56 protein-coding genes (1 of these 56 cut by a window edge) are annotated in these 56,062 nt (G+C 70.4%); 27 read left to right on the plus strand and 29 right to left on the minus strand.

The features are described 5' to 3' along the window. The 4 genes from HOW07_RS17855 to HOW07_RS17870 all read right to left on the minus strand — a co-directional run. Window positions 1-184, minus strand: the start of a protein-coding gene (locus HOW07_RS17855; RefSeq protein ID WP_175118069.1) for a hypothetical protein. 1,643 nt of this gene lie to the left of the window's left edge; 184 of the gene's 1,827 nt are visible here — the first part of the coding sequence; its start codon is at window positions 182-184; the stop codon falls past the left edge of the window. Window positions 185-253: 69 nt separating this feature from the next. Continuing rightward, a complete protein-coding gene (locus HOW07_RS17860) occupies window positions 254-1,378 on the minus strand; it encodes a bifunctional 2-methylcitrate synthase/citrate synthase (RefSeq protein ID WP_175118071.1) in 1,125 nt (374 codons plus the stop codon). Window positions 1,379-1,502: 124 nt separating this feature from the next. Next, on the minus strand, window positions 1,503-2,402 hold the full coding sequence (gene prpB / locus HOW07_RS17865; protein WP_064294892.1) for a methylisocitrate lyase: 900 nt from the start codon (window positions 2,400-2,402) through the stop codon (window positions 1,503-1,505). Between the two features lie 31 nt (window positions 2,403-2,433). Continuing rightward, window positions 2,434-3,957, minus strand: coding sequence for an MmgE/PrpD family protein (locus tag HOW07_RS17870; protein ID WP_354295995.1), 1,524 nt, complete (start codon window positions 3,955-3,957; stop codon window positions 2,434-2,436). 270 nt (window positions 3,958-4,227) lie between these two features. On the opposite strand from HOW07_RS17870, the gene HOW07_RS17875 reads away from it, so the two are divergent. After that, entirely contained in the window at window positions 4,228-4,689 is a 462-nt protein-coding gene (locus HOW07_RS17875; protein WP_175118074.1) for a hypothetical protein, read from the plus strand. Window positions 4,690-4,774: 85 nt separating this feature from the next. On the opposite strand, the gene HOW07_RS17880 is transcribed toward HOW07_RS17875, so the two are convergent. The 5 genes from HOW07_RS17880 to HOW07_RS17900 form a co-directional block, all read right to left on the minus strand. Further along, window positions 4,775-5,107 (minus strand): helix-turn-helix domain-containing protein, encoded by a 333-nt coding sequence (locus tag HOW07_RS17880; protein ID WP_079706375.1) that lies wholly within the window; start codon window positions 5,105-5,107, stop codon window positions 4,775-4,777. Window positions 5,108-5,287: 180 nt separating this feature from the next. Next, the gene (locus HOW07_RS17885; RefSeq protein WP_175118078.1) at window positions 5,288-6,112 is read right to left on the minus strand and encodes an NAD(P)-dependent oxidoreductase; all 825 of its coding nucleotides are present in this window, start codon (window positions 6,110-6,112) and stop codon (window positions 5,288-5,290) included. After that, window positions 6,109-6,933, minus strand: a complete 825-nt coding sequence (locus tag HOW07_RS17890; RefSeq protein WP_175118080.1) for an enoyl-CoA hydratase/isomerase family protein — start codon at window positions 6,931-6,933, stop codon at window positions 6,109-6,111. Before HOW07_RS17890 ends, HOW07_RS17885 begins: the two co-directional genes overlap by 4 nt. A gap of 49 nt (window positions 6,934-6,982) precedes the next feature. Next, complete coding sequence (locus HOW07_RS17895) at window positions 6,983-7,762, minus strand: 3-hydroxyacyl-CoA dehydrogenase (RefSeq protein WP_071260445.1); 780 nt, start codon at window positions 7,760-7,762, stop codon at window positions 6,983-6,985. A 33-nt stretch (window positions 7,763-7,795) separates the two neighbouring features. Then, window positions 7,796-8,977, minus strand: a complete 1,182-nt coding sequence (locus HOW07_RS17900) for a thiolase family protein (protein WP_175118082.1) — start codon at window positions 8,975-8,977, stop codon at window positions 7,796-7,798. A 150-nt stretch (window positions 8,978-9,127) separates the two neighbouring features. On the opposite strand from HOW07_RS17900, the gene HOW07_RS17905 reads away from it, so the two are divergent. The 6 genes from HOW07_RS17905 (at window position 9,128) to HOW07_RS17930 (ending at window position 14,774) form a co-directional block, all read left to right on the plus strand. Continuing rightward, window positions 9,128-10,111 carry a rhodanese-related sulfurtransferase gene (locus HOW07_RS17905; RefSeq protein WP_175118085.1) on the plus strand — a complete coding sequence of 328 codons (984 nt, stop codon included), beginning with the start codon at window positions 9,128-9,130 and terminating at the stop codon, window positions 10,109-10,111. Between the two features lie 12 nt (window positions 10,112-10,123). After that, a complete protein-coding gene (locus tag HOW07_RS17910) occupies window positions 10,124-10,597 on the plus strand; it encodes an SRPBCC family protein (protein WP_175118087.1) in 474 nt (157 codons plus the stop codon). A 165-nt stretch (window positions 10,598-10,762) separates the two neighbouring features. After that, on the plus strand, window positions 10,763-11,716 hold the full coding sequence (locus tag HOW07_RS17915; RefSeq protein WP_064294901.1) for an L-lactate dehydrogenase: 954 nt from the start codon (window positions 10,763-10,765) through the stop codon (window positions 11,714-11,716). A 214-nt stretch (window positions 11,717-11,930) separates the two neighbouring features. Continuing rightward, a complete protein-coding gene (locus tag HOW07_RS17920) occupies window positions 11,931-12,836 on the plus strand; it encodes an ATP-binding cassette domain-containing protein (RefSeq protein ID WP_175118089.1) in 906 nt (301 codons plus the stop codon). Continuing rightward, the gene (locus HOW07_RS17925) at window positions 12,833-13,657 is read left to right on the plus strand and encodes an ABC transporter permease subunit (protein ID WP_121292119.1); all 825 of its coding nucleotides are present in this window, start codon (window positions 12,833-12,835) and stop codon (window positions 13,655-13,657) included. Before HOW07_RS17920 ends, HOW07_RS17925 begins: the two co-directional genes overlap by 4 nt. A 100-nt stretch (window positions 13,658-13,757) precedes the next feature. Then, window positions 13,758-14,774 (plus strand): MDR family oxidoreductase, encoded by a 1,017-nt coding sequence (locus HOW07_RS17930; RefSeq protein WP_175118091.1) that lies wholly within the window; start codon window positions 13,758-13,760, stop codon window positions 14,772-14,774. Between the two features lie 269 nt (window positions 14,775-15,043). Here the strand turns inward: HOW07_RS17930 and HOW07_RS17935 are convergent, their stop codons facing one another. The 9 genes from HOW07_RS17935 to hemQ form a co-directional block, all read right to left on the minus strand. Next, entirely contained in the window at window positions 15,044-15,334 is a 291-nt protein-coding gene (locus tag HOW07_RS17935) for a hypothetical protein (RefSeq protein WP_064294905.1), read from the minus strand. Between the two features lie 111 nt (window positions 15,335-15,445). Next, on the minus strand, window positions 15,446-15,856 hold the full coding sequence (locus tag HOW07_RS17940; protein WP_121292115.1) for a DUF4190 domain-containing protein: 411 nt from the start codon (window positions 15,854-15,856) through the stop codon (window positions 15,446-15,448). Window positions 15,857-16,072: 216 nt separating this feature from the next. Further along, entirely contained in the window at window positions 16,073-16,420 is a 348-nt protein-coding gene (locus HOW07_RS17945) for a hypothetical protein (RefSeq protein ID WP_064294907.1), read from the minus strand. A gap of 108 nt (window positions 16,421-16,528) precedes the next feature. After that, entirely contained in the window at window positions 16,529-17,944 is a 1,416-nt protein-coding gene (locus tag HOW07_RS17950; RefSeq protein WP_175118093.1) for a glutamate-1-semialdehyde 2,1-aminomutase, read from the minus strand. Next, window positions 17,941-18,948, minus strand: coding sequence for a porphobilinogen synthase (gene hemB, locus HOW07_RS17955; protein ID WP_086475190.1), 1,008 nt, complete (start codon window positions 18,946-18,948; stop codon window positions 17,941-17,943). The genes HOW07_RS17950 and hemB overlap by 4 nt, the downstream gene beginning before the upstream one ends. A gap of 61 nt (window positions 18,949-19,009) precedes the next feature. Further along, window positions 19,010-19,834 (minus strand): uroporphyrinogen-III synthase, encoded by an 825-nt coding sequence (locus HOW07_RS17960; RefSeq protein WP_071260454.1) that lies wholly within the window; start codon window positions 19,832-19,834, stop codon window positions 19,010-19,012. Further along, a complete protein-coding gene (hemC, locus tag HOW07_RS17965) occupies window positions 19,831-20,778 on the minus strand; it encodes a hydroxymethylbilane synthase (RefSeq protein WP_121292111.1) in 948 nt (315 codons plus the stop codon). The genes HOW07_RS17960 and hemC overlap by 4 nt, the downstream gene beginning before the upstream one ends. Further along, window positions 20,775-22,025, minus strand: coding sequence for a ferrochelatase (locus HOW07_RS17970; protein WP_064294912.1), 1,251 nt, complete (start codon window positions 22,023-22,025; stop codon window positions 20,775-20,777). Before HOW07_RS17970 ends, hemC begins: the two co-directional genes overlap by 4 nt. Then, entirely contained in the window at window positions 22,025-22,747 is a 723-nt protein-coding gene (gene hemQ, locus HOW07_RS17975; protein ID WP_064294913.1) for a hydrogen peroxide-dependent heme synthase, read from the minus strand. Before hemQ ends, HOW07_RS17970 begins: the two co-directional genes overlap by 1 nt. Before the next feature lie 91 nt (window positions 22,748-22,838). Between hemQ and HOW07_RS17980 the strand changes: the two genes are divergently transcribed. Further along, window positions 22,839-23,300 (plus strand): GNAT family N-acetyltransferase, encoded by a 462-nt coding sequence (locus HOW07_RS17980; RefSeq protein ID WP_121292107.1) that lies wholly within the window; start codon window positions 22,839-22,841, stop codon window positions 23,298-23,300. Between the two features lie 16 nt (window positions 23,301-23,316). Here the strand turns inward: HOW07_RS17980 and HOW07_RS17985 are convergent, their stop codons facing one another. The 5 genes from HOW07_RS17985 to hemE all read right to left on the minus strand — a co-directional run bounded on the left by HOW07_RS17985 (window position 23,317) and on the right by hemE (window position 27,185). Continuing rightward, the gene (locus tag HOW07_RS17985; protein ID WP_064294915.1) at window positions 23,317-23,568 is read right to left on the minus strand and encodes a DUF3618 domain-containing protein; all 252 of its coding nucleotides are present in this window, start codon (window positions 23,566-23,568) and stop codon (window positions 23,317-23,319) included. Then, on the minus strand, window positions 23,558-23,980 hold the full coding sequence (locus HOW07_RS17990) for a phage holin family protein (RefSeq protein WP_064294953.1): 423 nt from the start codon (window positions 23,978-23,980) through the stop codon (window positions 23,558-23,560). The genes HOW07_RS17985 and HOW07_RS17990 overlap by 11 nt, the downstream gene beginning before the upstream one ends. Window positions 23,981-23,997: 17 nt before the next feature. After that, the gene (locus HOW07_RS17995) at window positions 23,998-24,459 is read right to left on the minus strand and encodes a hypothetical protein (protein WP_228501918.1); all 462 of its coding nucleotides are present in this window, start codon (window positions 24,457-24,459) and stop codon (window positions 23,998-24,000) included. A 93-nt stretch (window positions 24,460-24,552) separates the two neighbouring features. Further along, complete coding sequence (locus HOW07_RS18000) at window positions 24,553-26,097, minus strand: NAD(P)/FAD-dependent oxidoreductase (RefSeq protein ID WP_175118095.1); 1,545 nt, start codon at window positions 26,095-26,097, stop codon at window positions 24,553-24,555. Beyond that, window positions 26,094-27,185, minus strand: coding sequence for a uroporphyrinogen decarboxylase (hemE, locus tag HOW07_RS18005; RefSeq protein WP_285038147.1), 1,092 nt, complete (start codon window positions 27,183-27,185; stop codon window positions 26,094-26,096). Before hemE ends, HOW07_RS18000 begins: the two co-directional genes overlap by 4 nt. 120 nt (window positions 27,186-27,305) lie before the next feature. On the opposite strand from hemE, the gene HOW07_RS18010 reads away from it, so the two are divergent. Then, complete coding sequence (locus tag HOW07_RS18010) at window positions 27,306-28,748, plus strand: glutamyl-tRNA reductase (RefSeq protein WP_217485412.1); 1,443 nt, start codon at window positions 27,306-27,308, stop codon at window positions 28,746-28,748. Between the two features lie 123 nt (window positions 28,749-28,871). Here the strand turns inward: HOW07_RS18010 and HOW07_RS18015 are convergent, their stop codons facing one another. Beyond that, window positions 28,872-29,465 carry a DUF4190 domain-containing protein gene (locus tag HOW07_RS18015; RefSeq protein ID WP_064294920.1) on the minus strand — a complete coding sequence of 198 codons (594 nt, stop codon included), beginning with the start codon at window positions 29,463-29,465 and terminating at the stop codon, window positions 28,872-28,874. A 154-nt stretch (window positions 29,466-29,619) separates the two neighbouring features. Between HOW07_RS18015 and HOW07_RS18020 the strand changes: the two genes are divergently transcribed. Beyond that, window positions 29,620-30,420 carry a triacylglycerol lipase gene (locus HOW07_RS18020; RefSeq protein ID WP_175118100.1) on the plus strand — a complete coding sequence of 267 codons (801 nt, stop codon included), beginning with the start codon at window positions 29,620-29,622 and terminating at the stop codon, window positions 30,418-30,420. After that, window positions 30,417-30,848, plus strand: coding sequence for an NUDIX domain-containing protein (locus HOW07_RS18025; RefSeq protein WP_354296025.1), 432 nt, complete (start codon window positions 30,417-30,419; stop codon window positions 30,846-30,848). Before HOW07_RS18020 ends, HOW07_RS18025 begins: the two co-directional genes overlap by 4 nt. 171 nt (window positions 30,849-31,019) lie before the next feature. On the opposite strand, the gene HOW07_RS18030 is transcribed toward HOW07_RS18025, so the two are convergent. Continuing rightward, entirely contained in the window at window positions 31,020-31,925 is a 906-nt protein-coding gene (locus HOW07_RS18030) for a serine hydrolase (protein ID WP_064294922.1), read from the minus strand. Between the two features lie 269 nt (window positions 31,926-32,194). Next, on the minus strand, window positions 32,195-32,965 hold the full coding sequence (locus tag HOW07_RS18035; RefSeq protein ID WP_175118102.1) for an SDR family NAD(P)-dependent oxidoreductase: 771 nt from the start codon (window positions 32,963-32,965) through the stop codon (window positions 32,195-32,197). A gap of 116 nt (window positions 32,966-33,081) precedes the next feature. Here HOW07_RS18035 and HOW07_RS18040 point away from each other — a divergent pair, with 116 nt between their 5' ends. The 12 genes from HOW07_RS18040 to HOW07_RS18095 all read left to right on the plus strand — a co-directional run bounded on the left by HOW07_RS18040 (window position 33,082) and on the right by HOW07_RS18095 (window position 46,904). After that, the gene (locus HOW07_RS18040) at window positions 33,082-33,810 is read left to right on the plus strand and encodes an SDR family oxidoreductase (protein ID WP_064294924.1); all 729 of its coding nucleotides are present in this window, start codon (window positions 33,082-33,084) and stop codon (window positions 33,808-33,810) included. Then, a complete protein-coding gene (locus tag HOW07_RS18045) occupies window positions 33,807-34,484 on the plus strand; it encodes an FCD domain-containing protein (protein ID WP_175118104.1) in 678 nt (225 codons plus the stop codon). Before HOW07_RS18040 ends, HOW07_RS18045 begins: the two co-directional genes overlap by 4 nt. Before the next feature lie 240 nt (window positions 34,485-34,724). Then, window positions 34,725-36,011, plus strand: a complete 1,287-nt coding sequence (locus HOW07_RS18050; protein ID WP_064294926.1) for a sugar ABC transporter substrate-binding protein — start codon at window positions 34,725-34,727, stop codon at window positions 36,009-36,011. Between the two features lie 96 nt (window positions 36,012-36,107). Then, window positions 36,108-36,989: a carbohydrate ABC transporter permease gene (locus tag HOW07_RS18055; protein ID WP_079004060.1), complete on the plus strand. Its 882-nt coding sequence runs from the start codon at window positions 36,108-36,110 to the stop codon at window positions 36,987-36,989. A gap of 83 nt (window positions 36,990-37,072) precedes the next feature. Continuing rightward, window positions 37,073-37,915: a carbohydrate ABC transporter permease gene (locus tag HOW07_RS18060; RefSeq protein ID WP_064294955.1), complete on the plus strand. Its 843-nt coding sequence runs from the start codon at window positions 37,073-37,075 to the stop codon at window positions 37,913-37,915. After that, window positions 37,912-39,576 carry a glycoside hydrolase family 3 protein gene (locus HOW07_RS19200; protein WP_217485400.1) on the plus strand — a complete coding sequence of 555 codons (1,665 nt, stop codon included), beginning with the start codon at window positions 37,912-37,914 and terminating at the stop codon, window positions 39,574-39,576. Before HOW07_RS18060 ends, HOW07_RS19200 begins: the two co-directional genes overlap by 4 nt. Further along, a complete protein-coding gene (locus tag HOW07_RS18070) occupies window positions 39,573-40,514 on the plus strand; it encodes an N-acetylglucosamine kinase (protein WP_121292085.1) in 942 nt (313 codons plus the stop codon). The genes HOW07_RS19200 and HOW07_RS18070 overlap by 4 nt, the downstream gene beginning before the upstream one ends. After that, on the plus strand, window positions 40,498-41,511 hold the full coding sequence (gene murQ, locus HOW07_RS18075) for an N-acetylmuramic acid 6-phosphate etherase (protein ID WP_079003613.1): 1,014 nt from the start codon (window positions 40,498-40,500) through the stop codon (window positions 41,509-41,511). The genes HOW07_RS18070 and murQ overlap by 17 nt, the downstream gene beginning before the upstream one ends. Beyond that, a complete protein-coding gene (locus HOW07_RS18080) occupies window positions 41,501-42,370 on the plus strand; it encodes a MurR/RpiR family transcriptional regulator (RefSeq protein WP_064294930.1) in 870 nt (289 codons plus the stop codon). Before murQ ends, HOW07_RS18080 begins: the two co-directional genes overlap by 11 nt. Window positions 42,371-42,474: 104 nt before the next feature. After that, window positions 42,475-43,455 (plus strand): hypothetical protein, encoded by a 981-nt coding sequence (locus HOW07_RS18085; protein WP_175118106.1) that lies wholly within the window; start codon window positions 42,475-42,477, stop codon window positions 43,453-43,455. Window positions 43,456-43,615: 160 nt separating this feature from the next. Continuing rightward, window positions 43,616-45,616 carry an AarF/ABC1/UbiB kinase family protein gene (locus tag HOW07_RS18090; RefSeq protein ID WP_175118108.1) on the plus strand — a complete coding sequence of 667 codons (2,001 nt, stop codon included), beginning with the start codon at window positions 43,616-43,618 and terminating at the stop codon, window positions 45,614-45,616. Between the two features lie 40 nt (window positions 45,617-45,656). Beyond that, complete coding sequence (locus tag HOW07_RS18095; RefSeq protein WP_175118109.1) at window positions 45,657-46,904, plus strand: APC family permease; 1,248 nt, start codon at window positions 45,657-45,659, stop codon at window positions 46,902-46,904. 126 nt (window positions 46,905-47,030) lie between these two features. Here HOW07_RS18095 and HOW07_RS18100 read toward each other — a convergent pair whose 3' ends face one another. Beyond that, the gene (locus HOW07_RS18100) at window positions 47,031-47,681 is read right to left on the minus strand and encodes a GntR family transcriptional regulator (RefSeq protein ID WP_064294938.1); all 651 of its coding nucleotides are present in this window, start codon (window positions 47,679-47,681) and stop codon (window positions 47,031-47,033) included. 242 nt (window positions 47,682-47,923) lie between these two features. Between HOW07_RS18100 and HOW07_RS18105 the strand changes: the two genes are divergently transcribed. The 3 genes from HOW07_RS18105 to HOW07_RS18115 all read left to right on the plus strand — a co-directional run bounded on the left by HOW07_RS18105 (window position 47,924) and on the right by HOW07_RS18115 (window position 53,520). Continuing rightward, complete coding sequence (locus HOW07_RS18105; RefSeq protein WP_175118111.1) at window positions 47,924-50,311, plus strand: immunoglobulin-like domain-containing protein; 2,388 nt, start codon at window positions 47,924-47,926, stop codon at window positions 50,309-50,311. Between the two features lie 116 nt (window positions 50,312-50,427). Beyond that, the gene (locus tag HOW07_RS18110) at window positions 50,428-51,093 is read left to right on the plus strand and encodes a hypothetical protein (RefSeq protein ID WP_121292073.1); all 666 of its coding nucleotides are present in this window, start codon (window positions 50,428-50,430) and stop codon (window positions 51,091-51,093) included. Between the two features lie 180 nt (window positions 51,094-51,273). Beyond that, window positions 51,274-53,520 carry a leucine-rich repeat domain-containing protein gene (locus HOW07_RS18115; RefSeq protein WP_175118114.1) on the plus strand — a complete coding sequence of 749 codons (2,247 nt, stop codon included), beginning with the start codon at window positions 51,274-51,276 and terminating at the stop codon, window positions 53,518-53,520. A gap of 117 nt (window positions 53,521-53,637) precedes the next feature. Here the strand turns inward: HOW07_RS18115 and HOW07_RS18120 are convergent, their stop codons facing one another. Then, window positions 53,638-54,240, minus strand: coding sequence for a hypothetical protein (locus HOW07_RS18120; protein WP_175118115.1), 603 nt, complete (start codon window positions 54,238-54,240; stop codon window positions 53,638-53,640). A gap of 133 nt (window positions 54,241-54,373) precedes the next feature. Then, window positions 54,374-54,709 (minus strand): nuclear transport factor 2 family protein, encoded by a 336-nt coding sequence (locus HOW07_RS18125; protein WP_121292067.1) that lies wholly within the window; start codon window positions 54,707-54,709, stop codon window positions 54,374-54,376. A 494-nt stretch (window positions 54,710-55,203) separates the two neighbouring features. Here HOW07_RS18125 and HOW07_RS18130 point away from each other — a divergent pair. Continuing rightward, on the plus strand, window positions 55,204-56,062 hold an 859-nt coding region (locus HOW07_RS18130), incomplete at its 3' end, for a DUF222 domain-containing protein (RefSeq protein ID WP_175118117.1).

Genomic DNA, 56,062 nt, shown 5'->3' on the forward strand with positions numbered 1-56,062 from the left:
CGGTGCCGAACGCGTCACGGGGTCCGTCGTCGTGCTCCTGGGGGTCGGCGATGGAACCGACAGGCGGAGCGGCGGACGCCGGGACCGGGGCTCCCACCGCGGTGAGCAGGATGGTCGCAGCGGCTAGGGCCGAAAGCGTGGATCGCAGGAGCAAGGAGCGCGGAGGACGAATCAGAGCAGTCACGAGGACCGAGGCTACTCATCTGGAATATCGCCGTGGGGGCTGCCGCCGAATCTGTGGAGAACTCGTCCCTCAGTCGGTCGGCACGTGCCGCTCGTCGGGCCCGACGTACTCGGACAGCGGACGGATGAGCGCGTTCGACGCGAGCTGCTCGGCGATGTGCGCCGTCCACCCGACGATCCGAGCGGCGACGAACAGCGGCGTGAACGTGGCCGTGTCGAACCCGATCAGGTTGTACGCCGGGCCCGAGGGGTAGTCGAGGTTCGGTTTGATGTTCTTCCGCGCGACCATGTCCGCTTCGAGCGTCGTGTACAGCTCGAGGATCTCGGGCTTGCCGTAGTGCTCGGCGAGCCGCTCGAGCGCCTTGAGCATCGTCGGCACGCGCGAGTCGCCGTTCTTGTAGACCCGATGTCCGAAGCCCATGATCTTGCGCTTCTCGGCGAGCGCCGCGTCGAGCCAGGCGCTGGCCTGGTCAGCCGTCCCGATCTCGTCGAAGACGTGCATGACGGCCTCGTTCGCCCCACCGTGCAGGGCGCCCTTGAGCGCGCCGATCGCTCCGGTGACCGCCGAGTACAGGTCGCTGAGGGTCGAGGTGATGACCCTGGCGGTGAACGTCGAAGCGTTGAAGGAGTGCTCCGCGTAGAGGATCATCGAGACGTCGAACGCCTCGACGACGACCGGATCGGCCTCTTCGCCGAAGGTCATGAAGAGGAAGTTGGCGCTGTAGCCGAGGTCGTCGCGCGGCGGGACGAGCTCGAGGCCGTGGCGGCGGCGCTGGTCGTAGGCGACGATCGCGGGCAGCTTCGCGTACAGGCTCGCGGCCTTCACCGCGTTGGCCTCGGGGGTGTTCGTCTCGGCGGTCGGATCGTTCGCACCGATCACGCTGACCGCCGTCCGGAGGGCGTCCATCGGGTGGCTCGTCGTCGGGAGGAGGTCGATGGCCGCCTTGACGTTGTCGTCGAGAGCGCGCTGGCCCCGCTCCGACGACGTGAACTCCGCGAGTTCGGCCCCCGTGGGCAGTTCACCGTTCCAGAGCAGGTACGCGACCTGCTCGAAGCTGCAGTGCTCGGCGAGCTCCTGGACCGGATACCCGCGGTAGAGCAGCGAGTTCGTCTCCGGGTTCACCTTCGAGACGCTCGTCACGTCGACGACGACGCCGGCGAGACCCTTCTTGATGTCGCTGGTCGCTTCGGTCATGCGTTGCTCCTTTGCGTACTGCCTGCGCGCGTCCTGCGCGCGTCGGTCGAGCTTGGCACCCGGCTCGCCCCTCGACAAGCTCGGGGAGCGGAGACCCAGGTGGTGTTCACCGGTGAGGGGACGCCTACCGGTCGATGGTGAAGTTGAAGACCGAGGTGTCGAAGCGGTTGTAGCCCTCGTAGTCGATCAGTTCGTAGAGGTCGGCACGGTGCTGCATCTCGCCGAGCTTGCTCGTGAGCGAGCCCTCGTCGTTCAGCGTGTCGAGCGCGCGACCCGCGGCGCCCATCGCGATGCGGAGGAGCGACACCGGCCAGATGACGAGGTTCACGCCCACATCGGCGAGCTGCTGACTCGTGAACAGCTCGCTCTTGCCGAACTCCGTCATGTTGGCGAGGATCGGCACGTCGACCGCGTCGCGGACGGCGGCGAACTCCTCGAGCGACCGCATCGCCTCGGGGAAGATCGCGTCGGCTCCGGCGTCGACGAGCTGCTTGGCCCGGTCGATCGCGGCGTCGAGCCCGTCGACGGCGGCGATGTCGGTGCGCGCCATGATGAGCAGGTTCGCATCGCGCCGGGCGTCGACGGCGGCACGGATCCGGCCGAGTGCGGTGGAGGTGTCGACGACCTGCTTGCCGTCGAGGTGGCCGCAGCGCTTCGGGTTGACCTGGTCTTCGATGTGGAGCCCGGCGAGCCCGGCGTCCTCGATCTCCTGGACGGTGCGCGCGACGTTCATCGGCTCCCCGAAGCCGGTGTCGGCGTCGACGATCGCGGGCAGCTCGGTCATCCGGGCGATCTGCTTGGCGCGACCGGCGACCTCGGTGAGGGTCGTCAGTCCGATGTCGGGCAGCCCGAGGTCGGCGGAGAGCACCGCGCCGGAGATGTAGACGCCGTCGAAGCCCTTCTGCTCGATGAGCCTCGCCGAGAGCGGGTTGAACGCGCCCGGGAAGCGCAGCAGCTCACCGGTGGCGAGTCGCTCCCGGAACAGCCGGCGCTTCTCTGCCGGCGTGGTCTCGCTGTACAGCATCAGCACGGTCCCTTCTGGAGGTCGGCCGGCATCAGAACAGGCCGGCCGGGTGGGGTGCCGAGGCGAGGACCCCGGAGGCGGCCTGGATGCTCAGCTGCTTGACCTCGTCGGCGTCGAGCTCCGGGAGGCGTTCGGCGAGCGCGAGGAAACGCTCGATCTCCTCCGCATCGAGGACGTCGGCGGCGAGCGTGCGGAACTTGTGGACGTAGTCGGCGCGTGCGAACGGCCGGGCTCCGAGCGGGTGGGCGTCGGCGACGGCGATCTCGTCGACGATGGTCGACCCGTCCGTGAGCGTGATCTCGATGCGCCCGCCGAACGCCTGTTCGGCCGGGTCGAGCGAGTGGTAGCGGCGCGTCCACTCAGCGTCCTCCGCCGTCGAGATCCGGTGCCACAGCTCGACGGTGTCGGCGCGGGTGGCACGTTCGGGACGGTAGGAGTCGACGTGGTGCCACGCGCCGTCCTGCAGCGCCACCGCGACGATGTAGGGGATGGAGTGGTCGAGCGTCTCGCGCGACGCCGTCGGGTCGTACTTCTGCGGGTCGTTCGCGCCGGAGCCGATGACGTAGTGCGTGTGGTGCGAGGTGTGGAGGACGATGCGGTCCACGGCTCCGGGCACGAGGACCTCCGGGTGCTCGTGGTGCAGCTTGCGGGCGAGGTCGATCCACGCCTGCGCCTGGTACTCCGCCGAGTGCTCCTTCGTGAAGGAGTCGAGGATCGCGAGCTTCGGCTCACCGGCGCCGGGCAACGGGACGTCGTAGGAGGCGTCGGGGCCGTCGAGCAGCCAGGCGACCACGCCGTCCTCGCCCTCGTAGATCGGTGACGGGCTGGTCTCGCCGCGCATCGCCCGGTCGACGGCCTCGACCGCCATCTTGCCGGCGAACGCGGGAGCGTGCGCCTTCCAGGTGGAGATCTCGCCCTTGCGCGACTGGCGGGTGGCCGTCGTGGTGTGGAGTGCCTGGCCGATCGCCTGGTGGATGGTGGCCTGGTCGAGGCCGAGCATCGTGCCGATGCCGGCGGCGGCGCTCGGGCCGAGGTGTGCGACGTGGTCGATCTTGTGCCGGTGCAGGCTGATCGCCTTCGCGAGGTCGATCTGGATCTCGTAGCCGGTCGCGATCCCGCGGACGAGGTCGGCGCCCGAGCAGCCGACGTGCTGGGCCACCGCGACGATGGGCGGGATGTTGTCGCCCGGGTGCGAGTACTCGGCGGCGAGGAAGGTGTCGTGGAAGTCGAGCTCGCGCACGGCGACGCCGTTGGCCCAGGCCGCCCATTCCGGGGAGACGCGGCGGGCGAGGTCGGGCCCGAACACCGTGGCACCGTCGCCGCCCGTGCTGACGGGGTGGCTGAGCGCCTGGGCGCGAGCCGAGGAGACGGGTCGGCGCGTGAGCGAGGCGGCTGCGACGGCGGCGTTGTCGATCACCCGGTTGATGATCATGTCGACGACCTCGGGCGTCACCTCCACCGGATCGGTCGCGACGCGGGCGAGCTGCCAGGCGAGCTGTCCTTCACGGGCGAGGTTCTCGTCGCTGCGATGGACGCGCAGGTGGTGCTGGATCACGGGTGTTCCTTTCGGGTGCGGCCCGTCCGAGTGTGCTGCGGGGCGTCGCATCCTCCAGCCTACGCCCGCGGGTCCGTCGCGCCGCAGCAGGAGAACCGCCCGGGAACAGGACATTTCGCGTGGAACGGTCCTGCTGTCGCACCGATCTCCTGGCACCGTGGAATACCAGCGTCGTTCTCCGCATCCACCCAGCCCGCGTACACCGCGCATACGGCGGCCGCGGCCAGAGTGACACGCATACCGCCCCCTGACGAACCGAAGGAGACGACCGTGCCGATGCACACCCTTGGGGCACCGCAGACCCCGCACCTGTTCGGCGACGTAGTCCGAGCCGAGGCGCTCCACTACACCGAACTGTTCGCGGAGAAGCCGTTCGTGCCGGCCCTGCTGCTGTACTGCTCGAACGGCGCGTACCGCATCCTGTCGCCGGGCGAGGACCACCCCGGCAGTTACGTCGCCGAGGGGCCGCTGTGCGCTGAGCGGGTGCGCGTGAACTTAATCTCGTGGCCGTCCGAGGACTGGAACCGGAACGTCGCCTTCCACGTGCTCGACTTCGACCGGACGACCGGAGGGTTCACCCAGCGGCTGCGGCTCCCGGGCGATCCCGAGCCGAAGCACCAGGCCGGCCGCCACACCGAGGTCACCGACCTCGGTGCCTGGGATGCGGACACGACGTGGGAGACGGCCGAGCCGCTCCTCAACGAGACCTTCGAGGCACTCGCCCGCGGCTGACGGAGGGAGCGGTGGGCCGAGCGAGCGACGGGCAGTCACCGGACGGGATGAAGCACCGTGTCCGGACGATCGCCGACGGTCGGCGTCAGGCGGCGAGCAGCTGCGGGTCGGCCGCGGGGCGCAGCGGGGTGATCGTCGCGTCGGCGAGCGCGTCCTCGGCGAGGGGCAGCTCGACGACGATCGGAGCCGCCGCGGTCTCGAAGCGGTCGGCGATGTCGAACATGAGCGCGTCGAGGCGGGTGCGGAGCGCGTCGGCGATGGTCACCACCACCTCGGAGGAGGCGTCCTTCCGGCCGCGTTCGATCTCCGACAGGTAGGGCGTCGAGACGGCTGCGGCGGTCGCGACGTCCTGCAGGGTGCGCCCCTGTTCGAGTCGACGCGTGCGCAGGGCCGCACCGAGGGCTTCGCGGTACAACATGGCGACTCCTTCCGGCTGCGGGCGCGGGCTCCGTGACCGCGTGCTCTCACTGTAGGCGCGGGTCGGCCAGGCTCGGGGAGCACGCGTTCTGCCGTCAGCGGACAGCATTGCCATTCGACAAGCTCAGGGACCGACACGCCCGCCCTTCGACAAACTCAGGGACCGATGCCGAGGGCACCGCTACAGGAAGATGTCGGGGTAGAGCTCCGACTCGTGGACGCCCGGTGAGTACTTCGCGAGGTCGGTGACCCCGGCCTCCGCGAGGACGTCCTCCACGATGAGCGACCGACCCGTGAGCTCACGCGCCGACGCCGTCAGGACCTCGTAGGCCGCGTCGGCGTAGATCTCCGGGGTGCGACTCTTCGCCAGGAGGGCCTCGCCGCCGAGGATGTTGCCGACCGCCGCCGTCTTGATCGTCGTCTTCGGCCAGAGCGTGTTCGCGGCGATGCCGTCGCGTCCGAACTCGGCCGCGAGACCGAGCGTCACCATCGACATGCCGTACTTCGCGAGTGTGTAGCCGGTGTGCGCGCCGAGCCACTTCGGGTCGAGGTTGAGCGGCGGTGACAGCGACAGGATGTGCGGGTTCTCCGCGTCCTTCAGCATGGGGATGGCCGCCCGCGACAGCATGAAGGTGCCACGCACGTTCACGTCCTGCATGAGGTCGTACCGCTTCGCGTCGAGATCGAGGGTCCGAGCGAGGCTGATGACGCTCGCGTTGTTGACGACGATGTCGATGCCGCCGAACTCACCGGCGGTTTCGAACACGGCCCGCGTGATGTCGTCGTCGTTCCGGACGTCGCCGAGGATTGGGAGCGCCTGCCCACCGGCCTCGCGGATCGCGTCCGCTGCGGTGTGGATCGTCCCCTCGAGGCGGGGATCGGGGGTGTCGGTCTTGGCGAGGATCGCGACGTTCGCACCGTCGCGGGCGGCACGCAGGGCGATCGCGAGGCCGATGCCGCGGCTGCCGCCCGACATGAGGATGGTCTTGCCGGCGAGGGTGGTCATGCGGTGGGCTCCTTCGGGGTGGTGGTGGCGGCGCGCTTCGCCGACGCGGCGGCGAACGCCGCGACGCGCGCGACCGACTCGGGTGTCTCGATCGCCGCACCGATCGTGCGGGCTTCGTCGTCGAGGGCGTCCTGGTAGCCGCGGCCGACGCTCTCGCGCAGCAGTCGCCTCGCCTGACCGAACGCGGCCGTGGCCCCGGTCAACCAGAACGCGGCCACCTCGCGGGCACGGGCGTCGAGTTGCTCGGCGGGGACCACCTCGGTCACGAGCCCCCAGTCGAGTGCTTCGTCCGCGCTCAGCATCCGCGGCCCGAGGGTGAGCTCGAGCGCCCGACGCATGCCGACCGCCTCGGGCAACAGGGTACTCACGCCGCAGTCGGGCGTGAGGCCGATGTCGGCGTACTTACTGACGAACTTCGCCCGGTCGGACGCGACGATCACGTCGGCGACGAGCATGAACCCCAGTCCGCCGCCGGCGACGGCACCCTGGACGGCGGCGACGATCGGCTTCGCGACCGATTGCAGCGTCCGATGGCCCTCGTGGATGATGTCGGCGAGCTCGGTGACGAAGGCGCCCGTCGATCCTGCGCTGCCGTCACCCATCCGCGACATCGCGAGGACGTCGCCGCCCGCGCAGAACGCGGGTCCGTTGGCGTCGAACAGGACCGCCCGGACGTCGTCGCGCTCCGCGATCTCGAGGGCGAGGTCGCGCCACCGTCTGGCCGCACGGTCGTCGATCGCGTTGAGGCTCGCGGGCCGGTTGAGCGTGAGGTGCGCGAGGCCGTCGCTCACCTCGAAGAGGATGGTGTCGTCGCTGGTCACGGAGTGGCTCCCTGGTCGGTGGATGGGTTCGTCGGCATCGGAGAGCCGGTCATTTCGGCGCCATCCGGATCGCGCCGTCGAGGCGGATCGTCTCACCGTTGAGGTAGCCGTTCTCGACGATGTGCAGCGCGAGGGCGGCGTACTCGTCGGGACGGCCGAGGCGGGCCGGGTACGGCACCTGGTGCCCGAGCGACTCCTGCGCCGCCTCGGGCAGTCCGGCGAGCATGGGCGTCTCCATGATGCCGGGTGCGATCGTCACGACCCGGATCCCGAAGCGCGCCAGCTCGCGGGCGATCGGCAACGTCATCGAGTGCACCGCCCCCTTGGACGCGGCGTAGGCGGGCTGGCCGATCTGTCCGTCGAAGGCTGCGACGGACGCGGTGTTGATGATGACGCCGCGGTCTCCGGCGCCGTCGACGGGATCGCCGTCCGGGTCGTTGTGCTGCATCGCGTCGGCGGTGAGCCGGATGACGTTGAAGGTGCCGAGGACGTTGACGCGCAGGACGCGTTCGAAGGCCCCGAGGTCCGCCGGGCCGTCGCGGCCGAGCACCTTCGCCGGTGGCGCGATGCCGGCACAGTTCACGACGACCCGCAGCGGTCCACGCGACACCGCCGCTTCGACCGCCGCCTGCACCTGCTCACCGTCGGTGACGTCGGCGGGCACGAAGGTCGCGAACCCGCCGAGTTCCTCGGCCCGCTCTGCCCCGGGTGAGCCGGGGAGGTCGACGAGCACGACGCGCGCGCCGGCGCCGGCCAACCGCGTCGCGGTCGCGAATCCGAGTCCCGAGGCGCCGCCGGTGACGATCGCCGAGCTGCCGGTCACATCCATGTCGTGGTTCCCTTCACCTGGTGGGCGCGCCCGTCAGAGGCGCTCGATGATCGTCGCGTTGGCCATACCGCCGCCCTCGCACATCGTCTGCAGACCGTAGCGGCCGCCGGTCGCCTCGAGCTGGCCGAGGAGGGTGGCGAGGAGCTTCGTCCCGGAGGCGCCGAGCGGGTGCCCGAGGGCGATCGCCCCGCCACGCGGGTTGAGCCGGTCGTCGTCCACCCCGAACGCTCGTTGCCACGCGAGCGGGACGGAGGCGAACGCCTCGTTGACCTCGAACGCGTCGATGTCGTCGATGTCGAGCCCGCTGCGCTCCAGGATGCGGCGGGTCGCGGGGAGGATGCCGGTGAGCATCTCGATCGGGTCGCTCCCGACCGCGGCGAAGGAGACGAAGCGCGCACGCGGCGTCAGCCCCAGCTCGAGCGCCCGTACCTCGCTCATGATGAGCGCGGCGGAGGCGCCGTCGGTGAGCGGTGAGGCGTTCCCCGGCGTGACCCGCCAGGCGATCTCGGGGAAGCGCGCCGCGAGCCGCTCGTCGCGGAAGACGGCGGGGAGTCCGGCGAGCGCCTCGGGGGTCGTCCCGGCACGGACCGTCTCGTCGGTCGTGACGACGGAACCGTCGGGGAGGGTGACGGCGACGACCTCGCCGTCGAACCCGCCGGACGCCCAGGTCGCGGCGGCGCGCTCATGGGAGCGGGCGGCGAAGGCGTCGAGCTCGTCGCGGCTGAGGTTCCAGCGGGCGGCGATGAGTTCGGCGGAGACGCCCTGGCCGACGAGGCCATCGGGGAAGCGGGCTCGGAGGGCGGAGCCGAAGGGGTCTGCACCTTGCACGTTGGAGCCCATCGGCGCTCGACTCATCGATTCGACCCCGCAGGCGATGACGACGTCGTTGCCCGCCGACATGACGCTCTGTGCGGCGAAGGTGGTGGCCTGCTGGCTGGAGCCGCACTGCCGGTCGATGGTGGTGCCGGGCGTCTCCTGCGGGAGGCCTGCGGCGAGCGCCGCGTTCCGCGCGATGTTCTGCCCCTGCTCGCCGGACTGGGTGACGCAGCCGGCGTAGACGTCCTCGACGACCGCGGGATCGATGCCGGTCCGCTCCACGAGCGCGCGGATCGTGCCGGCGAGGAGGTCCGTCGGGTGCACGGCGTTCAACGCACCGCCCGGTTTGCCCCGGCCGGACGGCGTCCGGATCGCGTCGACGATCACTGCAGTGCGCATGGCCATCTCCTTCGAGGTCTGCGTCCACCCTAGGCCTGGCGCCTGCGCGGAAGGCAGCGGTTGTGGCCCTTCGACAAGCGAGGGGCCGGAACGTCCGTGTCCGCTGGACCGGCCCGACGATCCGCGGTCGGCGCCACGTACGATTGAGCGGTGGCCGACCCGAAGATCCTCCTCTACTACGCGTTCGCTCCCCTGGCGGACCCGGAGGCGATCCGGCTGTGGCAGCGCGACCTCTGCGAGTCACTCGGTCTCCGTGGTCGCATCCTCATCTCGAAGGACGGCATCAACGGCACCGTCGGCGGCGAACTCGACGCCTGCAAGCTCTACGTCCGGAAGACGAAGGAGCATCCAGCGTTCCGCGACCTCGATGTGAAGTGGAGCGACGGCTCCGGCTTCGACGAGGACGACCCCGTCCGCACGGCCAGGCACCGGCCCGCGCCCTGGCGTCGGAGTAGCGACTTCCCGAAGCTCAGCGTGAAGGTGCGCGAGGAGATCGTGTCCTTCGGCGCCCCCGGCGAGCTCGTGGTGGACGAGCACGGCGTCACCGGCGGCGGGGTGCACCTGCAGCCGACGGAACTGCATGAGCTCGTCGCGGAGCGCGGCGACGACGTCGTGTTCTTCGACGGCCGGAACGCGTTCGAGGCCGAGATCGGTCGGTTCGCCGGCGCGGTCGTCCCCGACGTCGCGACCACCCGGGACTTCGTCGCCGAGCTCGACAGCGGCAAGTACGACCACCTCAAGGACAAGCCGGTCGTCACCTACTGCACGGGCGGCATCCGCTGCGAGGTGCTCTCCGGACTCATGCGATCGCGAGGGTTCGGCGAGGTGTACCAGCTCGACGGCGGCATCGTCCGGTACGGCGAGCAGTTCGGCGACGACGGCCTGTGGGAGGGATCCCTGTACGTGTTCGACAAGCGTGGCTCGCTCGAGTTCAGCGATCACGCGGCCGTCATCGGGCACTGTGTCGTCTGCGACGCGTCGACCAAGCACCTGCAGAACTGCGCGGACCCCTCCTGCAAGACGCAGTTGGTCGTGTGCGAGGCGCACGCGGACGGGCCCGACGGCGGCCCGCGATGCGCCGTGCACGCAGGGTCCGACGCCTCCACCGATGCTCGCACCGACCAGCCCGCCTGATCCGCCACCGTCATGACCGCCCACTTCCGCCTCCGCACCGAGCTCGCCGGGACGATGCAGCAGGCCTTCGACCTCTCGCGGTCGATCGACGCCCACCTCGGCTCGATGGCGGACACCGGTGAACGGGCGGTCGGCGGCGTGACCTCCGGGCTGATCGGTCTCGGCGAGACCGTCACCTGGCGGGCGAGGCACTTCGGTGTGTCGTGGACGATGACGAGTCGGATCACCGCGTTCGAGGAACCCCACCGGTTCACCGACGAACAGGTGTCCGGTCCCTTCCGGACGTTCCGCCACGTCCACCTCTTCGAACCGCTCGAGCGACCGATGGGGACGGCGCGGACCATCATGCTCGACGACGTCACGTTCTCGGCGCCGTTCGGTCCGCTCGGCCTCGTGGCCGAACACGTCGCGCTCACCCGGCACCTGCGACGGCTCATCGAGTCGCGGAACCGGTGGTTGGCGGAGGCACTTCGACAGGCTCAGTGACCGAAAGGTGCGGCTCAGTGACCGCAGAGGGTGGCTCAGTGACCGGAGGGTGTGGCGGTCCGGTCCCTGAGCCTGTCGAAGGGCGGATACCTCGACATCGAGACAACCCGACACCCGTCGTGCCGCGCCCTGACCGCGCACATCCACCCCTGCCAAGATGGAGCCATGGGTGCTCGCACGAAGTCGAAACTGGCCATCATCGGGGCGGGGAGCGTCGGTTCGTCCCTCGCCTACGCCTCGCTCATCCGCGGCAGCGCCCGGCGGGTGGCGCTCTACGACATCGACGGCAAGCGCGCCTCGGCCGAGGTCCTCGACCTCGCCCACGGGACGCAGTTCACCGGGTCGAGCAGCATCACGGGCGGTGACGACATCTCGGTCGTGGCCGACGCGGACGTCGTCGTGATCACGGCCGGCGCGAAGCAGGAGCCCGGCCAGACCCGACTCGACCTCGCTGGAACGAACATCCGAATCCTCGAGCAGCTGCTCCCGAAACTCGTCGAGCAGGCGCCGGACGCCGTCTACATGCTCGTCACGAACCCGTGCGACGTCCTCACCGTCGCCGCCCAGCAGATAACGGGGCTGCCGCGCGAACGCGTCTTCTCCTCCGGCACCGTCCTCGACACCTCCCGGCTGCGCTGGTTGCTCGCTGAGCACGCGGGTGTCGCGACCTCGGCGGTCCACGCACTCATCGTCGGCGAGCACGGCGACAGCGAACTGCCGCTGTGGTCGCAGGCGACCATCGGCCCCGTCCCGATCCTCGACTGGGAGCTGCCCGACGGATCGCGCTTCACGGAGCAGCAGCTCGACGAGATCGCGGTCGACGTCCGGACGGCCGCCTATCGCGTCATCGAGGGCAAGGGCGCGACGAACTACGCGATCGGGCTCTCCGGTGCACGCATCGTCGAGGCCATCCTCGGCGACGAGCACGCCATCCTGCCGGTGAGCACCGTGCTCGACGGGTACCACGGTGTCAGCGGGGTCGCCCTGTCGGTGCCGAGCATCGTCGACCGCTCGGGCGTGCGGTCGGTGGTCGAGGTCGCGATGTCGCCGCGCGAGGAACAGCAGTTCGCCGACTCGGCCGCCGCCGTCCGCGCGTCGCTCGACTCGCTCGGGCTGTAGCAGCCGACCTCGTCCTCGGCTCCGCCGTCCCTGTCTCAGGAAAGGTGCGGCGCGTCGCCCCGATGCGAGCCCGCCACGCCGGGCATCTCCTGAGACGGGGCCACAAGCGCCTGCACCGGGATCTCCCCCGAGCGGCCGATGCGCAACCGGTCTCGGCCCCGATAGCGTTGCGGGACGAGGCGCGGATCCGGCCGCGCCCCTGGGGAGGTACCGGATGACCGCTGGCGTGACGATCGAGTTCGACGGACTCTCGAAATCCTTCGGGGCGGTGCAGGCGGTCGACGACCTGACGTTCCACGTGGAACCGGGCAAGGTCACCGGTTTCCTCGGCCCGAACGGCGCCGGGAAGACCACGACCTTGCGTATGCTGCTCGGCCTCGTGCAACCGACGTCCGGGAGCGCGACGTTCGGCGGCGTCCCCTACGCCAAGCTGCCGGTGCCTGCCGCGACCGTCGGCGCGGCTCTCGAGGCGGCGAGCTTCGTCCCCGGCCGCACCGCCCGCAACCACCTGCGCGTGCACGCCTCGGCAGCGCGTCTGCCGGCGAACCGAGTGGACGTCGTGCTCGCGCAGGTCGGGCTGCTCGACGTCGCGGACCGACGCGTCGCCGGGTACTCACTCGGCATGCGCCAACGGCTCGGCCTCGCGACCGCGCTCCTCGGCGACCCCGGTGTGCTCGTCCTCGACGAGCCGATCAACGGGCTCGACCCCGAGGGGATCAAGTGGATCCGCGGCTTCCTCACCGCGCTCGCGGCCGAGGGTCGGACCGTCCTCATCAGCTCGCACCTGCTCAGCGAGGTGCAGCAGTCCGTCGACGAGGTCGTGATCATCGCGAAGGGGCGGCTCGCGCACGTGGGCACCCTCGCGAGCCTCGACGCCGCCGACACCCTCCGCGTCGTCGTGAACTCGCCGGAGCACGAGCGGCTCGCCACGGCGCTGACCGCCGCGGGGTACACCTTCGACCAGGCTCGCGCAGGGCTCGTCGTGCACGACGTGGAGGCGATCGACATCGGCCGGGTCGCGCTCGCCGCCGGCATTCCACTCAGTGCGTTGTCGCGGCATCGATCAGGGCTCGAGGATTCGTTCCTCGCGCTCGTCAGCGGTGGGGAGGACCACGCATGACCTCACTTCTGGCAGCCATCCGCTCCGAGTTCCTCAAGGTGTTCACCACCCGCGTGTGGTGGGGCCTCGCGCTCATCCTGTTCGTGTACGTCGGTTTCGCCGCGGCCGGGGCCGCACTCCTCTTCGCCAACATCCCGGGCGCGGCCGAGTCCAGCGGGGCCGGAGCGCAGGCGACGAGCGAGATGCTCACCCAACCCGGTCTCATCTACGGCTTCGCGACGAGCATCGGCTACGTCTTCCCCGTCCTGCTCGGTGCGCTCGCCACGACCGGCGAGTTCCGGCATCAGAGCCTGACGCCGACGTTCCTCGCCAACCCGAACCGCGGTCACGTCCTCGTCGGCAAGGTCCTGGCGCTGACCGGGGTCGGCGCACTGTACGGCGTGATCGCGCTTGTTGCGTCCGTCGGTCTCGGCGGCGGCGCCCTGGCGATCAGCGGCATTGATCCGATGCTGGCCGACTCCGACACCTGGGCGCTCATCGGCCGTGCGGTGCTCGCGATGGCCCTGTGGGGTGCGATCGGTGTCGGTCTCGGGGCGGTGCTGCCGAGCCAGGTGGGCGCGATCATCGTCGTGCTGGCCTTCACGCAGTTCGTCGAGCCGCTGCTGCGCCTCGCCTCCTCGTTCTCGGAGGTCACCGCGTCCATCGGCCGGTTCCTGCCGGGTGCTGCGACGGACGCCCTCGTCGGGCCGAGCTTCTACACGATGATGTCGGCGCAGCAGGACGCGCTGACCTGGTGGCAGGGCGGACTCGTCCTCCTCGGTATCGGGGTCGTCGTCGCGCTCATCGGCTACGCCACGACCTGGCGCCGCGACGTCACCTAGGCACGGCGCGCGATGACTCGCACCAGGCGGCCCCTCGGCGGGGAGGCGTAGGCTCGACGGACAGCCACCGACCGGTCACCGCACCGGAGACAGGAGCACCATGGGCCGCGCATACCTCGTCGAGCAGGTCGAGCACGAGGGTGGCAAACCCACCCGGACGGTCGACCTCCGCGACCTCCCCGACGCTTCACTACCCGACGCCGCCGTCACCGTCGACGTCGAGTACTCGAGCATCAACTACAAGGACGCCCTCGTCCTCACCGGGAAGCCGGGCGTCGTGCGGTCGTTCCCGATGGTCGCGGGCATCGACCTCGTCGGTGTCGTCGCGGCGTCGAGTGATCCCGCTTGGAGCGTCGGCGACCGCGTGGCCCTGTTCGGCGACTGCCTGAGCGAGACCCGGTACGGCGGGCTCTCCGAGCGCGCGAAGGTGCGGTCCGATGCGCTCGTCCGCGTCCCCGACCACGTCTCGAGCGCACAGGCCGCCGCGATCGGCACAGCCGGGTACACCGCGGCCCTCGCCGTGCTCGCGCTCGAGCACGGCAGCGCGACCTCCGGGGCCGTCCGCGTCGGCGGGCTCCCCGTGCTCGTCACGGGCGCGGGTGGCGGCGTCGGAGGCATCGCGATCGCACTGCTGGCCGCCGCCGGCTTCGAGGTCACCGCCTCGACGGGGCGGGTCGACGAGCTGGGTGACGCCCTGCGACGGCTCGGTGCGACGTCGATCGTCGACCGCGCCGAGTTCGCCGAGGCCGGTCGCCCGCTCGGCAGCCAGCGCTGGGCGGGAGCCGTCGACTCCGTCGGCGGTCAGACGCTCGCGACGGTCCTGTCGCAGGTCGAGTACGGCGGGACGGTCGCCGCCTGTGGTCTCGCCGGTGGGTCCGATCTCCCGACGTCGGTCATGCCGTTCATCCTCCGCGGAGTCACGCTCGCGGGCGTGAACTCCGTCGAGGCACCGCTCCCCCTGCGGCAGGCCGCCTGGGAGCGCGCTACCACCGCGCTCGACCTCGATGTCCTCGACACCCTGACCGAGACGGTCCCCCTCGCCGACGCGACGGATGCGGCGGAGCGGGTCCTCGCAGGCTCGGTCCACGGCCGGATCGTCGTCGACGTCCGCGCCTGATCGGGCCCAAGGAACAGGCCCGGCCGTCCCCAACCCAGGAGAGTTGCGGCGCGGCGCACGCCCACCCGGGCGACAGACCGGCCGACTCCTGAGAAAGGGACACTACCGAACCGGCATTACCGAACTCAGGAGAGTTGCGGCGCGGCGCACGCCCACCCCGGCGACACACCGGCCGACTCCTGAGAAAGGGACACCGCGCAGCGCTCCAGGAACGCGACAGCGGCCGGTGCCCGAAGGCGACCGGCCGCTGCCGACGGGACTGCTGAGACTCAGTAGCCGGCGGTCGACATGACCGAGCCGAGCGCGACGGCGTAGAAGATACCGCCGATGATGCCGAGCACGACGAGGATGATGCCGATGATGACACCGATCTTGGCGAGCTGGTTCGGGTAGCCGGCGTCCTTCGACTGCTTCTGCGCGACGAGGCTGATGATCAGGCCGACGAGCGGCACGACGATCGCGAGGATGAGGCCGACGAGGCCGAGCGTCTTGCCCGGGTAGTCGGCGGGCAGGGCGCCGCCCGGCTGCTGCGGGGCGTTGTACTGGGGTGCGTTGGTCATGATGGTTCCTCTCGAGGATGGTAGATGCGCCACGGGCGCGAGCCAACAGTAGTGGGTTAGGTACCCGACAGGCGATGGGGACAACTCCCCAATCGCCCGGATGTCATCGGATTACGGGCAGGTGATGGTGGTCGTGCCGTCGGTGTGGACACCGCTCCCGAGGGACGCACACGCCTCGTTGAACGCCGCAGCTCCGATGGCGATGCCGGCGATGATAGCGATGACGCCGAGCACGATGAAGACGATGGAGAGGATGAGGCCGACCTTCGCGGGCGTGTTCTTGACGCCGGCGTTCTTGGACTGCACGAGCGCGACGATGCTCAGGACGAGACCGACCGGCGTCGCGACGAAGGCGAGCACGAGCCCGACGATGCCGAGCGTCTTGCCGGCGGTCGCGTCGCCGGAGGGAGCTGCGCCGCCGGAGTACGCGGGAGCGGAGCCGTACTGATCCTTCGGGGGCTGCGGCGCCTGGGGAGCCTGCGGCGGCTGGCCGGGATACTCACCGGGAGGAGGAGTCGACATGGCTGTGGTCCTTTCGAACAGGCGGATCTGCGGAGGTTCGAGCGCGCCCAGAATACCGGTCAGACGTCGTTTTGTGCCCTGTTCGAGGGAAATGGTTGCGAACGGCCCTGATCAGCGCCAGGATGCGCTGGCACCGCGCCCACGATCCGGATCCGGACACGGATCCGGATCCGGATCCGGATCCGGCCGAGACCGCCGTGGGTCCGGCAGCTCGTCCTAGTGCAGGTCGAGGGCCGCGATGAGCTCGGCGCTGCGACGGGTCGTGATGATGAGCCGCGAGTACTCCGCGTCTTCGAGATCGATGACGACCGACGGTTTGGTGCCCTTGATGACCAGGAAGTCCATGCCACCGTGGAACTTCCACTGGCCGATGGCGAGCGTCAACGGGATCGCGGTGCCGGGCGCTCGGATGCCCCGGACCCAGATCCACGGGTCGTCGGTGATGGTGGCGGAACGGATGCTCGACCGTGGCACGACGACATTGCTCCGACGCAGCGAGAGCGCTTTGTCGTACGCGGACAGCTCGATCTCCAGTCGGTCGGGGTGCAGACGCAAGGAGGCCATGCCTCTAGTCTGCCAACCCCCACCGACGTTCGCGTTGCCGGAAGTTCACAAAGCGGTAACGCATGCCCTGTGCGACGTCCGACGTCGGCGGCGGGGCGACCGTCCGACTCAGCGGATGGCCGCCGCAGCCGCGCGGGCCGCCGCGGGCAGGGCGTCGACGATGCGCCCGATCGCCTCGTCGTCGTGCGCCGCGGAGACGAACCAGGCCTCGTACACGCTCGGCGGGAGCGACACCCCGGCGTCGAGCATGCGGTGGAAGAAGGCCGGGTACCGGAAGGCGTCCTGCCGCAGGACCGCGGCGTAATCGGTCGGTGCCGTCTCGCTGAAGGCGAAGGAGAACAGGTTCCCGGCGCGTTGCACGGTGTGCGCGACCCCGGCCTCCGTGAGTGCGTTCGAGGTCGCCTCGGACACGATCGCCGCCGCCGCGTCGACCCGACGGTAGACGTCCTGGTCGGCGAGGCGCAACGTCTCGATGCCGGCGGCGAGGGCCACCGGGTTCCCCGAGAGCGTCCCGGCCTGGTAGACCGGCCCGGTCGGCGCCAGCAGATCCATGAGCTCGGCGCGTCCACCCAGCGCGGCGAGGGGCATGCCGCCGCCGATGACCTTGCCGAAGGTGAAGAGGTCGGGCTGGTACACACCGACGGGGATGCTGATGGCGCCGGTCGAGTTCGCGACGGCGTGGTTGCCGGCCTCCCAGGCCTCGGCGCCCGGGACGGGCTCCGTGCCCGGCGCGACGGCGGCGAGTCCGCGGTTGTCGAGTCCCCACCAACCGGCGGAGGAGACGCGGAACCCGGTGAGCACCTCGTCGATGATGACCAGCGCGCCGTACTCGTGCGCGAGCTTCACGACGCTCGCGTTGAACCCCGGAGCCGGCGGCACGACGCCCATGTTGGCGGAGGCCGCCTCCATGATGATCGCGGCGATGTCCTGACCGCGCTCGGCGAAGACCTCGCGGAGTGCCGACCGGTCGTTGTACGGTACGACGATCGTCTGGGCGGCCGTCTCGGCGGTGACCCCGGCGGACCCCGGCAGGGCGAGGGTCGCGACGCCCGATCCCGCTTCGGCGAGCAGGCCGTCGGAGTGGCCGTGGTAGTGACCGGCGAACTTCATGATGAGACTGCGACCCGTGGCACCGCGCGCGAGGCGGATGGCCGTCATGGTCGCCTCGGTGCCGGTGGAGACCATGCGCAGCTTCTCGATCGGCGCGACACCGGACGCCTGGACGCGCTCCTTGACGAGCTCCGCGAGTTCGGTCTCGGCCGGGGTGGACGCGCCGAAGGAGAGACCGCGGGCCGCAGCGGCCTGCACGGCCTCGACGACCTGCGGGTGCGCGTGTCCCAGGAGTGCGGGGCCCCACGCGCTCACGAGGTCGACGTACTGCACGCCCTCGGAGTCGGTGATGTAGGGGCCGGTCGCGGACACCATGAACCGCGGCGTACCGCCGACGGAGCGGAAGGCGCGGACGGGCGAGTTCACCCCGCCGGGGATCGATCGCTGGGCTCTGACGAATGCTGCGTCGTTCATCGGGTTCCTCCTGCACGCAGGCCGCGCGCCTCATCCAACCAACCGGCGAGTTCGACGGCCCAGTAGCTCAGGACGACCTCGGCTCCGGCGCGCTTGATGGACAGCACCGACTCCTCGATCGCGCGTCGACGGTCGATCCAGCCCTGCCGGGCGGCGGCCTCGATCATGGCGTACTCACCGGACACCTGGTACGCCCAGACCGGGATCGACACCGTGTCCGCCACGTCGGCCAGGACGTCGAGGAAGCTCCCCGCGGGCTTCACCATGACGATGTCGGCGCCCTCGGCCTCGTCGATGAGGGCCTCGCGCAGACCCTCACGACGGTTGGCGGGGTCGAGCTGGTACGTGCGGCGGTCGCCCTGCAGTTGCGAGTCGACGGCCTCGCGGAACGGCCCGTAGAGCGCGGATGCGAACTTCGCCGAGTAGGCGAGGATGATCGTGTCGTCGAACCCGGCGGCGTCGAGCGTCTCGCGGACGGCGGCGACCTGGCCGTCCATCATGCCCGAGAGCCCGAGGAGGGCCGAACCCGACTCGGCCTGGGCCAGCGCCATGTCGCGGTAACGGTCGAGCGTGCGGTCGTTGTCGACGCGCCCGCGATCGTCGAGGACGCCGCAGTGTCCGTGATCGGTGAACTCGTCGAGGCAGAGGTCGGTCTGCACGACCAGGGCGTCGCCCACCTCGGCGACGAGCGCACGGGTGGCCACGTTGAGGATGCCGTCGGGGTCCGTCGCGCCGGAACCCACGGCGTCGCGCTCGGCCGGGACACCGAAGAGCATGACCCCACCGATGCCGGCCGCGGCCGCCTCGGCCGCGGCGCGCTTCGCGCTGTCGACGGTGTGCTGCCGGACGCCCGGCATCGAGGAGATCTCGACCGGCTCGGAGACGCCCTCCCGAACGAACATGGGGAGCACCAGCTCCGCCGGGTCGAGTCGCGTCTCGCTGACGAGGCGACGGATGGCCGGCTGCTGCCGGAGACGACGGGGACGGGTCTCGGGAATGCTCACCCGTCCAGCCTACGCGCCGCTACCGACCCGCCCTCCCGGTTCGCGCAGGGCGTGAAGCCGGTCAGCGGTTCTCGTCGCCGGCGTCCTCGTCGCGCTTCTGGCTGAGCGCCACGGACACGATCGCCTCGATCAGCGAGTCGACCGTCTGCTGCTCCGCCACGACGTCGACCCGGAGCCCGTAGCCTCGGGCGTCACGAGCCGTGCGGGGTCCGATCGCGGCGATGACGGTGCTCTCGGGGATCTCGGGGAACTGCGAACGGACCTGCTCCGCCACGCTGCCCGAGGTGACGAGGATGGCACGCACCCGGCCGCTGGCGACGTCGGCGACGATCTTCTCGGCGACCGGGACACCGACCGTGCGGTAGGCGACGACGGACTGGACGTCGTGCCCGGCCGCGATCAGGCCCTCCGTGAGGAGCGGCTTGGCGATGGCCGAGCGGAGCGTGAGGATGCGCTTCGGGTGCGGTTCGAGCGCCGTGAGCTCCTGCACCATGCCCTTGGCGGAGTTGTCCTTCGCCGGCACGAGGTCGACGCTGTAGCCGACGGCGGTGAGTGCGGCAGCGGTGGTCTCGCCGACGGCGGCGACCCTCGTCGTCTCGGGGATCCGGATCCGCTGCGAGGACAGCACGTCGACCGTGGTCGCGCTCGTCACGGTGAGCCAGTCGAACTCGCCCGCCTCAAGCGCCGCGAGCGCGGTCCCGAGGGTCTCCGGGTCGTCCGTGCTGGCGAAGTTGATCATCGGGGCGACGACGGGCGACCCACCCTTGCCACGGACCGTCCCGGCCACCGAGTCGCCCCACGGACCGCCGCGCGGCACGAGGACGCGCCACCCGCCGAGCGGCTTGGTGGCGGTGGGAACGGTGTTCGACTTCGTCCAGTCCTTCACGCAGCGCCTCCCAGCGGGGCGAGGTCGGCTGCGCCGGCCTCGATGAGCTCGTCAGCGAGCGAGACTCCCAGCGCGTCGGCCGCTTGCAGCAGCTCCCGCCCGTGTCCGTCGCCGGAGAACCCCTCCGCGCGGCTCTCCCGGTGGATCATCTCGGTGCCGTCGAGCGAGTAGACGGCGGCCTGCAGCACAAGGTCCTCGTCGTCGAGCCACGCTGCGGCGCCGACGGGAGCCGAGCAACCGGCCTCGAGTCGACGGAGCACGGCCCGTTCCGCCGTGGCCTGCCATCGGCTCGGCGCGTGGTCGAGCAGCGCGATGGAACCGGCGATGGACGACTCGTCGTCGTCGAGGCACTCGATCGCGAGCGCCCCCTGCCCCGGCGCGGTCGGCCAGGTGTCGAGGTCGAAGAGCCCGGTGACGGCGTCGAGCCGTCCGAGGCGGGTGAGACCGGCGGCCGCGAGGACGACGGCGTCGAGGTCATCGTCGATGCGGCGCAGGCGGGTGTCGATGTTGCCGCGGATGTCGACGACCTCGAGGTCGGGCCGGATGCGCTTCAGCTGAGCGATCCGACGCGGTGAGCCGGTGCCGATCCTGGCCCCCTGCGGCAGCTCGTCGAGCGAGCGGTCGTCCGAGGCGCACAGGGCGTCGCGTGGATCCTCGCGCATCGGCATGGCGGCGATCGTGAAGCCCTCGGCCGGAGCCGTCGGGAGGTCCTTCAAGGAGTGCACGACGAGATCGCACGCGCCGTCGAGCAGGGCGTCGCGGAGCGCGTTGACGAACACGCCCGTCCCGCCGATGGTCGAGAGCGACTCACGACTCGTGTCGCCCTGCGTCGTGACGGTGACGATCTCGACATCCTCACCGGTGGCCGCCGTGAGGGCGTCGGCCACATGACCGGTCTGCGCCAGCGCCAGGGCGCTGCCGCGGGTTCCGATACGAAGGGTCATGGGGCGATCCCCGAGAACGCCGGTTTGAAGCCCAGCCGGGCGTTCTCGCAGCACCCGGGGCGGCAGACGTCGTACCAGGGGCCGAGGTCGGTCATGTGCGGTCGTTCCTCGACGGGCGTGCCGTCGCGGCGCTCGAGGACGAGGTCGACGAGTCCCTTGACGTAGGCGGCGGCGGTGCCCGGCGTCGGGACGCGGACGGCGGCCAGGCCGTGTTCGCCGGCCGTCTCGATGGCCTCGTTGTCGAGGTCCCACATGACCTCCATGTGGTCGCTCACGAAGCCGAGCGGCACGATGACGATCGCCTTGCGGCCGGCGGCGGGCAGCTCGGCGATCGCGTCGTTGATGTCGGGCTCGAGCCACGGCATGCTGGGCGGGCCCGACCGGGACTGGTAGACGAGCTGCCACGGCACCGAGACGCCGCTGCCGACCGCGCCACCGAGGACACCGGCCTCACGGAGCTGGTCGATGGCGTTCGCCATGACGACCTCGGCCACCGCGAGGTGCTGGGCCTCGTACGCCCCGTGGTCGCCGAAGCCGCGGAAGTCGGGGCCGGAGCGCGCGGCGTCGCCGGTGGGGATCGAGTGCGTCGCGAAGAGCACCTCGATCTCCGTCTCGGCGGAGAGCTCGGGCTGTTCGCGCAGGTACTCGGCGATCGCCTCACGGACACCGTCGATGAACGGGGTCACGAAGCCGGGGTGGTCGAAGAACTGACGCACCTTGTCGATCTGGATCTCGCCCTGGAGGTTCGTCTCGTCGACGGCGATCGCGAAGTCCTCGCGGTACTGCCGACAGCTCGAGTACGAGGAGTAGGCGCTCGTGGCGATCGCGATGAGCTTCGTGAAGCCGCGCTCGTGCGCCTCGGTCAGCGCGTCGCGCAGGTACGGATCCCAGTTGCGGTTGCCCCAGAGGACCGGGAGGTCGATGCCACGGGACGCGAGTTCGAGCTCCAGGGCCGCCTTGAGCGCACGGTTCTGGTCGTTGATGGGGCTGACGCCGCCGAAATGGCGGTAGTGGTGGGCGACCTCTTCGAGACGCTCCTCGGGGATCCCGCGCCCGCGCGTGACGTTGCGGAGGAACGGGATGACGTCGTCCTGGCCCTCGGGCCCGCCGAAGCCGGCGAGGAGGATGGCGTCGTAGTCCGTCGGCTCGGAGACGTGCTCAGGACCGGCCGCTGCGGCGTCGGTCGCGCCGCGGACGATGCGCTCGGGGGCCTCGGCTCCGGTGCTCCCCAGGTTCATGGCTGCCATCAGCGCACCACTTCCAATGCCTCGGCGGGCGTGATACGGCGGCCCGTGAAGAACGGCACCTCTTCGCGCACGTGGCGGCGAGCTTCGGTGTTGCGCAGGTCGCGCATGAGGTCGACGAGTTCGACGACGTCGTCGGCCTCGAGCGGCAGGAGCCACTCGTAGTCGCCGAGGGCGAAGGAGGCGACGGTGTTGGCGAGCACACCCGTGAACGCCGCACCCTGACGGCCGTGCTCGGCGAGCATCTTGCGACGCTCCTCCTCCGGCAGGAGGTACCACTCGTAGCTGCGCACGAAGGGGTACAGGCAGAGCCAGCCCTTCGGCTCGATGCCGCGGAGGAACCCGGGGACGTGCTGCCGGTTGAACTCGGCGTCGCGGTGGACGCCCATGGCGTTCCAGGTGGGTGCCAGCGAACCGAGGATGGCGGTGCGGCGCAGCTCGCGGAGACCGGCCTGCAGGCCCTCGGCGGTGTCGCCGTGGAGCCACAGCATGAGGTCGGCGTCGGCGCGGAGGCCGGAGACGTCGTAGATGCCGCGCAGGGTCACGCCCTGGGCTTCGACGAGTGCGATGGATGCTTCGAGTTCGGAGACATGCTCTTCGCCGAGCGGCAGCGCACTCGCCGGCTCGCGGCGCAGGACAGCCCAGAGGGTGAATCCTGAGGGGCCAGTCGGGGTGGCTGAGTCGGTCGGGTGGTGCGATGCCTCGGCAGAGGCCGGGTGAGTCATAGTCCTATCCTCACCCAGTTCGGTCGATTGGGCAAAAGGGGCAGGTCACGATTGACACCGAGCCCAGCCTCACCGGCGATACAGTCGGGTGATGACCAGCGAGCAGCCTCCCGTCCAGTACCACGTCGCCAGAGCGGCCGAGATGGATCCGGTGACGCTCTACCGTGTGCTGAAGATCCGCGTCGACGTCTTCGTCGTCGAGCAGACGGCGCTCTTCGCCGATCTCGACGGACGCGACATCGAGGACGGGACCCTCATCGCCTGGGCGCAGGAGGGCGACGAGGTGCTCGCGACGATCCGGATCCTGGCCGAGGCCGAGCACTCGGAGATCGGACGGGTGGCCACGGCGTTCACCGCCCGCGGGCGAGGTCTCGCCGCGGAACTGATCCGCCGCGCGGTCGCCGACCACGGGCATCGGGAACTCCGCATGGGCGCCCAGAAACGCCTCGCCGACTGGTACGGCCGGTTCGGGTTCGAGATCAGCGGCCCCGACTATGTGGAGGACGACATCGTGCACGTCCCGATGACGCGCGTCGCCACGCCGAGCGACTGACCGGCGGCGGGACGCGTCAGCGCACGATGGCGCGGACGATGCCCCATACGGCCAGCCCCGCCGCACCGGCGAGGCCCGCGACACCGGCGTAGAAGACCGCCGGGCGTTCGACCTTGACGGTCGCGATCTGCACGATGGCACGACGCTTGGCGCGGTGCACCTGCTTCGGGACGTTGAGCTTGTCCTCGATCGCGTTCAGTGTGGCGACGAGCTCGGCACGAGCCTGCTCGGGCGAGGGCGTCGCCCCCGGGAACTGGTCAACGGTCATACTCGCCGAGTCCCTTCACTGCCTTGATGTCTTCCTTCACGTTGTCCATCGGGCTCGGGTCCTCGTTGATCTTCTTGAAGTAGCGCAGCGCGATCAGTACGAGGACCGCAGCGACGAGGACGAAGAGCACGAAGACGCAGAGCGCCGCCAGCCACGAGGGCATGACGAGCGCGAGCGCGAGGATCAGCACTGCGACGAGCACGCCGACCGCGAAGAAGAGGAACACCGCGGCACCGGCGACGAAGGCCGCGCCGATACCCGCGTACTTGCCCTTGTGGGCGAGCTGCGTCTTGAGGTTGGCGATCTCTGCCTTGACCAGGTTCGAGACGACCCCCGGCAGCTGGCCGACGAGGGTCAGGAGGGACTCGTCGCGCTTGTCGTAACGCGGCTCCGACCGGTTGCGGTCACTCATGAACGGCATCGTCGGTGCTACTCGCCGCTCTTGGGCTTCGGAGCCGTCGTCTTGGGCGCGGCAGGCTTGCGCACTGCGGGCTTCGAGGCCGACGACGTCGAGGTGCCGGAGGCCGTGCGTGCGTCCTTGACCGTCTCGGACACGTCCTGGACGGTGTCCTCGGTCTTCGAGATGGCTTTATCGAGCTTCTGGCCGGGCGTCGAACCCTGCTGGCTGACGACCTTCGCGACGGCGCTGACGCCGCTCCACAGAGCCGCGGGGACCTCACTGATGCGCGCCTTGGCGAAGTCCTCGACCTTGCCGCGCTGCGCGCGCACCGGCTTCGCGTTCCACAGCTTGACCCACTGCGTCTTGATCTGCTCGTAGCGTTCGCGTCCGGCGCGGGTACCGAGCACGTAGCCCGTGAGCCCACCGACGACGAACATGACCTTGCCCTTCATGGCGCCTCCGTCTGTTCGAGTGGTGCTGTGATGCTGCATCCAACGGGACCAGCGTAGTCGGGTGTCACTCCCACGCCACCATCCGGTCGGGGGTTGACAGGAAAAGATGCCGGGTCGGGCATATGGGCGCGTCTACCGCTGCAGCGCCTGATGGCGGAGTCGTGCCGCCGCCTCGTGGGCGTCGGGGACCACCGAGGCGAGCCCCGTGCCCGACAACCAGGCACCCGTGACCGCGAGGTCGGGCACCTCGGCCACCGCTTCCCGGATGGCCGTCGAGCGTTCACGCTGGCCGCGCGCGGCGGTCGGTTGCGTCCCCGTCCAGGAGATGCGGTGGAAGCCGCGGACGCTGCCCGGGTCGAGCTGGACGCCGAGCATCGCGGACGCGTCGTGCAATGCCGTCGAGAGCAGCTCCTCGTCGGTCAACGCGCTCGTCGCGTCGGCCTCGCCCTGACGGCCGAAGGACAGGCGGACGACGTGGCGGTGCTCGCCATGCTCCTTCGCGCGGTCGGCGAGCCAGGCCCACTTCGCCGTCGCGTGGGTGAGCGCCTTGGCGTGGAGCGTCGAGCCGGGTGCGACGAGCAGCCCGGAACCACGCGGTGCGGCGTCGAGTGCCGGTTCGTCGAGCACGATCGTCACGAGTTCGATCGGCGCGGGCAGGACCGGGTCGCCCGCATCGTCGCCGGCGGCGGGGAGGTCGCGGAGCGCCGGCCCGACGTCGGCCAGCAGGTTGCGGGCCGGCTGCTCGGGCGTCGCGATGAGGACGAGATCGGCCTCGAGCACCCGACCGTCGGTCAGGGCGACGTACCAGGGGGCCTTCGACGCGCCCGCGGCGGCGGGACGCTCGCTCATCCGCGGGAGGCCGGCGTCGCCGAGGCCGACACCCGGTCCGTCCACGTCGATGTCGAACGGGTTCCGGGAGATCGCCGTGACGGCGACGCCGGTGATGAGCGCCGACCCCCACCGCTCGAGCTCCGCGGTCAAACCGTCGACGAGGACGGTCATCCCACCATCGAGGCCACCGACCGCGGCACCGGCGGGCGCGTTCTCCCGGAGGGCCGCGACGGCGAGGGACAGCGCCCCGGTGCGGGTCAGCGCGGCGTTCAGTCCAGGAGCCGCGCGGTCGACGTCGAGGTCGTCCGGAGCGGCCGAGTAGACGCCCGAGGTGACCGGTGCGACGAGGAGGTCGTGGACGGCCGCGCCCATGCGCTTCCGGACGAGCGCACCGAGGTTGTGCTCGGTGCCGATCGTGAGCGGCGGGCGGATGCGGTCGAGATAGGCGCGCAGGGCACCTTTCCAACCGATGACCCGACGGACGTCGTCGGCGAGGGGGTTCGTCGGGATGCCCAGCAGCCCCGCCTTGGGGAGCGGGACACTCCGCTGCGGCTGCCCGGGCTTGGCGACGTGCAACCAGGCCCCGGCCCGATTGGGACGCACGACGCGGTCGGTCAGTCCCAGCTGCTCGATGAGCTCGGCGACCGAGCCACCGCGCGTCGCGAAGCTCTCGGCACCGACGTCGACGCGGAGACCCGCGACCTCGGCGGCCGCGAGCGCGCCACCGAACGACTCCTGCGCATCGACCACCGTGACCGAGATGCCGACCTTGGCGCAGTCGACCGCGCCGACGAGTCCGGCCACACCACCGCCGATGACGACGAGACGCTTCGGCTCGAGACTCATGCGGGCTGCCAATCGTGGGCGAGGGCGACGATGCGGGTCAGGACGTCCGGGTCGGTCTCGGGCGGGACCCCGTGGCCGAGGTTGAGGACGTGCGACGGCGCCGCCGTCCCGCGCTGGAGGATGTCGAGGACGTGCGCCTCGAGGACCGGCCATGGGGCGGCGAGCAGTGCCGGGTCGATGTTGCCCTGCACGGGCACGCCGCCACCGAGGCGTCGGATGCCCTCGTCGAGGGCCAGCCGGTAGTCGATCCCGACCACGTCGGCGCCGACCCGGTGCATCGCGCCGAGCAACTCACCGGTCCCGACGCCGAAGTGCACCTTCGGGACGGGGAGGTCGGCGACGTGCGCGAGCGCGGCCCGGGAGGCCGGGGCGACGTGACGCTCGTAGTCCTCGAGGGAGAGCGCCCCCGCCCAGGAGTCGAAGAGCTGCGCGGCCGACGCGCCGGCGAGCACCTGGGCGCGGAGGAAGCGACCGGTGACGTCCGCGCACCAGGCCATGAGCTTGGCCCACGAGTCCGGATCGGCGTGCATGAGGGTGCGGGCGGCGAGGTGGTCCTTCGACGGCCCGCCCTCGACGAGGTAGGCGGCGAGCGTGAACGGCGCGCCCGCGAAGCCGATGAGCGGGGTGCGGCCGTCGCCGATCCCCGCGAGCCCGGCGACGGTGAGCGCGACGCCCTCGCGGATGGGCGCCAGTGTGTCGTCGAGTACGGCCGGATCGAGCGCGACGAGCGCGTCGACCTCGGCGGCCGTCCGCACCGCCGACCCCATGACGGGACCACGGCCCGGCACGATCTCGACCGCGACGCCGGCCTGCTTCAACGGCACGACGATGTCGCTGAAGAAGATGGCCGCGTCCGTCCCGTGCCGTCGGATGGGCTGGAGGGTGATCTCGCTCGCCATCGCCGGGTCGAGGCAGGCGTCGAGCATGGCCGTCCCGATCCGCAACTCGCGGTACTCGGGCAGCGACCGGCCGGCCTGCCGCATGAACCAGACGGGCGTCCGCTCGGGACGGGTGCCGCGGTACGCGGTGATGAGCGGCGACGACCGGGTCACGCCGGTGACGAGGGGGTGTTCGGGTGGGAGACTCACCCCTCCATCCTCCCATCTCCGCCCTGAGAGGGAGGGGCGTGCGTGCGATCGGGTGAGGGTCACCTGGGTGGCTTCCCGGAGAGGCCGACGTGCCCGCTCGGGTAGACTCGTCGGGTGCTCATGTGTGTGACGGCGAGCCATAAGAACGCCACCTTCGACCTCCTCGAACGACTCTCAGTCGGTGCCGAGGGCGTCGCCGCGCGCCTGGTCGAGCACCACGAGTGCGTCTCGGGTGCCGTCGTCGTGGCCACCTGCAACCGGTTCGAGGCGTACATCGACCTCGACGAGCCCGTCACCGCCGCCGCATCCGTCGCCTTCGAGGCCGCTGCGGAGGCCGTCAGCGAGACCACAGGCATCCCCGCCGAGCAGCTGCGGGAGGTGTTCGACCTCAGCGTCGGCACCGCAGCCGCCGAGCACCTCTTCGCCGTGTCGGCCGGACTCGAGTCCGTCGTCGTCGGCGAGGGCGAGATCGCCGGCCAGGTGCGTCGCTCCCTCGAGGCAGCTCGCGCCGGTGGCACCACCAGTTCCGAACTCGAGCGCCTGTTCCAGCGCGCGTCCCAGACCTCCCGCGGCATCAAGAACCGCACGCCGCTCGGGCGCGCCGGGCGCTCCATCGTGCGTCTCGCCCTCGACCTCGCGGAGAGCCGTATCGACGACTGGGCCACGCAGCGCGTGTTGCTCGTCGGCACCGGTGCGTACGCCGGCGCGAGCCTCGCCGCCCTCCGCGACCGCGGCGTCACCGACGTCCTCGTGTACTCGCCGTCCGGCCGCGCCGAGAAGTTCGCGCGCTCCCACGAGATCGGCTGGATCGGACACGACGACCTCGCCCGCACCACCGGTGAGGTCGACATCATCGTGACCTGCACCACCGCCGAGGGCCACGTCGTCGACGCCGAACTGCTCCGCGCGGGTCGCACGGCCGTCGCCGCCGACCACCGCGCACGAGCCGCGGCCGCCACGGACGCACCGACGCTCTCACTGGTCACCCCGGCCGCTCCCGAGCCCACCGGGGTCTCCGCCCTCGTCCACGACGTCATCACCGAAGCCGCCGCCGAGTGCCCGGTGCCGCACGCCTCGGCCCAGCTCGTCATCGACCTCGGCCTGCCGCGCAACGTCGACCCCGACGTCTCCACCGTTTCCGGTGTCGTCCTGCTCGACCTCGAGACCATCCGCATCCACGCGCCGCTCGAGGAGCTGCAGGCCACCGAGGTCGCGCGCTCCATCGTCAGCCGCGCCGCGCAGAAGTTCGCCGCGGTCGGCGAGGAGCGCAGCCTCGAGCCCGCGGTCGTCGCGCTCCGCAGCCACGTGCACGCGCTCGTCGAGGCCGAGGTCGCCCGTGCGACCGCGCGTGGCGACGACGACGGCTCGACCGCCCGTGCACTGCGGCACCTCGCCGGAGTGCTGCTGCACGAACCGACGGTGCGCGCACGGAACCTCGCCCGCAACGGCGAGCAGGCCGCGTACACGACGGCGCTGCAGACGCTCTTCGGCATCGACGTCCCGCAGGCACCGGCGGTCGTCGCTCCGGTCGCCGACACCGATTCGGCAGCTTCCGCCTCCTAGGCTTCCGACCCCACTGAGCCGTCTGGTCCCTGAGCCTGTCGAAGGGCGGGGCGCTCGAACGACGAACGGGCACCGGCGCGATGCCGATGCCCGTCATGATCCGCCTGCCGAGCAGGCCGTGGATCAGTAGTCGTAGTTGTAGCTGCTCGCGGTACCGATCGCGCCGGCGATGAGCAGGACGTAGAAGATGATGAAGATGACACCGACGAGGACCGAGACGCCGCTCACGATCGTGCCGGCGAGGGCCAGGCCGCGGCCCTGCTCACCGGTGCGCTTGATCTGACCGAGCGCGATGATGCCGAGCACGAGGCCGACGACGCCGAACCCGACGAACGGGGCGATGAGCGAGATGATCGCCATGACGTTCGTCTTCGGGCCGGTCGGCTGCGCGTAGCCGTACGGAGCCTGGGGCTGACCGTAGGGAGCGGCGGGCTGACCGTAGGGGTTCTGCTGCTGACCGTAGGGAGCGGCGGGCTGACCGTAGGGGTTCTGCTGCTCCCCGTACGGAGCCTGCGGCTGGCCGTACTTGGGCTGCTCGCCGTACTGCGGAGCCTGCTGGCCCGACTGCTCGCCGTAGGGCGAGGGCTGACCGTACTGCGGCGCCTGTTCCCCGTACTGCGGAGCCGGCGGAACCTGCGATTCGCCGTAGGCCGGCTGCTGGGGGTTCTGGCTCTGACCGTATGGGTCGTTCGGCTGGCCGGAGTTCGGATCAGTCATGAAGGTGCACCTCGCGCATAGGGGTTCGACGAACGGACTCATGCTTGCAGCGTGCCGTCGCCTTGTCAACACAGGGTAACCCGCGATCCCTGATGTTCACTGGGCTCGCGCGGCGCGCACCGGAGGCGGTGGCAAGATGGACGAGGGGGTGCGGATGGACGAGGAATCGGTGGCGGAAGCCGAGGACGTCTCGCTCGCCGACGCCCCGCCGGTCGCCGAGCGACCTGGCGCGCTGGCCATCGCCGGGATCGTCGCCGCCGACTGGGTCCACTCGGTCGTCTGGCACACGCGGGCCTTCTTCAGCGGCCGCATCCCGACGGAGTACGCCCGTGGCGACGCGGGTCGACCGGTCGTCGTCCTCATCCCCGGCGTGTACGAGACCTGGGCGTTCCTGAAGCCGGTGGCCGACCGCCTGAACGCCGACGGCTACCGGATCCGCATCGCGCGCGGCCTCGGCTACAACCGCAAACCCATCCGCGACACGGCGGCCCGCTTCGCCCGCGCGCTCGGGCGGTTGACGAAGCCCGCCGCGGGGTGCGTCATCGTCGCGCACAGCAAGGGAGGGCTCGTCGGGAAGGAGCTGCTCCTCACCGAACGCGAGCGGCTGGGCCTGCTCGGGGTCGTCGCGATCTGCTCGCCGTTCTCCGGATCGGTGCTCGCGAAGTACGTGGTCGACCCGAGCCTCCGTGCGTTCCTCCCGACGGACGAGACCATCGTCGCGCTCGGCGCCCCGCACGACGCCAACGCCGACATCGTCTCGATCTACAGCACCTTCGACCCGCATGTGCCGTCCAGCAGCGTGCTGCCCGGAGCGACGAACGTGCTCCTCCCGGTGCCCGGTCACTTCGTGATCCTCAGCACGGACGAACTCAAGGACGCCGTGGAACTCGCCGTCGACGGGTTCGCCGACCGGGTGCGGCCCGCGCTCGACCCCGAGAGCCCGGCCGACCGGTGAGCCGTGCACCCGCGGGCTCGGGCAGCCCGCTCCCCGACATCCTCGTGTCCGCGGTCGCGATCGTCCGCGGACGGCGGGTCCTCATGGTGACCGCTCGCGGTCGTGACGTCCTCTACATGCCCGGCGGGAAGATCGACGCGGGCGAGACGCCGGCCGAGGCCGCCGTCCGGGAGGCACGCGAGGAGGTCGCGGTCGAGATCGATCCGGCGCGGGTCTCGCCGTTGTTCACGGTGGTCACGCAGGCGCACGGTGAGCCCGACGGCCGGCTCGTGCGGATGCACGTCTTCGCGGCAGAGACGGATGAGACACCGACGCCCTCCGCCGAGGTGAGTGCGGTCCACTGGGTGGGCACGGAGTCACTCGACCGCTGCCCGCCCGCGGGGCGTGAGGTGCTCGAACGCCTGGCGGCCGCGGGGCTCATCGACTGAGTGGAGGGCGGGGTCCGGTCCCTGAGCCTGTCGAAGGGTGAAAGCCTCAGCACCGGACTGCCCTTCGACAAGCTCAGGGACCAATGAGGTGAGCCCTTCGACACGCTCAGGGACCGGAGGAGGTGAGCCCCCCCCCCCGACACGCTCAGGGACCGGAGGAGCGAGACCGGCTCAGTGGACGTACTCGAGGAGGTCCTGGCCGAGGATCCGGACGGCGTCGACCACCCCGAGGCGCGTGCCGAGCTCCGTGTCGTCGTAGCTCGTGCACACGGCGTAGCTCACGGCGCCGTTCGGGCCTCGGAGGATGCCCGCCTCGGCTCGCACACCGACCCCGGATCCGGTCTTGTTGAAGAGTTGGATGCCGTGGTCGGGCTCACGGTGAGCCAGCGGATCGAGCCCGAAGCCCGAGGCGACGAGCGAGAGGTCCGTGTTCAGCGACAACCAGGCCAGGACCCGGCGGCTCGTGGTGGCGTCGACGATCTCGCCCGTCGCGAGCGCCTGGAACAGCCAGGCGAGTTCGCGGGCGGAACCGACGGAGAGCTGCGGTGCGTTGTCGGGGCCGCGGTGGTCGCGGACGATGTCGAGGAGTGCCGTGCGCTTCAGCCCGATCTCCTCGGCACGGTGGCGGACGGCGTCGAGACCGATGTGGCGGAGCAGGACGTTCGTGGCGAGGTTGTCGCTCGTCGCGCCGACGAGGGCCGCGAGGTCGGCGACCGGGAGGGACGGCGCTTGGAGGTGCTGCCAGATCCCGGAGTCGGCGACCGCGTCGAGCGGCTCGCGGTCGAGGATGGTGAGGCCGCTGAAGTCGGCGTCGCCGAGGCGGGCCGCGACCTCGATGAGGAGGAGGACCTTGCCGATCGAGGCGGTGGGCACGACGACGTGGTCGTCGGCCGACATGAGCATCTCGCCGGTGGTGATGTCGTTGATCCGGAGGCTGACCTGCGCGCCCGACGCGGCCAGCTCACCGAGGGCGCTGAACCCGCGGGTGAAGGGTTCGATCTGGGCTGAGGCACGGTGGCGCCCTCGACGCGCATCGCGCGAACGGCGACGTTCCGACTCGTGCACTCGTGAAGCCACGGCTGACCGAACTCCTCTGCTCCAGATGGTGATCCCGACGATCCTGCGGCTGTGGACCTGCCCCGGTCAGCCCACTCGACGGCCCTCCGCCGACCCGCGCAGCGGGCCTCCGGATGTGCCGTCCACGGTATCGTAAGCGGCCTTCGCGCTGGCTGCGAATCCGGGCCTGGGAACGTCGTTCCCGGGCGCGTCGGTCCGACATCCGTCGCTTCCACCACCCGCGAATCCGGCCTGTCCACCGCCCGGATCCTGTCAGATCCAGAGCCTGATCAGGCGCGAGCGCGGGCTGGGAACTGGGTCGCGAACTTGCCGCCACTGACGTCGATCAGCGCCCCGGTGACGTAGCCCGCCTGGTCGCTCGCGAGGAACCGGACGACGTTCGCGACGTCCTCCGGTTCCTCCCAACGACGCACCGAGAGTGTGTCGAGGAGTTCGTCCTGCTGCGCCGTCGGGAGCTCGGCGAAACCGTTCATCGCCGTCGGCACCATGCCGGGGGCGTAGGCGTTCACCGTGATGTCCCACGGTCCCAGCTCGCTCGCGAGGACCCTGGTGAGCTGCACCACCGCGGACTTCGACGCCGCGTAGGCCGCGCTGCCGACGCTCGGGATGACCGCGGCGAAGCTCGCGGCATTGATGATGCGCCCGGAACGCTGTCCCTTCAGATACGGGATGACCGCCTTCGACACCCGGAACACGCCGCCGACGTTGACGTCGAAGCACCTGGTCCACGCGGCGTCACTCGTCTCCTCGAGCAACGACTGCACGTTGATCCCGGCGTTGTTCACGAGGACGTCGATCCCTCCGAGCTCGGCGGCGGCCGCCGCGACCGCGCTCGACACGGAGTCCTCGGATCGCACGTCACACGTGATGGCGACGAGGTCACCGTGGTGGGTTGCCACGAGCGCGTCGAGGGAGGAGACGTCGAGGTCGAGCACCGCGACGCGGGACCCCTCGGCGAGGAAGGACTCCACGAGGGCGAGCCCGATCCCCCGAGCACCCCCGGTCACGATCACCCGTCGCTCCGTCAGGTCCAGCAGCATCGGTGTCTCCCGTCGTCCGAGCGCAACCCTCGACGCGTCGACCCGGTGCCGACGGCCGCGTACGCACCAGGCGAGTAAAACATACTTATGGTCGCCCGGCTCGCTACACTGGCGCCATGACGGATCGAGTGCTCTGGGTGACGGGTGGCGGCAGCGGTATGGGACAGGCCGTGGCGGTGTCGGCCGCAGAGGCGGGATGGCGCGTCGCCGTGACGGGGCGGCGGCGCGAGGCGCTCCTCGAGACGGTGGAAGCCGTCACCTCCGCCGGCGGTGTGGCCGTCGACGCGGAGGCCGACGCGACGGACCCCGCTTCGCTCGCCCGAGCCCATGAACGCATCGTCGCCGAGCTCGGCCCGGTCGACGACCTCGTCACCGCGGCGGGCCTGAACGCACCCCGGCGCCGGTGGGACGACCAGACGATGACGGAGTTCGCCGCGATCGTCGACACCAACCTCACCTCGGTCGCCCGGACGATCGACCTCGCGCTGCCCACCATCCGCGACGCGCAGGGACGGATCGTCGTCATCTCCTCCTTCGCAGGCTGGCGCTTCTCGACCAAGGGTGGCGTCGCCTACAGTGCGAGCAAGACCGCGCTCGCCTCGCTCTGCGCGACCCTCAACGAGGAGGAGGGACTCCACGGCGTCGGCGCCACCCACCTCTGCCCGGGCGACGTCGACACCCCGTTCCTCTCCATGCGGCCGCAGGTGCCGGACGCGTCGGCACGCGAGACGATGCTGACGCCCGGGGACATCGGCCGCGCCGTGCGGTTCATCCTCGACGGCCCGCCGCACGTGCGGATCGACGAACTCGTGATCTCCCCCACCCGTCCGTCAGCACGGGCGTGAGTCGCGCACCGGGGACATCGGCCTTCGAACGCACGCTCGACCGGATCGGCACCGACATCGTCGACGGCGGACTGCCCGCCGGCACGGTGTGCACGGTGGACGAGCTGGTCGACCGCGCCGGGCACTCACGGTCGGTGGTCCGGGAGGCGACCCGTGTGCTCGCCGGCATGGGACTCCTCGCCAGCAAGGCCCACGTCGGCCACACCGTGCAGCCGTCGTCGAGCTGGGACTGGTTGCAGCCCCGAGTCCTCCGCTGGGCGCTGGCGAGCGGGCAACGGGAGTCCACCCTCCTCGCAATCCGCGAGCTCCGTACGGCGACCGAGCCGGAGTCGGCACGGCTCGCGGCCGAGCGACGCAGCGACGACGACGCCCGTGATCTCCGCGAGACGAGCGAGGCACTCCGCTCGGCGGCGGCTCGCCAGGATCCGATCGCGTTCCTCGAGGCCGACCTCCTGCTGCATCGCCTCATCCGACGGGCGGCGGCGAACCCGATCCTCGACCGGGTCGGCGACGCCGTCGACGAGGCCCTCCGGGATCGCGTGGACCGACTGCCCGGCGACGGCATCGACCACCACGACGCGGCGTTGCACACGGACCTCGCGTCGGCGATCGAGGCGCAGGACGGCGAGCGGGCCGCCGCGACGATGCGCGTGATCATCCTCCGCACGGCTTGACGACGGTGGCGGCCGACCGCCATCCACACACACGGTTCTCGCAGCTTCGTGAAACACGTCCGTCACGCAGGTAACGACCGTGTTGCAGTGCTGGAAAATATTTGCAAGCTTCCTGTACTTATTGAATACTGTTTCCACACCCACTGAAAACAGCAGGGATCGACCGCGGTTTCCCGGTCATCACGGATCCCGGGCCAACGACGGTCCGGACTCCCGATCCCAGAATCGAGGAGCAGCACCATGCGCAAGCGCACCCTTCCGCTGGCCGTCCTCGCCACCGCGGCACTCGGCCTCACCGCCTGTGCCGGTGGCGGTTCCGGCTCAGGCGACGTCTCGGCAGACGGCCAGACGCTCACCGTCTGGATCATGCAGGGCACCAACCCAGACTCCGAGGCCTTCTTCAAGGAGGTCGGCTCGGCCTTCAAGAAGGAGACCGGCGCCACCCTCAAGGTCGAGTACGTGCAGTGGGCCGACGCCCACGACCGCTTCGTGACGTCGATCGCCGGGAACACCACCCCCGACGTCGCCGAGACGGGCACCACCTGGACGGCCGAGTTCGCCGATGCCGGCGCCCTCGCCCCCATCGGCGACTACGTCGACAAGGCCGGCCTGAAGGACGACCTCGTCAAGGGCCTCGCCGACTCCGGCACCTACGACGGCGAGCTCTACGGCATGCCGTGGTACGCCGGCGTCCGCTCGATCGTCTACCGCACCGACGTCTTCGAGGAGCTCGGCCTCAAGGCGCCGACCACCTGGCAGGAGATCATCGACGCCGGCACCGCGATCAAGGCCGCCAAGCCCGACATGATCCCGTTCCCCGTCCCCGGTGACGCCGAGTTCACGGCGTACCCCTGGGTCTGGGGCGCCGGCGGCGAGGTCTCCGAGCTCGACGGCGACACCTGGAAGTCGGGTCTCGCGAGCGACGACTCGCGCAAGGGCATCCAGTTCTGGACCGACCTGGCCACCAAGTACGACCTCTCCTCCTCGGGCGCCACCACCTGGAAGGAGACCGACGTCCTCGACAACTTCGTGCAGGACAAGGTCGCCATGGCGATCATGGGCTCCTGGACCCCGGCGACGATCGTCCAGAAGAACCCGGAGCTCGAGGGCAAGTTCGCCGCCATCCCGATCCCGGGTGAAGACGGCGGCATGTCGCCCTCCGTGCTCGGCGGTTCGCACCTCAGCATGTTCAACACCTCGAAGAACAAGGACCTCGCGTTCCAGTTCATCGAGATGATGACCACCGGCAAGTTCGCCTCCGAGTGGGCCGAGCAGACCGGGTACTTCCCCGGCCAGACCTCGCTCCTCAGCGACTCGACCGAGAGCGACGACCCGCTGGTGAAGCCCTTCGCCGAGCAGTTCGTCGACGGCGGCGCTTCCCTCCCCGTGACCCCGAAGTTCGGTGCGGTGCAGGCGAAGAAGACCACCAACGCGATGATCCAGGCCATCCTCTCCGGGAGCAAGTCGGTCGACCAGGCGACGACCGACGCCGCCAAGGAGATGGACGACATCATGAACGGCAAGTAGCCGATCGTGTCGACCCTCACCCCGCCCACGGTCGCCCGCGAAGCCCCCGCTTCGCGGGTGGCCGGGGGCCCCTCCCCCAAGCGGCTGCGCCTCCTGATGCGCACCCGCCCCTGGCTGCTGCTCACGCCGGCGCTCCTCATCCTCGCCGTGCTCCTCCTCTGGCCGCTCATCCGCGTCGTCCTGTTCTCCCTGCAGGACTACGGCCTGCGCGAGATCGTCAGCGGCGACACCAACTTCAACGGCGGCGCGAACTACGCCGAGGTCTTCGCCGACCCGACCCTCTGGACCGTCGTCCTCCCGAACACCGTCCTCTTCGCCGCCGCGGCCGTCATCGGTACCGTCGTCCTGGGCACCCTCGTCGCCCTCCTCATGGCGAACCTCGGCTCCTTCTGGCGCACCATCGTCGGCAGCGCCATCATGGTCGCCTGGGCGATGCCCGCCGTCACCGGCACCTACGTCTGGGTCTGGATCTTCGACGCCGACCGCGGCATCGTCAACCAGACGCTCATGGGGCTCGGGCTCATGGACGAGCCCTTCAACTGGTTCACGAACCAGTTCACGTTCTACGGCATCGCGCTGCTGAACGTGATCCACCATGGCTTCCCCTTCGTGGCCATCACCGTCCTCGCCGGCCTGCTCGGCGTGTCCAAGGAGATGCTGGAAGCCGCCGAGATGGACGGGGCGGGCGCGTTCCGTCGCTTCTTCCAGATCACCTTCCCGTCGCTGCGTCAGGTGTTCTCGGTCGTGATCATCCTGTCGACCATCTGGGACTTCAAGGTGTTCGCGCAGATCTACCTCATGCCGGGTGGTTCCGGCTCGAACCGCGAGGTGTTGAACCTCGGCGTGTGGTCGTACGTGGAGTCCTTCGGACAGAACCGCTACGGCTTCGGCTCCGCGATCGCGGTGCTGTTGACGCTCGTCCTGCTCGGCATCACGATCGTCTACATCCGCGCCCTCATGAAGGAGGACGAACTGTGACCACCCAGGCTCCGGCCCCCACCGCAGACCGTCGACCGGCTCAGAAGCCGGGCATCGACCGGTCCGCCACGCCGCAGGTCCCGATGCACCGGAAGGCGAGCGGTCGGAAGATCCGCTCGAACACCGTCAAGGCGATCCTCGTCACCCTGCTGCTCGTCTTCACGCTGTTCCCGGCGTACTGGATGCTGTCGAGCGCGTTCGACGCACAGGCGTCGAGCGGCGGACAGTCGTTCTTCCCGAAGGAACTGTCGCTCACGAACTTCCAGTCGGTCCTGACCGACGGCGGCTTCGGCGTCTTCCTCCGCAACTCCGCGATCGTGGCAGCCGCCACCGTGCTCATCTCGGCGGCCGTCGCGCTCCTCGCCTCGGTCGCGGTCGCCCGCTTCCGGTTCAAGTTCCGCACCGCGGTGCTGCTCATGATCCTCGTCGTGCAGATGGTGCCGCTCGAGGCGCTCGTGATCCCGCTGTTCGTGCAGATCCGCGACCTGCAGCTGCTCAACACCCTGCTCGGGCTCATCATCGTGTACGTCGCGCTCGCGCTGCCGTTCGGCATCTGGATGCTCCGCGGCTTCGTCGCGGCGGTGCCGGTGGAGCTCGAAGAGGCGGCCTTCCTCGACGGTGCCAGCTGGTGGCGCATGTTCCGCTCGATCATGCTCCCGCTCGTGGCCCCGGGCCTCGTCGCGACGAGCGTGTTCAGCTTCATCACGGCCTGGAACGAGTTCATCTTCGCGATGACCCTGCTCGGCGGCTCGACGGAGAACTACACGGTCGCCATCGGCCTCAAACAGTTCTTCGGCCTGAACTCCAACGACTGGGGTTCGGTCATGGCGGCGTCGACCATCATCACGATCCCGGTCATGATCTTCTTCATCCTCGTGCAGCGCCGCCTCTCCGGCGGACTGGTGTCCGGAGCGGTGAAGGGATGACCGACCCAGACGTCGCGCGGCTCGTCCGGGGCGTCCTCTGGCCGGGGTTCCTCGGCCGGACCGCCCCGGATTGGCTGCTGCGCGAACTGGACGGCGGCCTCGCGGGCGTCGTGTACTTCGGGCAGAACCTCTCCTCGGACCCGGCGGAGGTCGCGGCGCTGTCGGCCGAACTCCGCGTCCACCGGCCCGAGGTCCTCATCGGCGTCGACGAGGAGGGCGGCAACGTCTCCCGCCTGGAGGCGCAGACGGGTTCCACCCTGCCCGGGCATGCGCAGCTCGGTGCACTCGACGACGTCGAGACGACGCGCGCGGTGGGTGCGGCACTCGCCGAGCGGCTCCACGCGGCCGGGGCGAACGTCGCACTCGCGCCCGTCGCCGACGTGAACACCAACCCCGCGAACCCGGTCATCGGGGTGCGCTCGTTCGGACCCACCGCCGACCTCGTCTCCCGCCACGTCGCCGCGATGGTCGACGGATTGCAGACCGGCGGGGTCGCCGCGTGCGTCAAGCACTACCCCGGACACGGCGACACGGCGAGCGACTCGCACCTGGATCTGCCCCGCATCGACCTGGACCTGGCGGAGCTCGAAGCCGAGCATCTGCCACCGTTCGACGCGGCGATCGCCGCCGGCGTCGCGAGTGTCATGACCGCCCACATCGTCGTCCCGGCGTTCGGTGACGCCCCGGCGACACTCAACCCGATCCCCCTCCGCCGGCTGCGCGAGAGCGGCTTCGACGGTGTCATCATCTCCGATGCACTCGACATGGCCGCCATCCGTTCCACCACCGGCTCCGGACGCGGGGCGGTCCTCGCCCTCCAGGCCGGGGTCGATCTGCTCTGCATCGGCAACCCGTCCAACCTCGGGCCGAAGCAGGGCGCGACGACCGACGAGGACGACTACCTCGAGGTGTTCGAGGCGGTCTGCGCCGCGGTGGCCGACGGTGAGCTCGATCGAGCGATCGTCGAGCGCGCGGCCGCCCGGGTGGCGTGGCTCGCACGGTCCGTCAGCCCTTCGACAGGCTCAGGGACCGGAGAATCGGTCCCCGGGCAGTCGCCGGTCCCCGAGCAGTCACCGGTCCCCGAGCGGTCACCGGTCCCCGAGCGGTCACCGGTCCCTGAGCTTGTCGAAGGGCCCTTCTCCGACGCCATCCGCCGAGTCGTGCGCGTCCGGGGCGAGGTCGCGATCGACGTGTCGGCGATCACCCTCGTCGACCTCCGCGACCGACCGACCTTCGCCGTCGCCTCGGCCCACGATCCGTTCGCCGAATCGCTCGCCGAACGGTTCGCCGTCGCCCGGCTCGCTGCCGGCCCGAGCCTCCGGACACCGGATCCGCTCGCCGAGGCGCCCGCCTCCGACGAGCTGGCCCTGCTGCTCGAGACGGTCCCCGCCGACGACGGCGTCGTCCTCCTCGCGGACCGCCTCGGCGGCGACACCCAGCAGCGGCTCGCGGTGGACCGTGTCGCGCTGGTCCGGCCGGACGCCGTCGTCGTGAGCGTCGGACTGCCGCTCTCCGAGGACGCCGTCCTCCCCCTGCCGGTGATCGACACGCTCGCAGCCTCCCGGGCGTCCGCCGACCGGGTCACCGAACTCCTGTCCGCGGCCTCCGCCGCGGCGCCGACGCACCACCCGCACGACCAGCACCACCGGAACGGATCATGAACCACCTCGCAGCACCCGTCCTCGCCATCGATCTCGGGAAGACCTCCTGCCGCGCCCGCATCACGAGCGGATCCGGCGACGGCCTGACCGTCCTCGCGGAGGCGCGCGGCCACGGGGCACCGGGCCTCGCCGACCACGAGGGCGCGGAGCTGTCGGCCCGCGCAGTCCTCGAAACGGTCGCGCACCTCCCCGCAGACCTTCTCGCCGAGGTGGAGCACGTCGGGATCGGCGCCGCCGGAGTGGAGGCGGCACCGCACGAGGTCGCCGTGTTCACCGCCGAACTGCGCCTGGCGCTCGGTGCGACGATCGCCGTCGTGAACGACGCCCTCGCGGCCCACGCCGGTGCGTTCGCCGGTGGTCCCGGCACGGTGCTCATCGCCGGCACCGGCTCCGTCGTGTTCGACGTCGACGCCGGCGGCTCCGTGAAGCAGATCGACGGTTGGGGTCCCTGGCTCGGAGACGAGGGCAGCGGTCGGTGGATCGGGCAGCAGGGCCTCGAAGCGTGCATGCGTGCCTTCGACGGCCGCGGCCCCGCCACCACCTTGCTCGCCGACGCCGAGGCGCTCATCGGCTCGATCCCCGCGCTCCCCCGCTGGGTCTCGAGCACCGGAGCACCGGCCCGCCAACTCGGCACCTTCGCGCCCACGGTCATCACCCGAGCCGAGGAGGGCGACGCGGTCGCCGCGGACATCGTCGACGCCGCCTGCGCCCATCTGGCTGTCAGCGCCGCCGCTGCCCGCACGGGTGCCGTGTGCGTCGTCGGCGGGATCGCCTCCCACCCCTACGTCGCCGCACATCTCGCGACGGCCCTGCACGAGGTCGGCGTCGACCTCGTCGCACCCCGCGGTGACGCACTCGACGGAGCCAGACTCGTCGCACTCGACACCGCGATCTCCTACGACGGAAGGGTCGTGCGCGACGATGTCCACGCAGCCTGAGGACGCTTCGGCCGCCCACCGTTCGACAGGCTCAGGGACCGGTGAACGCGACACCATCCGCGCCGAGCTCGCCACGCTCTCGACGGAGCAGGTGAACGAACGACACCCCGACCTCGACGCCCTCTCCACCCGGGAACTCGTCACCGCGATGAACGAGGACAACCGTTCCGTCCCCGACGCCATCGCGGCCGTGGAACCCGAGATCGCCGAGGCCGTCGAAGCGATCGTCGAGCGCCTTCGCCGGGGCGGACGACTCGTCTACCTGGGCGCCGGGACCGCCGGACGGATGGGCATCCTCGATGCGAGTGAGGCGCCACCCACGTTCGGGACCGACCCCGGCCTCATCGTCGGGCTCATCGCGGGTGGTCCGGGCGCCATCCAGCAGGCGGTGGAGAACGCCGAGGACCGCGACGACCTCGGTCGAGCGGATCTGGAGTCGCTGTCGATCACCGCGGACGACGCCGTCGTGGGGGTCTCCGCGTCCGGCCGCACGCCCTACGTCCTGGGCGCCCTCGAGTACGCGCGCTCGATCGGTGCGATCACGATCGGCCTGTCGTGCAACGCCGGCTCCCCGCTCGCCCGGGACGCGGACATCGGCATCGAGGCGGTCGTCGGTCCGGAGCTCCTCACGGGATCGACCCGGCTGAAGGCGGGGACGGCGCAGAAGCTCGTGCTGAACATGCTGTCGACGATCACGATGGTGCGGCTCGGGAAGACGTACCGGAACCTCATGGTCGACCTCCTCACCACGAACGAGAAGCTGCGGGCGCGGGCGGAACGCACGGTCATGCTGGCGACCGACGTCGACGCCGCCACGGCCGCGAAGACGCTCGCATCCGTGGACGGCTGGGTGAAGGCCGCTATCCTCGTCCTCGTGACCGGCATCGCCGCAGACGAAGCCGTCGCCCGCCTCCGTGGCGGCGACGGCTCCCTCAGCGCGGCCATCGCAGCGCACGCCGTCGAAGACCCGACGGGGGCCGCACCGGATGTCCACTGACGCGCTGCTCGTGCTCCGCCAGGCGATCCCTCGTCTGAGCGCCGCCGAGACGCGCGTCGCCGAGACCATCATCGGCACCCCCTCGCTCGTCGTCGAGCTGACCATCACCGAACTCGCGAAGGCGTGCGGCACCTCCCAGGCGACCGTCGCGCGGTTCTGCCAGACCATCGGGTACACCGGCTACCGGGAGTTCCGGGTCGCCGTCGCGACCTCCACGAGTCGCGAGCAGGCGGAGCGTGACCGGTTCGAGGTCGACGACGCCGACATCGACCCGGACGACTCGGTCGAGACGGTCGTCGCGAAGGTCGCCTACCAGGAGGTGCAGGCGATCGAGCTCACCGCCCGCTCACTCGACCGCGACGCCCTGGACGCGGTCGTCGACGCCCTCCTCGTCGCCCCACGGATCGACGTCATCGGCTTCGGGTCCTCGAACCTCACGGCGCAGGACCTCCACCAGAAGCTCTACCGGATCGGCATGCCGGCCAACACCTTCGTCGACGCCCACCTCGCACTGCCCTCGGCCGCCCTCCTCGGGCCCGGCGGGGTGGCCATCGGTATCTCGCACTCCGGGCTCACGGTCGAGACCGAGCAGGCGATGCAGCTCGCGCGGGCCGCCGGCGCGACGACCGTGTGCATCACGAACTTCCCCGACTCCCCCATCGCCAGCCGGTGCGACCTCGTCCTCGCGACGCAGGCGAGGGAGAGCCGTTACCGTTCGGGTGCGATGTCGTCGCGCATCGCCCAGCTCGCGCTCGTCGACCTGCTCTTCATCCGGGTCGCCCAACGTCGCTACGACGCCGCTGCCGAGTCCCTCCGCGTCACCTACGAGTCCATCCAGGACCACCGCATCGACACTTGAACGCGCTCTGCGAGAGCGCAGTAGATGCGCTCACATCCGCCCCTGGAGCGCGTCTGCTGCGCTCTCGTGAGACAGTCGTCATGAGACCATCGGGCATGGCTTCCATGGACACTGCACCGCGGATCGGGGACCTCGAGGTCGACGGCGACGCACTCGCCGGCGACGGCACGGCACTCTCGGAGCTGGCGGAGGAACTGGCCTTCGGCATCGAAGAGACCACGACCACCGATGCGCCCTCGGATGGTTGGCGGGTGCTCCGCCGGTTGGAGAGCGGTGCGGTGTATCTCGGTTCGCCGGTCGATGCGGACCATCGGACCTGGCGCCTGGCACAGGTGCATGAGGGAGAGCGGCCTCCGGTGGTGCGCGTGCACCCGGACACCTTGGACGTGCGACCGAGCCGAGCGGAGCGCCGACAGGGATTGGTGCTGCGATGGCCGCGGTTCATCGCGGAGCTGGCCGACCCGAGCGAGCTCGTCATCGACATCGTCAACGCGGGCACCACCAGATGGACGCCCACCGACGAGGGGTTCTTTGCCATCGGCGCACTCACCACTCCAGGCGAGACCGGGTTCTCCTTCGGATGGATGGGTTCCGCGGCGGGCCGCGCCGTCCCGCTCGACCCCGGGGAGTACAACCGCGTCCCGGTGCAGCTGCAACTGCAGTCCGACCCGTCGTCATTGCGGCCCGGCCCCTACGATCTGCACGTCGTGGTCGTCGAACTCGGGCTCCGCCTCGCCGAGCCGCTCCGGGTCGAGCTGACCGCGGAGATGATCGCGCGTCAGGTAGCCAAGCAGAACCGCCACCGGGCCGACCCCGCGAGCGAGCGCCGAGCCTTCGAACGACAGATCGAAGCAGAGCAGCTGCGAGTCGGCGCCCGCCGGTCCTGGCCCGAGATCGCCGAGGTGGTCGGGAGCGCAGTGTCGGACGACGAGGCGTTGGAGCGCATCGCAGCCGTCCTGGACTGTGAGCCGGAGCAAGCGACGTCCGTGTACGACTCCTCACTGCGCGCGATGGTCAGGGCGGACGCCGACCGACGTGACGAGCAACTGCAGGAACTCATCCGCCGTCGCGACGCCGTCGGGTGACGGCCCGCCCTCCGAGAGCGCAGAAGATGCTCACTGCGACCGCGTTTGAGAGCGTCTTGTGCGCTCTCGGTGAGCGCATCAGCGCTCGCGCTCGCTCAGCCGGGCCGGATACGCTGGCGAGCGGGGCGAGACGACCGCTCGACCTACGAGGGGATGCCGGATGCTGACTGACGCACTCACCATCGTGCTGGCGGTCGTGTCGGCGCTGCTCCTCGGGTTCGCCGCCCGACGCGTGCTCGATGCCCCGGTGGGTTGGCCACGCAGCATCCTGGTCGGGCTCGTCGTGTTCTTCACCGGCCCACCGTTCGTGAACTGGCTGCTGCAACAGACCGGCCTGGTCCAGCCCGGTGAGGCCGGGGACGCTCGGGCGGCCTTCGCGGCGATCGCCGTCGCCCTCCTCGCGATCGGCTGGATCTTCGCCCTCGGGCTCGGTGTCCTCGTCGCCATCGAGGTCATCATCCCGACCCGGCCGCTGATGAACCCGATCGACGTCGTCCGCTCCGCGATCAGACGACGGCGACGGACGAGGCGATACCTGCAGATCCTCGCCATCGCATCCCGACACGGCGCGGGCTGGCTCGTGCACGGCCGATCCCGCGTCCAGCTCGAACTCACCACGAGCGAGCAGCGTGCCAACGCGATCATCGCCACGATCAACGACTCCGGCGTCACCTTCGTGAAGCTCGGACAAGTGCTCTCCACGAGACGGGACCTCGTGCCCGAGCCGTACCTCAGCGCCCTCGCGTCCCTGCAGTCCGAGGCGACCACCCTCCCATGGCACGAGGTCCAGGTCGTCATCGAGACCGAACTCGGCGCACCGATCGACACCGTGTTCGCGTCGATCGACTCCGAGCCGCTCGCGGCCGCGTCCGTCGCCCAGGTGCACACCGCCGAGCTGCTCGACGGCACCCCCGTGGTCGTGAAGGTCCAGCGACCGGCCGCCCGCGTGCAGGTCGAGGCAGACGCCGACATCGTCGTCCGCCTCGCCGAGCGCGCCGAGACGCACACCAAGTTCGGGCAGGACCTCCGCCTCGCCTCCGTGGCGCGGGCCTTCACCTCGACGCTGCTTGAAGAACTCGACTACCGGATCGAAGCCCGCAACGTGGAGATGATCCGCAGCACCTTGAAGCGTCGCGATGAGCGCGACGAAGGTGTCCGGATCACGGTCCCACGCGTCTATCCGGCGGCCTCCGGCGCCCGCCTGCTCACCATGGACCTCGTCGACGGGCTACCGCTCAGTCGAGCGCGGGACCGCATCGCGACCATCCCCAAGGAGGAACGCGAGACCCTCGCGACCGGCCTCATGGAGGTCGTGCTCGAACAGATCCTCGTGCACGGGGTCTTCCACGCCGACCTCCACCCGGGCAACGTCATCCTCCGCGAGGACGGATCGCTCGGGCTGATCGACTTCGGGGCCGTCGGCGTCATCGAGCGCAGCCAGCGGCAACGACTCACCGCGGTGATGCTTGCGACCGTCAGCGAGGACGACATCGCGGCGACCGACGCCCTCCTGCTCATCGTGGACCTGCCCGAGGACGCCGACCTCGACGCCCTGCGCCACGACGTGGGCATCGTCATCACGACCGAACGTCACCGCCCGGGTGGCGACGGCTCGATCTTCAGCCGACTCCTCGACGTCATCCGGCAGCACCACATCGCGCTCCCCGGCGACCTCGCCGCCGCGTTCCGCAGTTTCGCGACCCTCGAAGGGTGCCTCAAAGCGCTCGACCCCGACTTCGACATGTTCGAACAGGCCCTCCCGATGGTCCCGCGTCTGCTCCGCCGCTCGCAGTCCATCCGGCAGACGGCGGTCACCCTGCAGGCGCAGGCCGCCGTCACCGCCGCCTTGGCCCGCAACCTCCCGCGCCGACTCGACTCGCTGCTGTCCGGCCTCGAGGACGGGACGGTCGGCGTGACGCTGAAGGGCTTCGCCGATGAACCGGCGAAGGGGCTCGTGGAGGGTGTGACCGCGGAGATCGTGGGAACCCTGATCTCGATCGCCGCCCTCGTGATCGCCGTCGTCCTCGTCGTCACCGGTGCCGGCCCGGTCCTCCCCGGCGGCCTCCGGGTGTTCGACCTGATCGCGGCGTTCATCGGGTTCCTCGGCTTCCTGGGCCTGTTGCGCGTGCTGCGGCAGACCGTCGTCCGCCGAGGTCGGTGACCGGACCCCGCTGTTCACCTGACGGCACTACCGTGATCGGGTGAGCGATCCCCGACTGCAGCGACGCCTGGGCACGAGCGCCGCGGTGTTCATCGGCCTGGGGTCGATGATGGGCGCCGGCGTCTTCGCGGTGTTCCAGCCGGCGGCGGAGGTCGCCGGCGCAGGACTCCTCATCGGGCTCATGATCGCCGCGGTCGTCGCCTGCTGCAACGCGATGTCCTCCGCGCAACTCGCCGCACAACTCCCCTCGGCCGGCGGCACCTACCTGTACGGCCGCGAACTCATCGGGCCGTGGTGGGGCTTCGCCGCCGGATGGAGCTTCGTGGTGGGCAAGACGGCGAGCGCCGCAGCCATGGCGGTCGCCTTCGCCGCGTACGCTGCACCGGCCGAGTGGAGTCGTCCGGTCGCCGCGCTCGCGGTCGCCCTCGTGGTCGTGACCAACTGCCTCGGGGTCACCCGCACCGCGACCGCGACCCGGGTGATCGTGGTGGCCGTCCTCCTGGTCCTCGCCGTGGTCGTCGGCTCAGGCCTCGTCGGACCGGACGCCGGTTCGACGGGGCTCGCGTCGCTCGGGTTCGACGCCGGCCCGCTCGCCGTGCTGCAGTCCGCGGGGTTGCTGTTCTTCGCTTTCGCCGGGTATGCGCGGATCGCGACCCTCGGCGAGGAGGTCCGCGACCCGGCCAAGACGATCCCGCGCGCCATCGGGATCGCGTTCGCCGTCGCGGTGATCGTCTACGCGGCCGTCGCGGTCGTGTCGCTGCTCACGCTCGGCGCAGACGGTCTCGCGTCCAGTGCGCGCCCCTTGGCCGCGGTGGTGGAGACGAACGGGTGGCCCTGGGCTGCGACGCTGGTGCGACTCGGTGCGGCGGCGGCCTGTCTGGGGGCGCTCCTCGCCGTGTTCGCAGGCATCGGACGGACCGCCTTCGCGATGGCGAGGACCGGCGACCTGCCCCGGGTGCTCGACGCGGTGCACCCGCGCTTCGCGACCCCCTACCGGGCGGAGCTGCTCGTCGGCGCGGTCGTCATCGTCCTCGTCCTGCTCATCGACCTCCGGAGCGCGATCGGGTTCTCCTCGTTCGGCGTGTTGCTCTACTACGTGGTCGCCAACGTCGCGGCGTTCCGCCAGACGCGCGAGCACCGACGGTACCCTCGCGCGGTCAGTGTGTTCGGCGCCGTCGGTTGCGTCGTCCTCATGTTCACGCTGCCGCCGACGTCGGTGCTCGTGGGCGGCGGCGTCGTCCTCGTCGGGTTCGCCGGGCGGGCGGTGGCACTTCGACAGGCTCAGTGACCGGAATTCGGCTCAGTGACCGAAGTTCGGCTCAGTGACCGGAGGTCGGCTCAGTGACCGGACGCTGGTCCCTGCCCTTCGACAAGCTCAGGATCCGCCTGTCGGAGGGTGGCCGACGAAAGGGGGCTACAGCTGCGTGGAGAGGCGGAAGATGTTCTCGACCGCCAGTTCGGCGGCGATCGCGTCACCGGCCTCGACCGCCTCACGGAGCTCCGGATAGCCCTGCTCCTTGGCCGCCCAGTCCGTGTTCTCCTCGGTGCGGGTCGCGGAGGACCGGTAGGTGAGGCCGTCGATGATGTCCTTCGTCGCCGCGACGAGCGTGGCGTTCGGGCATGCGGCGATGAACGCATCGAAGAGCTCCCAACTGAGTCGCCCGTGCTCGGCCATGTCTCGCTGCTCGACGACCACGATCACCTGGTTGATCGCGCGGACGAGCGCCTTCTTCTGCGTCGCGCCGAGACCGGGCACGGTGACGCGGACGACACCGCCGAGCATCGCGCCCAGCGTCTGCATGACCTCGGTGCGCTGTGCCGGGTCGGGCAGGGCGACGCGGGTGTACCGCTGTGCGGCCATCTCGATGAGGCCGACGCGGGCGAGGTCGTTGAGGGCCTCGCGGATCGGCGTGCGGGAGATCCCGAGCCACGACTGGAGTTCGCCGTCGTTGAGGTGCTCACCTGGCTCGAGGGTGCCGTCGAAGATGGCCGTGCGGATGCGTTCGACCGCGACCTCGCGAAGTGACCGACGCTCGACGGGCGGGTTGGCTGAGGGCACGGGCATGCGGGATCTCCTTCGTCGGCGAATGCTATGCCATCAGCGTACCGAATATCAGCGGATCCACCCGGGGTTGACGGCAGAGTCGACGACGTCTGACGGTCGGGGTCACCGCGCGGTCACCGCAGGGTCGCCCGCCCGCAACCGCGCATTCATCCGGTCTCCGTACCGTGATCGGCTGCCGAGCGTTGCGATTCGCTCGGCGGTGCGGGCGATGCCTGCACCTCGGAAGAACACTGGAGATCTGCGTGAACGACATCATCGGCGCGACTGACACGCGCCACCGCTCGCGACACCGCGCGACGCGACTCGCCGGCGGCACCCTCGGAGCGCTCGTGCTCCTCGTGGGCGTCGGCACCACCGCCGCCGCCCCGGCGCAGGCGGCCTCGTACCCCGACACCTTCCTCGACACCGCGTCGACCGTCTGGAGCTACTCCGACGACGCGAGCGACCCGGCCGCCGGTTCCGCCGATCGCCTGGTCTGGACGCAGGGCGGCTTCGACGACAGCGCATGGAAGACCGCGAACGGCAGCTTCGGCGCGAAGAACGGTCGCGCGACCGGCATCGGCCCGTACACCGCGAAGACCCTGCTCAACCAGTACATCGACGGCAGCGCGGCACCCGATGTGCCGACGTATCATTTCCGTTCGGACTTCGAGTTGACCGGTGAGCAGCTCGACGGACTCGACAGCCTCCAAGGCAGCATCGTGTACGACGACGCCGTGCAGGTCTTCGTGAACGGCACCAAGGTCGCCGGCTTCGTCGACGAGCAGGTCGAGGCGGCGCCGGAGGCGTCACGAAACCAGATGTACGCCGGCGCCAGCAACGGCGATCCGCTCACCTCCACGTTCACCGTCCCGGCGAGCGCACTCGTCGCCGGCGAGAACACCGTCGCGGTCGCGCTCTACCAGGATCGGGCCACGAGCTCGGACATCTACTTCGACCTGACCTCACTCGCCCCGGTCGCAGCCGACGAACCCGTGTCGATCTCCGACGTCGTCCTCACGATCGGCGCCGATGAGAGCGAACGCGGCATCACCTGGTACAGCGATCGCGATGTCGCCCAGGTCGCTCAGGTCGCGCCGGCGTCCGCGATGACCGGTGACGCCTTCCCCGAGGCGTCGGCGGTGAACGTGCCGGGTGTCGGCGGCGTCACGACGAGTGGTGAGTTCAACCGCTTCGCGACGATCACGGGACTCGCCGAGAGCACCGGTTACGTCTACCGGGTCGGCAGTGACGACAACGGCTGGTCGGAGGTCTCGGCGTTCACGACCAAGTCCTTCTCCGGCGACTACGACTTCCTCTTCGTCGGAGACCCGCAGATCGGAGCCTCCGGGAACGTGGCGAGCGACCAGGCCGGCTGGGCCGACACCCTGGACGTCGCACAGGCCGCCTACCCCGATGCGGAACTGCTGTTCTCAGCGGGTGACCAGGTCGAGCGCGCCGGCAACGAGGACCACTACAACGCCTTCCTCGCCCCCGAGCAGCTCCGCACCATGCCGCTCGTGCCCGTCAACGGCAACCACGACGTCGGCTCGAAGGCCTACGAGCAGCACTACAACGTGCCGAACCTGGACCCCACCGCCGGCGCGGCGACCTCCGGTACCTCCTCGGGCGGCGACTACTGGTTCTCCTACAAGGACGTCCTGTTCATGGTGATCAATTCGAACAGCAGCGACTACGACTCGCACGCCGCGTTCCTCGAGCAGGTCGTCGCCGAGCAGGGTGCGTCCGCGAAGTGGAAGGTGCTCGCGTTCCACCACTCGATCTACTCGGTGGCGGCGCACACGAACGACACGCAGATCGTGGACATGCGGGCGAAGCTGCCGTCGATCATCTCCGACCTCGGCGTCGACCTCGTCCTCCAGGGACACGACCACAGCTACACGCGCAGCTACCTCATCAAGGACGGCGAGCTCGCGAACCCGGACGAGACCGCCGCACAGGGCACCGTCACCGCGGGCCCAGGCGAGGTCCTCTACGTCACCGCCAACTCCGCGAGCGGGTCGAAGTACTACGACGTCAAGGCGCCCGACGCCTGGTTCGCCTCGGTCATCAACCAGGAGTACACGCGCAACTACTCGAACATCCGGGTGACCGACGACTCCATCACGATCACGACGCTCCGGAGCGAGGCCAACAGTGCGGCCCGGGCGGCGGTGAACAGCGTCGTGGACGAGGTGACCCTGCAGCGCGAGGACACCGTCGCGCCGCAGCTCGTGCTGCCTGAGACCGAGACCACGGTGGAGCAGGGCGCTGCGTTCGACGCGCTCGCCGGCGTCACGGCGACGGATGCGCGCGACGGCGACCTGACCGCGGCGATCACCGTCTCAGGATCGGTCGACACGATGACGCCGGGCGCCTACGCCCTGAGCTACGCGGTGTCCGACGCCGCCGGCAACACGGCGACGGCGAGCCGCTCGGTCACGGTCACCGCTGCCCCCGCCGTTCCCGGCACACCGGGCGCCGGCAGCGGGACGGGTCCAGGATCCCCGACGCCGGTCGCGTCCGGCTCCGACCCGCTCGCGAACACGGGCGCGGAGATCGGCGGGATCGTCGCGATCGCGTTCATGCTCCTGTTGGGCGGCGCGCTGACGCTGCTGCAGCGTCGGGCCCGCGCGCGTCGCGAGGGCTGACCTCGGGCGGGTGCCCCGTCGTCCATGGTCGTCCGCGACCCGACGGCGGGGCACCTCTGCTTCCGCGTCCGGCCCCGGTCGGTCATCTCGTCATCGCCTGCACGATCGGATCCCACATGTCGTCCACCCGCACGCGCCCATCGCGCGTCGCCCGCTTCCACTCCGCAGCCGTCTTCGCGCTCGCACTCGCACTGACCGGGTGCTCCGGAACCGGTGGAACCGACGGGGTCCTGACGGCGCCGACCGGTCGGACCGACGCTGCGCCGTCGGTGCCGGGCGCGACGAGCACGCCCGAGCCCGCCTCATGGGCCGACGCCGTCGCACCGGAGGGGTTCACGGTCGCCGTCGTGACCGCAGTACCCCAGGGCACCGACCCCGAGATCGACGCCGCGGTGGACGCCATCGGCGCGCGAACCGGCGCGGCCGTCAGCAGGACGATGGTGCCTCCCGGTGGCGCCGACACGGGAGATCCCCTCACGGACGTGCTCGCCGGCTCCCCCGACCTCGTGGTCGTGCTCGGCCTGGAGCTGCTCGACGTCGCCGACCGCTCCTCGGCGTCCAATCTCGGGCAGCAGTTCCTCATCATCGGCGCACAATTGCCGGAGCCGACGGCGAACGTCACCGCGGTGGTCTGGCCGGGTGCGACCGCGCGACGTGCCGACGAGCCACGCGCGGTGCCGAACGGCTTGCCGGGGGTCGCCGCGCATGCGGGCGACGCCATCCAGGCGGGCCTCGCGGCACTGATCGCCGACACGACGGGCGGGGTGATCGTCCTCCCGTGAGCAGGTGGGACGGGGGAGGGTGGCGACCATCGTCGCACAAGACATGCACACTGAACATATCTCTCATATCAGACTGATATACTGATCCTTTATCGTGAGCTGAGCTCCGTTCGCCGGAAGTCCGTCCGCGCCGTGGCGAGAGCCATGGTCTTCGACCAGCTCCCCCATCGAAGGAATCTCATGACCCCTCCCTCAGTCGTCCAACCCGACCCAGGCGTCGGTGCCGCTCCGCCGCGGAGACGGGCGCCCGTGCTCCGCTCCATCGCCGCGCTGGCGATCGGCGCCGTCGCGGCGATCGCCAATGCCACGCCAGCGCATGCCGCAGACGTCACGTTCGCCGATGCCAACCTCAACTACTGCGTCCAACAGGCGCTCGGGCTCCCATCCGGGACGCCCATATCCGAGGAGCAGGCTGCCACGGTGACCACACTCCGCTGCGGCACGACCGTCCAGTCGCTTGTCGGCATCGAGTCACTCACCAACCTCACGTCACTCTCACTCACCCGCGCACCGCTCTCCGCCGGCGTCGAGCCGCTCGCGTCCCTCGCATCGCTCACGAGCCTGTCGCTCACCGGAGCATCGAGTCTCGACCTCTCGGTCATCGCCGGGATGACGCAGCTCACATCGCTCAACATCCAGTCCTCGCCACTGACCGAGCTGTCGCCGCTCGCCTCGATGGTGAACCTCACGAGCCTCGGACTCAACGACGTCGGAGCCAGCGATCTGAGCCCCCTCAGCGGTCTTTCCGGCTTGGAGGCCCTCTCCGTCAAGGGGAACCGGCTGACCACGCTGGCACCGCTGTCGACACTCACCGCACTGCACTCACTCGAGGCGGCGTCCAACCAGATCTCCGACGTCTCGCCGGTGGCGAGCTTGACGAGACTGCAGCACCTGAACCTGCTCTCCAACCAGATCGAGGACGTCACGCCGATCCAAGGCCTCACGAACCTCCGCACCCTGAACCTGCAACTCAACCGCGTGTCCGACGCCGGCCCGTTGAGCACCCTGACGAGGTTGACCTCCCTGGCGCTCGACGACAACCGGATCACCGACCTCTCGCCCTTCATCCCGCTCACCGCGCTCCAGGTGCTCACGATCAACGACAACCTGATCGAGGACGTCACGCCGCTCCGCGAACTGGTCCACATCGAGACCCTCGAGTTGTCCGGGAACCGCATCTCCTCCATCGCACCGCTCGCCGGCCTGGTCGCGACGAACTACGTCCGCCTGGACCGCCAGGTGATCACGCTCCCCGAGATCGCCGTCGGCGCACCACAGGAGAACCCGATCCGGTCACTCGACGGAACCCCGGCGCCCGTCACCTCGGCCACCGCGCAGTACGACTCCGCGAGCAACACCTGGACGTTCGCAGCGGTCGGCAACAACTCCCTCGCATGGACGGTCCGCGACCTCGGCATCGGCTCGTACTCCGCATTCTCGGGGCGGATCACCCAGCGCTCGGTCGCGACGGTCGGGTCGCTCGAACTCGAGCAGTCCATGGCGCTCGAGGAGACCGGCACCCACCCCGCGCCCGGCGACACGGTGACGCACACGTACACCCTCCGGAACACCGGCACGGCGACGGTCTCCGACGTCTCGATCACCGACACCACTCCCGGCCTCTCCGGATTCAGCTTCGACTGGCCCGCGGCCGAGCGCGTCCTCGCGCCGGGACAGGTCGCGACGGCGACGGCGACGAGCACGCTGACGCAGACCGACATCGATGCCATGCGCCTCGACAGCTCCGCCACCGCCACTGGAGCCGCGGCGACCTCGCCGGTGGTCTCGAACGAAGCGGCAGCCACCCTCCCGATCGACGGACTGAACGAGATCAGTGTGGCCATCACGGCGGACACCACGTCCGTCGGCGAACCGGCGGCGGTCGGAGACCCCATCGGCTACGCCATCATCGCGGCGAACACCGGCACGCGGACCCTCACCGGCACCGCGATCACCGCGTCGCTCCCGGAACTCTCCGAGTTCGTCGTCGAGTGGCCGGGCGCAGCGGGCGTCCTCGCTCCGGGTGAGCAGGTCCGCGTCACGACCGGGTACGCCATCACGGCGGCGGACATCGAGCTCGGGTCGGTCACGAACGTGGCGACCGCGCGCGGGACCGGTCCTGACGGCGTCGACGTCGACAGCAGCGCCTCCGTGTCCGCCGAGCTGAGCAGCACGATCGTCACGCCGGACCCGGACCCGACCCCGGATCCCACACCGACCCCGGAGCCCTCCCAGTCGCCCGCTCCGGGAACGGTCGCCCCGGCACCCGGTGCGACCACCGGTGACCTCGCGAAGACCGGCTTCGAAAGCGGCGCGCTCACCGGACTCACCCTCGGTGCACTGCTCCTGTTCGGTGTCGGCGCCGCGGTGCTCGCGGAGACGCGCCGGCGGTCGCGAGCCGCAGCAGTCGCTGAGCGGAACGCGTAGACGCATCAGCTGGTGCAGCGGAGGGCGGGTTGTCGACAACCCGCCCTCCGCTGTGTTCCCGGAGCGACTCCGCTCGTCGGCTTGATCGCCGAACGGCCGCCCAAGCTCGAATCCCGATCAGGCCTTCGGGATGAGCGGGATGATGTCGCGGCTCGGCGGAACGACCTCGCCGCTCTTGCTGCCGCCGATGACCTTGCCCTCCGGGCGGTCGTAGACGAGGTCGAACTCGGTCTCATCAGTGCGCACCCAGGCGCCGATCCAGCCGGTCGCCGTCTCACCGGCCGGTGTCGCCTGCAGGAGTGAGTACCCGGCCGACGCCATGGGAGCCTTCAGCTCTTCGGGCGTTCCGAGGCCGAGCGTGACGTAGTCGAGGTTGACGGCACGGGTGGTGACGGAGACCCGGTACGGGAAGACGCTGCCGCCGTACTCGTCGCCGGCTTCGAGCCGGACCTGGACGAGCATCGGACGCAGGCCGTCGGTGGTGCCTGCAGGCGCCGGGAAGTCGTCGACGATCGCGAGGGCGGTCACCGTGGTGCCGTCGACATCGTCGGTGAGGGTGTGCTCCTGCAGCGGAGTGCTCGGTGGCTGCGACACGGACGGCGTCGGCGAGGCGGAGGATCGGTCCGCATCCGACAAGGAGCCGGTGGAGCAACCGGCGAGGGCGAGGGCGGCGACCGCGAATGCTGCGGCCAGGGTCGTTCGACGAGAACTGATGCGCATGACTCAATCCTGTCAGACACGCCCAGGTGCGATCCGTCGCCGGATGGTCGGGCGCGGGCGACGCGGGCGCTCGGAACGGCCATGTGGCGTTGCAGTCCCGTGCGACCGCGATGCACGCGTTCGATCCAGCCCCTCAGACAGCGCCACCGAAATAGACCTCGACCTCCTGGACGGTTCCGTCCACGACACGAGTCGCTTCCAGGTTGCGGTACCTCTTCCCTTGCACGACGTACTCGTAGCGGTGGAGGACGATGTCGTCGGTCTCGACGATCTGGAGCGTCACGCCCGGGGTGTCGAAATGGTCGGCGGTCGGGAAGCAACGCTCGAGCCAGGTCGCTCGGTCGAGGTGGTCGTCCTGCGGGCTGGTGAAGACGAAGTCCGCATGCATGAGCGCCTCGGCAGCATCCCGATCCTGCTCGCGGAACGCCCGCATGAACGCCAGAACCGTGTCGATCGCCGATGAACGCATGCGGTGATCCTACGCGCGGGCATGGCGCTGCGGTTGGGGAAGATGTCCGCGTGGGCCCTTCGACCCTTTCAGGGACCGGCTGCCGGCGTTTCGACCCCTGCGCCGGTCGCGGGGCCCGCTTGAACCTCCCGCGACGCTCTTCGATCGCCGAGGAGACTCGGTCCCTGAGCTTGTCGAAGGGCCAACGAGCAACCTCCCCCGCCGCACCTCGACCGCCGAGGGCGCCCGTTCCCTGAGTGTGTCGAAGGGCACCCCGATGGGTCTTCCCGAACCGCGCCTCAACAACACGGGAACCCGTTCCCTGAGTCTGTCGAGGGGCCTCCCGCGAGCAACCTTCCCCACCAGACCGCGACCGGTTCGGCGACCGCATCACCGCTGCTCCCTGAGCCTGTCGAAGGGCACCCCGAGCAAGCATCAACTGTGGGATAAATACGCTGATTAGCGGCTGATTCCGCATCCGTTCCAATGTCAGTGGTCCGTGTTTGGATGGACCCATGACCAGCACCGCACCGAACCCCCTCGCCGCCGCCGCGGTCGGGTTCGATGCGGTCTGGCAGAGCGCGCTCGACGCGATCCGTCCAGGCTCCGGTGTCGCGGAGCAGCTCGAGAACATGAACGACGAGGCGATCCTCCGCGTCCTCGACGAACTCGGCGCCGTGCAGCATGCGGTCGAGGTCCTCGCCGCCCACGTCACCGGCGCGATCGCGTTGCGCCCGTCACCTTCCCGCCGCGACGGCACCCTGGTGCGCGCCGCCGGTTACGCCAACCCGGGTGTCATGGTGTCCGAGCGGTGGCGGGTGGCGCGCGCCCGCGGCGCGGCGATCGCGGAGGTCGGTGCCGCCATCACGCAGCCCCGCGGGCTGCTCGGCGAGCTGGAGGAATGCCCGTTCCCCGCAGTCGCGGCAGCACTCGAACCGACCCACGATCTCGACGCCACAACCGAAGCAACCGCCGACCCACACTCCGCCATGGCGGAAGATGACCCGCACGACCACGGCGCCCTCGGCAGCCCACGCTCACCCCTCAGCGTCGACGGTGCCGCGGTCATCGTCCGCGAGCTCCGCAACGCCGGCCGCATCTGCACCAGAGGCGAACTCGAGACGGCGTCGGTCATCGCCATCGAGCACGCCGCCCACGCGCCCCTGCAGGACGTCACCCGCATCGCCAAACTCGTCCGCACCCGCCTCGACCAAGACGGCCGCGAACCCCGCGACGAACTCCTCCGCCGAGCCGAACGCTGCACCATCCACGAACTCCCCACCGGCATGACCCTCCTCCGCGCCGAACTCGCCCCCGAAAGCGCCGCCTTCATCCGCGCCGGCCTCGACGCCCTCATCGGCGCCACCACCCGCA

The organism is Plantibacter sp. MCCC 1A11337 (assembly GCF_013349365.1).
In the GTDB taxonomy this organism is placed as follows: Bacteria; Actinomycetota; Actinomycetes; order Actinomycetales; family Microbacteriaceae; genus Plantibacter; species Plantibacter flavus_A.

Bases quoted from the DNA above. Each gene is read 5' to 3' on its own strand.
- HOW07_RS18055 (WP_079004060.1), top strand. From the start codon at position 36,108: ATGCGCACCCGCCCCTGGCTGCTGCTCACGCCGGCGCTCCTCATCCTC.
- HOW07_RS17970 (WP_064294912.1), bottom strand. From the start codon at position 22,025: ATGGCAGCCATGAACCTGGGGAGCACCGGAGCCGAGGCCCCCGAGCGC.
- HOW07_RS18010 (WP_217485412.1), top strand. From the start codon at position 27,306: ATGTGTGTGACGGCGAGCCATAAGAACGCCACCTTCGACCTCCTCGAA.
- hemC (WP_121292111.1), bottom strand. From the start codon at position 20,778: ATGACCCTTCGTATCGGAACCCGCGGCAGCGCCCTGGCGCTGGCGCAG.
- HOW07_RS19200 (WP_217485400.1), top strand. From the start codon at position 37,912: ATGACCGACCCAGACGTCGCGCGGCTCGTCCGGGGCGTCCTCTGGCCG.
- HOW07_RS17990 (WP_064294953.1), bottom strand. From the start codon at position 23,980: ATGAGTGACCGCAACCGGTCGGAGCCGCGTTACGACAAGCGCGACGAG.
- HOW07_RS18020 (WP_175118100.1), top strand. From the start codon at position 29,620: ATGGACGAGGAATCGGTGGCGGAAGCCGAGGACGTCTCGCTCGCCGAC.
- HOW07_RS17950 (WP_175118093.1), bottom strand. From the start codon at position 17,944: ATGAACGACGCAGCATTCGTCAGAGCCCAGCGATCGATCCCCGGCGGG.
- HOW07_RS17930 (WP_175118091.1), top strand. From the start codon at position 13,758: ATGGGCCGCGCATACCTCGTCGAGCAGGTCGAGCACGAGGGTGGCAAA.
- HOW07_RS17995 (WP_228501918.1), bottom strand. From the start codon at position 24,459: ATGCAGCATCACAGCACCACTCGAACAGACGGAGGCGCCATGAAGGGC.
- HOW07_RS17900 (WP_175118082.1), bottom strand. From the start codon at position 8,977: ATGCGCACTGCAGTGATCGTCGACGCGATCCGGACGCCGTCCGGCCGG.
- HOW07_RS18085 (WP_175118106.1), top strand. From the start codon at position 42,475: ATGGACACTGCACCGCGGATCGGGGACCTCGAGGTCGACGGCGACGCA.
- HOW07_RS18090 (WP_175118108.1), top strand. From the start codon at position 43,616: ATGCTGACTGACGCACTCACCATCGTGCTGGCGGTCGTGTCGGCGCTG.
- murQ (WP_079003613.1), top strand. From the start codon at position 40,498: ATGTCCACGCAGCCTGAGGACGCTTCGGCCGCCCACCGTTCGACAGGC.
- HOW07_RS17885 (WP_175118078.1), bottom strand. From the start codon at position 6,112: ATGACCACCCTCGCCGGCAAGACCATCCTCATGTCGGGCGGCAGCCGC.
- HOW07_RS18100 (WP_064294938.1), bottom strand. From the start codon at position 47,681: ATGCCCGTGCCCTCAGCCAACCCGCCCGTCGAGCGTCGGTCACTTCGC.
- HOW07_RS18070 (WP_121292085.1), top strand. From the start codon at position 39,573: ATGAACCACCTCGCAGCACCCGTCCTCGCCATCGATCTCGGGAAGACC.
- HOW07_RS17940 (WP_121292115.1), bottom strand. From the start codon at position 15,856: ATGTCGACTCCTCCTCCCGGTGAGTATCCCGGCCAGCCGCCGCAGGCT.
- HOW07_RS18015 (WP_064294920.1), bottom strand. From the start codon at position 29,465: ATGACTGATCCGAACTCCGGCCAGCCGAACGACCCATACGGTCAGAGC.
- HOW07_RS18050 (WP_064294926.1), top strand. From the start codon at position 34,725: ATGCGCAAGCGCACCCTTCCGCTGGCCGTCCTCGCCACCGCGGCACTC.
- HOW07_RS18000 (WP_175118095.1), bottom strand. From the start codon at position 26,097: ATGAGTCTCGAGCCGAAGCGTCTCGTCGTCATCGGCGGTGGTGTGGCC.
- HOW07_RS17895 (WP_071260445.1), bottom strand. From the start codon at position 7,762: ATGGATGTGACCGGCAGCTCGGCGATCGTCACCGGCGGCGCCTCGGGA.
- HOW07_RS18110 (WP_121292073.1), top strand. From the start codon at position 50,428: ATGTCGTCCACCCGCACGCGCCCATCGCGCGTCGCCCGCTTCCACTCC.
- HOW07_RS18080 (WP_064294930.1), top strand. From the start codon at position 41,501: ATGTCCACTGACGCGCTGCTCGTGCTCCGCCAGGCGATCCCTCGTCTG.
- HOW07_RS17980 (WP_121292107.1), top strand. From the start codon at position 22,839: ATGACCAGCGAGCAGCCTCCCGTCCAGTACCACGTCGCCAGAGCGGCC.
- HOW07_RS18035 (WP_175118102.1), bottom strand. From the start codon at position 32,965: ATGCTGCTGGACCTGACGGAGCGACGGGTGATCGTGACCGGGGGTGCT.
- HOW07_RS18060 (WP_064294955.1), top strand. From the start codon at position 37,073: ATGCACCGGAAGGCGAGCGGTCGGAAGATCCGCTCGAACACCGTCAAG.
- HOW07_RS18120 (WP_175118115.1), bottom strand. From the start codon at position 54,240: ATGCGCATCAGTTCTCGTCGAACGACCCTGGCCGCAGCATTCGCGGTC.
- HOW07_RS17915 (WP_064294901.1), top strand. From the start codon at position 10,763: ATGGGTGCTCGCACGAAGTCGAAACTGGCCATCATCGGGGCGGGGAGC.
- HOW07_RS17985 (WP_064294915.1), bottom strand. From the start codon at position 23,568: ATGACCGTTGACCAGTTCCCGGGGGCGACGCCCTCGCCCGAGCAGGCT.
- HOW07_RS17860 (WP_175118071.1), bottom strand. From the start codon at position 1,378: ATGACCGAAGCGACCAGCGACATCAAGAAGGGTCTCGCCGGCGTCGTC.
- HOW07_RS18125 (WP_121292067.1), bottom strand. From the start codon at position 54,709: ATGCGTTCATCGGCGATCGACACGGTTCTGGCGTTCATGCGGGCGTTC.
- HOW07_RS17910 (WP_175118087.1), top strand. From the start codon at position 10,124: ATGACCGCCCACTTCCGCCTCCGCACCGAGCTCGCCGGGACGATGCAG.
- HOW07_RS17880 (WP_079706375.1), bottom strand. From the start codon at position 5,107: ATGTTGTACCGCGAAGCCCTCGGTGCGGCCCTGCGCACGCGTCGACTC.
- prpB (WP_064294892.1), bottom strand. From the start codon at position 2,402: ATGCTGTACAGCGAGACCACGCCGGCAGAGAAGCGCCGGCTGTTCCGG.
- hemQ (WP_064294913.1), bottom strand. From the start codon at position 22,747: ATGACTCACCCGGCCTCTGCCGAGGCATCGCACCACCCGACCGACTCA.
- HOW07_RS17920 (WP_175118089.1), top strand. From the start codon at position 11,931: ATGACCGCTGGCGTGACGATCGAGTTCGACGGACTCTCGAAATCCTTC.
- HOW07_RS17935 (WP_064294905.1), bottom strand. From the start codon at position 15,334: ATGACCAACGCACCCCAGTACAACGCCCCGCAGCAGCCGGGCGGCGCC.
- HOW07_RS17945 (WP_064294907.1), bottom strand. From the start codon at position 16,420: ATGGCCTCCTTGCGTCTGCACCCCGACCGACTGGAGATCGAGCTGTCC.
- HOW07_RS17925 (WP_121292119.1), top strand. From the start codon at position 12,833: ATGACCTCACTTCTGGCAGCCATCCGCTCCGAGTTCCTCAAGGTGTTC.
- HOW07_RS18115 (WP_175118114.1), top strand. From the start codon at position 51,274: ATGACCCCTCCCTCAGTCGTCCAACCCGACCCAGGCGTCGGTGCCGCT.
- HOW07_RS18040 (WP_064294924.1), top strand. From the start codon at position 33,082: ATGACGGATCGAGTGCTCTGGGTGACGGGTGGCGGCAGCGGTATGGGA.